The organism is Pseudomonas sp. NFACC46-3, from assembly GCF_900114515.1.
Lineage (GTDB): Bacteria > Pseudomonadota > Gammaproteobacteria > Pseudomonadales > Pseudomonadaceae > Aquipseudomonas > Aquipseudomonas fluorescens_Q.
In genome coordinates, this window is sequence record NZ_FOTH01000005.1 from 115039 (window position 1) to 172107 (window position 57069).

Annotated in this window: 56 protein-coding genes (2 of these 56 cut by a window edge); 31 read left to right on the top strand and 25 right to left on the bottom strand. The window is 63.0% G+C overall.

Features of this window, described 5'->3' with window-relative positions:
- The 3 genes from BM300_RS08350 to BM300_RS08360 all read right to left on the bottom strand — a co-directional run.
- A protein-coding gene (locus tag BM300_RS08350) for a nitrate reductase subunit alpha (RefSeq protein WP_092462505.1) crosses the window boundary here: on the bottom strand, positions 1-3139 show its 5' portion. Its footprint begins 635 nt before the window's first position; 3139 of the gene's 3774 nt are visible here — the first part of the coding sequence; the start codon lies at positions 3137-3139; its stop codon lies beyond the left edge, outside the window.
- 65 nt (positions 3140-3204) lie between these two features.
- Positions 3205-4602 carry a NarK family nitrate/nitrite MFS transporter gene (locus tag BM300_RS08355; RefSeq protein ID WP_092145748.1) on the bottom strand — a complete coding sequence of 466 codons (1398 nt, stop codon included), beginning with the start codon at positions 4600-4602 and terminating at the stop codon, positions 3205-3207.
- A complete protein-coding gene (locus BM300_RS08360; RefSeq protein ID WP_371856951.1) occupies positions 4580-5881 on the bottom strand; it encodes an MFS transporter in 1302 nt (433 codons plus the stop codon). The genes BM300_RS08355 and BM300_RS08360 overlap by 23 nt, the downstream gene beginning before the upstream one ends.
- 308 nt (positions 5882-6189) lie before the next feature.
- Here BM300_RS08360 and BM300_RS08365 point away from each other — a divergent pair, with 308 nt between their 5' ends.
- From BM300_RS08365 to BM300_RS08375, 3 genes are all read left to right on the top strand, one after another.
- On the top strand, positions 6190-7989 hold the full coding sequence (locus tag BM300_RS08365) for a HAMP domain-containing protein (RefSeq protein ID WP_092347927.1): 1800 nt from the start codon (positions 6190-6192) through the stop codon (positions 7987-7989).
- Positions 7986-8633 carry a two-component system response regulator NarL gene (narL, locus tag BM300_RS08370; protein ID WP_003202460.1) on the top strand — a complete coding sequence of 216 codons (648 nt, stop codon included), beginning with the start codon at positions 7986-7988 and terminating at the stop codon, positions 8631-8633. The genes BM300_RS08365 and narL overlap by 4 nt, the downstream gene beginning before the upstream one ends.
- Positions 8634-8858: 225 nt before the next feature.
- The gene (locus BM300_RS08375) at positions 8859-9536 is read left to right on the top strand and encodes a Crp/Fnr family transcriptional regulator (protein WP_063320852.1); all 678 of its coding nucleotides are present in this window, start codon (positions 8859-8861) and stop codon (positions 9534-9536) included.
- Positions 9537-9705: 169 nt separating this feature from the next.
- On the opposite strand, the gene BM300_RS08380 is transcribed toward BM300_RS08375, so the two are convergent.
- From BM300_RS08380 to norR, 8 genes are all read right to left on the bottom strand, one after another.
- Complete coding sequence (locus BM300_RS08380; RefSeq protein ID WP_092347924.1) at positions 9706-10095, bottom strand: putative zinc-binding protein; 390 nt, start codon at positions 10093-10095, stop codon at positions 9706-9708.
- Positions 10095-10565 carry a ubiquinone anaerobic biosynthesis accessory factor UbiT gene (locus BM300_RS08385; protein WP_092347921.1) on the bottom strand — a complete coding sequence of 157 codons (471 nt, stop codon included), beginning with the start codon at positions 10563-10565 and terminating at the stop codon, positions 10095-10097. The genes BM300_RS08380 and BM300_RS08385 overlap by 1 nt, the downstream gene beginning before the upstream one ends.
- The gene (locus BM300_RS08390) at positions 10559-11449 is read right to left on the bottom strand and encodes a U32 family peptidase (RefSeq protein WP_092462507.1); all 891 of its coding nucleotides are present in this window, start codon (positions 11447-11449) and stop codon (positions 10559-10561) included. The genes BM300_RS08385 and BM300_RS08390 overlap by 7 nt, the downstream gene beginning before the upstream one ends.
- An 11-nt stretch (positions 11450-11460) precedes the next feature.
- Entirely contained in the window at positions 11461-12456 is a 996-nt protein-coding gene (locus tag BM300_RS08395) for a ubiquinone anaerobic biosynthesis protein UbiU (RefSeq protein ID WP_092145759.1), read from the bottom strand.
- Positions 12457-12537: 81 nt separating this feature from the next.
- Positions 12538-13773 carry a molybdopterin molybdotransferase MoeA gene (glp, locus tag BM300_RS08400; protein WP_092462509.1) on the bottom strand — a complete coding sequence of 412 codons (1236 nt, stop codon included), beginning with the start codon at positions 13771-13773 and terminating at the stop codon, positions 12538-12540.
- On the bottom strand, positions 13770-14324 hold the full coding sequence (gene moaB / locus BM300_RS08405) for a molybdenum cofactor biosynthesis protein B (RefSeq protein ID WP_092145763.1): 555 nt from the start codon (positions 14322-14324) through the stop codon (positions 13770-13772). The genes glp and moaB overlap by 4 nt, the downstream gene beginning before the upstream one ends.
- Before the next feature lie 88 nt (positions 14325-14412).
- Entirely contained in the window at positions 14413-15060 is a 648-nt protein-coding gene (gene pdxH / locus BM300_RS08410) for a pyridoxamine 5'-phosphate oxidase (protein WP_092462510.1), read from the bottom strand.
- 155 nt (positions 15061-15215) lie between these two features.
- Complete coding sequence (gene norR, locus BM300_RS08415; protein ID WP_092347906.1) at positions 15216-16748, bottom strand: nitric oxide reductase transcriptional regulator NorR; 1533 nt, start codon at positions 16746-16748, stop codon at positions 15216-15218.
- A gap of 160 nt (positions 16749-16908) precedes the next feature.
- Here norR and ytfE point away from each other — a divergent pair, with 160 nt between their 5' ends.
- Positions 16909-17583, top strand: a complete 675-nt coding sequence (gene ytfE / locus BM300_RS08420) for an iron-sulfur cluster repair protein YtfE (RefSeq protein ID WP_063320845.1) — start codon at positions 16909-16911, stop codon at positions 17581-17583.
- Positions 17584-17658: 75 nt separating this feature from the next.
- Here the strand turns inward: ytfE and BM300_RS08425 are convergent, their stop codons facing one another.
- Together BM300_RS08425 and BM300_RS08430 are read right to left on the bottom strand one after the other, a co-directional pair.
- Entirely contained in the window at positions 17659-18096 is a 438-nt protein-coding gene (locus tag BM300_RS08425) for a hypothetical protein (protein ID WP_063320844.1), read from the bottom strand.
- A gap of 25 nt (positions 18097-18121) precedes the next feature.
- Positions 18122-19312 carry an NnrS family protein gene (locus BM300_RS08430; protein WP_092145770.1) on the bottom strand — a complete coding sequence of 397 codons (1191 nt, stop codon included), beginning with the start codon at positions 19310-19312 and terminating at the stop codon, positions 18122-18124.
- Between the two features lie 565 nt (positions 19313-19877).
- Between BM300_RS08430 and BM300_RS08440 the strand changes: the two genes are divergently transcribed.
- Together BM300_RS08440 and BM300_RS08445 are read left to right on the top strand one after the other, a co-directional pair.
- Positions 19878-20561 carry a Crp/Fnr family transcriptional regulator gene (locus BM300_RS08440; protein WP_003202487.1) on the top strand — a complete coding sequence of 228 codons (684 nt, stop codon included), beginning with the start codon at positions 19878-19880 and terminating at the stop codon, positions 20559-20561.
- Positions 20558-20758, top strand: coding sequence for a protein DnrP (locus tag BM300_RS08445; RefSeq protein WP_072347903.1), 201 nt, complete (start codon positions 20558-20560; stop codon positions 20756-20758). Before BM300_RS08440 ends, BM300_RS08445 begins: the two co-directional genes overlap by 4 nt.
- Before the next feature lie 4 nt (positions 20759-20762).
- Here BM300_RS08445 and BM300_RS08450 read toward each other — a convergent pair whose 3' ends face one another.
- The 6 genes from BM300_RS08450 to BM300_RS08475 all read right to left on the bottom strand — a co-directional run bounded on the left by BM300_RS08450 (position 20763) and on the right by BM300_RS08475 (position 26477).
- On the bottom strand, positions 20763-22601 hold the full coding sequence (locus BM300_RS08450) for a nitric oxide reductase activation protein NorD (RefSeq protein ID WP_092145774.1): 1839 nt from the start codon (positions 22599-22601) through the stop codon (positions 20763-20765).
- A gap of 181 nt (positions 22602-22782) precedes the next feature.
- On the bottom strand, positions 22783-24210 hold the full coding sequence (locus tag BM300_RS08455) for a cbb3-type cytochrome c oxidase subunit I (RefSeq protein ID WP_092145776.1): 1428 nt from the start codon (positions 24208-24210) through the stop codon (positions 22783-22785).
- A 3-nt stretch (positions 24211-24213) separates the two neighbouring features.
- The gene (locus BM300_RS08460) at positions 24214-24654 is read right to left on the bottom strand and encodes a c-type cytochrome (protein WP_003202495.1); all 441 of its coding nucleotides are present in this window, start codon (positions 24652-24654) and stop codon (positions 24214-24216) included.
- Positions 24655-24904: 250 nt separating this feature from the next.
- Positions 24905-25162, bottom strand: coding sequence for a cytochrome C oxidase subunit IV family protein (locus BM300_RS08465; RefSeq protein WP_063320838.1), 258 nt, complete (start codon positions 25160-25162; stop codon positions 24905-24907).
- A gap of 12 nt (positions 25163-25174) precedes the next feature.
- The gene (locus tag BM300_RS08470) at positions 25175-25759 is read right to left on the bottom strand and encodes a cytochrome c oxidase subunit 3 family protein (RefSeq protein ID WP_092462512.1); all 585 of its coding nucleotides are present in this window, start codon (positions 25757-25759) and stop codon (positions 25175-25177) included.
- Positions 25743-26477, bottom strand: a complete 735-nt coding sequence (locus BM300_RS08475; RefSeq protein WP_371856181.1) for a CbbQ/NirQ/NorQ/GpvN family protein — start codon at positions 26475-26477, stop codon at positions 25743-25745. Before BM300_RS08475 ends, BM300_RS08470 begins: the two co-directional genes overlap by 17 nt.
- Before the next feature lie 67 nt (positions 26478-26544).
- Here BM300_RS08475 and BM300_RS30080 point away from each other — a divergent pair, with 67 nt between their 5' ends.
- From BM300_RS30080 to BM300_RS08530, 12 genes are all read left to right on the top strand, one after another.
- The gene (locus BM300_RS30080; RefSeq protein ID WP_139197715.1) at positions 26545-26733 is read left to right on the top strand and encodes a hypothetical protein; all 189 of its coding nucleotides are present in this window, start codon (positions 26545-26547) and stop codon (positions 26731-26733) included.
- Between the two features lie 11 nt (positions 26734-26744).
- On the top strand, positions 26745-28424 hold the full coding sequence (locus tag BM300_RS08480; RefSeq protein WP_092462514.1) for a cytochrome D1 domain-containing protein: 1680 nt from the start codon (positions 26745-26747) through the stop codon (positions 28422-28424).
- Positions 28425-28448: 24 nt separating this feature from the next.
- Positions 28449-28757, top strand: a complete 309-nt coding sequence (locus BM300_RS08485; RefSeq protein WP_063320835.1) for a c-type cytochrome — start codon at positions 28449-28451, stop codon at positions 28755-28757.
- A 95-nt stretch (positions 28758-28852) separates the two neighbouring features.
- Positions 28853-29182, top strand: a complete 330-nt coding sequence (locus BM300_RS08490; RefSeq protein ID WP_092145782.1) for a c-type cytochrome — start codon at positions 28853-28855, stop codon at positions 29180-29182.
- On the top strand, positions 29179-30357 hold the full coding sequence (locus BM300_RS08495; protein ID WP_092462516.1) for a cytochrome D1 domain-containing protein: 1179 nt from the start codon (positions 29179-29181) through the stop codon (positions 30355-30357). Before BM300_RS08490 ends, BM300_RS08495 begins: the two co-directional genes overlap by 4 nt.
- A 2-nt stretch (positions 30358-30359) precedes the next feature.
- Positions 30360-30818 (top strand): Lrp/AsnC family transcriptional regulator, encoded by a 459-nt coding sequence (locus BM300_RS08500; protein WP_063320832.1) that lies wholly within the window; start codon positions 30360-30362, stop codon positions 30816-30818.
- Entirely contained in the window at positions 30815-31327 is a 513-nt protein-coding gene (locus BM300_RS08505) for a siroheme decarboxylase subunit beta (RefSeq protein WP_092462518.1), read from the top strand. The genes BM300_RS08500 and BM300_RS08505 overlap by 4 nt, the downstream gene beginning before the upstream one ends.
- Positions 31320-31763, top strand: coding sequence for an Lrp/AsnC family transcriptional regulator (locus BM300_RS08510; RefSeq protein ID WP_092145786.1), 444 nt, complete (start codon positions 31320-31322; stop codon positions 31761-31763). The genes BM300_RS08505 and BM300_RS08510 overlap by 8 nt, the downstream gene beginning before the upstream one ends.
- Positions 31738-32274 carry a siroheme decarboxylase subunit beta gene (locus BM300_RS08515; protein ID WP_092462519.1) on the top strand — a complete coding sequence of 179 codons (537 nt, stop codon included), beginning with the start codon at positions 31738-31740 and terminating at the stop codon, positions 32272-32274. Before BM300_RS08510 ends, BM300_RS08515 begins: the two co-directional genes overlap by 26 nt.
- Positions 32275-32302: 28 nt before the next feature.
- On the top strand, positions 32303-33481 hold the full coding sequence (gene nirJ / locus BM300_RS08520; RefSeq protein ID WP_092462522.1) for a heme d1 biosynthesis radical SAM protein NirJ: 1179 nt from the start codon (positions 32303-32305) through the stop codon (positions 33479-33481).
- 40 nt (positions 33482-33521) lie between these two features.
- The gene (gene cobA / locus BM300_RS08525) at positions 33522-34364 is read left to right on the top strand and encodes a uroporphyrinogen-III C-methyltransferase (RefSeq protein WP_092462524.1); all 843 of its coding nucleotides are present in this window, start codon (positions 33522-33524) and stop codon (positions 34362-34364) included.
- The gene (locus BM300_RS08530) at positions 34361-35857 is read left to right on the top strand and encodes a nitrite reductase (protein ID WP_092462526.1); all 1497 of its coding nucleotides are present in this window, start codon (positions 34361-34363) and stop codon (positions 35855-35857) included. The genes cobA and BM300_RS08530 overlap by 4 nt, the downstream gene beginning before the upstream one ends.
- 290 nt (positions 35858-36147) lie before the next feature.
- On the opposite strand, the gene BM300_RS08535 is transcribed toward BM300_RS08530, so the two are convergent.
- The 3 genes from BM300_RS08535 to BM300_RS08545 all read right to left on the bottom strand — a co-directional run bounded on the left by BM300_RS08535 (position 36148) and on the right by BM300_RS08545 (position 40370).
- A complete protein-coding gene (locus BM300_RS08535; protein ID WP_092462528.1) occupies positions 36148-37332 on the bottom strand; it encodes a porin in 1185 nt (394 codons plus the stop codon).
- A gap of 369 nt (positions 37333-37701) precedes the next feature.
- On the bottom strand, positions 37702-38976 hold the full coding sequence (locus tag BM300_RS08540; RefSeq protein ID WP_092145800.1) for a glucarate dehydratase family protein: 1275 nt from the start codon (positions 38974-38976) through the stop codon (positions 37702-37704).
- Positions 38973-40370, bottom strand: coding sequence for an MFS transporter (locus BM300_RS08545; protein ID WP_256575808.1), 1398 nt, complete (start codon positions 40368-40370; stop codon positions 38973-38975). Before BM300_RS08545 ends, BM300_RS08540 begins: the two co-directional genes overlap by 4 nt.
- A 108-nt stretch (positions 40371-40478) precedes the next feature.
- On the opposite strand from BM300_RS08545, the gene BM300_RS08550 reads away from it, so the two are divergent.
- Positions 40479-41375 carry a LysR family transcriptional regulator gene (locus BM300_RS08550; RefSeq protein ID WP_092462530.1) on the top strand — a complete coding sequence of 299 codons (897 nt, stop codon included), beginning with the start codon at positions 40479-40481 and terminating at the stop codon, positions 41373-41375.
- Positions 41376-41696: 321 nt separating this feature from the next.
- The gene (locus tag BM300_RS08555) at positions 41697-42131 is read left to right on the top strand and encodes a nuclear transport factor 2 family protein (protein ID WP_063325053.1); all 435 of its coding nucleotides are present in this window, start codon (positions 41697-41699) and stop codon (positions 42129-42131) included.
- 115 nt (positions 42132-42246) lie between these two features.
- On the opposite strand, the gene BM300_RS08560 is transcribed toward BM300_RS08555, so the two are convergent.
- The gene (locus tag BM300_RS08560) at positions 42247-43170 is read right to left on the bottom strand and encodes a LysR family transcriptional regulator (protein WP_092225226.1); all 924 of its coding nucleotides are present in this window, start codon (positions 43168-43170) and stop codon (positions 42247-42249) included.
- A 126-nt stretch (positions 43171-43296) separates the two neighbouring features.
- On the opposite strand from BM300_RS08560, the gene BM300_RS08565 reads away from it, so the two are divergent.
- Together BM300_RS08565 and BM300_RS08570 are read left to right on the top strand one after the other, a co-directional pair.
- Entirely contained in the window at positions 43297-43503 is a 207-nt protein-coding gene (locus BM300_RS08565) for a tautomerase family protein (RefSeq protein ID WP_025213530.1), read from the top strand.
- 253 nt (positions 43504-43756) lie between these two features.
- Positions 43757-44491, top strand: a complete 735-nt coding sequence (locus BM300_RS08570) for an SDR family NAD(P)-dependent oxidoreductase (protein ID WP_092145806.1) — start codon at positions 43757-43759, stop codon at positions 44489-44491.
- Positions 44492-44556: 65 nt separating this feature from the next.
- Here the strand turns inward: BM300_RS08570 and BM300_RS08575 are convergent, their stop codons facing one another.
- Positions 44557-46686: a TonB-dependent siderophore receptor gene (locus BM300_RS08575; protein WP_092462532.1), complete on the bottom strand. Its 2130-nt coding sequence runs from the start codon at positions 46684-46686 to the stop codon at positions 44557-44559.
- Positions 46687-46886: 200 nt separating this feature from the next.
- Complete coding sequence (locus tag BM300_RS08580; protein ID WP_072347299.1) at positions 46887-48278, bottom strand: aminotransferase-like domain-containing protein; 1392 nt, start codon at positions 48276-48278, stop codon at positions 46887-46889.
- Between the two features lie 136 nt (positions 48279-48414).
- On the opposite strand from BM300_RS08580, the gene BM300_RS08585 reads away from it, so the two are divergent.
- From BM300_RS08585 to BM300_RS08625, 9 genes are all read left to right on the top strand, one after another.
- Positions 48415-49581 (top strand): MFS transporter, encoded by a 1167-nt coding sequence (locus BM300_RS08585; protein ID WP_092225220.1) that lies wholly within the window; start codon positions 48415-48417, stop codon positions 49579-49581.
- A gap of 203 nt (positions 49582-49784) precedes the next feature.
- The gene (locus tag BM300_RS08590; protein WP_063320817.1) at positions 49785-50456 is read left to right on the top strand and encodes a GntR family transcriptional regulator; all 672 of its coding nucleotides are present in this window, start codon (positions 49785-49787) and stop codon (positions 50454-50456) included.
- Between the two features lie 112 nt (positions 50457-50568).
- Positions 50569-51501, top strand: coding sequence for a 4-hydroxyproline epimerase (locus BM300_RS08595; RefSeq protein WP_092225218.1), 933 nt, complete (start codon positions 50569-50571; stop codon positions 51499-51501).
- Positions 51498-52613, top strand: a complete 1116-nt coding sequence (locus BM300_RS08600) for an NAD(P)/FAD-dependent oxidoreductase (RefSeq protein ID WP_092462534.1) — start codon at positions 51498-51500, stop codon at positions 52611-52613. The genes BM300_RS08595 and BM300_RS08600 overlap by 4 nt, the downstream gene beginning before the upstream one ends.
- Before the next feature lie 191 nt (positions 52614-52804).
- The gene (locus BM300_RS08605) at positions 52805-53041 is read left to right on the top strand and encodes a 2Fe-2S iron-sulfur cluster-binding protein (RefSeq protein ID WP_092225215.1); all 237 of its coding nucleotides are present in this window, start codon (positions 52805-52807) and stop codon (positions 53039-53041) included.
- A complete protein-coding gene (locus tag BM300_RS08610; RefSeq protein WP_092462536.1) occupies positions 53038-54294 on the top strand; it encodes an NAD(P)/FAD-dependent oxidoreductase in 1257 nt (418 codons plus the stop codon). The genes BM300_RS08605 and BM300_RS08610 overlap by 4 nt, the downstream gene beginning before the upstream one ends.
- 120 nt (positions 54295-54414) lie before the next feature.
- Positions 54415-55164, top strand: coding sequence for an AraC family transcriptional regulator (locus tag BM300_RS08615; protein WP_092462537.1), 750 nt, complete (start codon positions 54415-54417; stop codon positions 55162-55164).
- Between the two features lie 233 nt (positions 55165-55397).
- A complete protein-coding gene (locus BM300_RS08620) occupies positions 55398-56216 on the top strand; it encodes an ABC transporter substrate-binding protein (protein ID WP_092145822.1) in 819 nt (272 codons plus the stop codon).
- 10 nt (positions 56217-56226) lie between these two features.
- Positions 56227-57069, top strand: partial view of a cis-3-hydroxy-L-proline dehydratase gene (locus BM300_RS08625; protein WP_092462539.1) — the 5' portion only. The gene runs 933 nt beyond the window's last position; only the first 843 of its 1776 coding nucleotides appear in the window; it begins with the start codon at positions 56227-56229; its stop codon lies beyond the right edge, outside the window.

Here is a 57069-nt window from a genome sequence, read left to right on the forward strand (position 1 = left end):
GGCGACCGGTGATGGTGCGCCATGGGATCGACTCATGGACGTTGGTGTAGCCGGCGTTGTAGCTCACGTGATCGTCTTCCAGGCCAGACCAGGTCGGGCTGGAAATGATCTTGCGTGGCTGGGCCTGGATGTCGCGGAAACGAATCGCCTCGTGCTCCTTGGAGACGGCCAGGTGGCTGTGGTCGATGCCGGTGAACTCCGACAGCGCCGCCCAGGCTTTCACCGCGACATGGCCGTTGGTTTCCGGGGCCAGGGACAGGATGACTTCGGCGGCGTCGATGGCGCTGTCGATCTTCGGCCGCCCTTGGCTGATGCCGGCCTCGACTTCTTTGTGGTTCAGTTCGCCGAGGAATTTCACTTCAGTCTCGGTGTTCCAGTTGATGCCCTTACCGCCGTTGCCGAGTTTTTCCAGCATCGGGCCCAGGGAGGTGAACTGCTTGTAGATGTTCGGATAGTCGCGCTCCACCACCTGCAGGTTCGGTGCGTTCTTGCCCGGGACCGGCGCCACACCGGCACTTTTCCAGTCGGTGCCGCCAAAGGGTTGGGCCAGTTCGCCGACGCTGTCGTGCATCAGCGGTACGGTGACCAGGTCTTTCTCGACACCCAGGTGGCCGACCGACATGGCGGAAAACGCCTTGGCGATGCCCTTGTAGATTTCCCAGTCCGAACGCGATTCCCAGGCCGGATCGATGGCGGCCGACAGCGGGTGGATGAACGGGTGCATGTCCGAGGTGTTCATGTCGTCTTTTTCGTACCAGGTGGCGGTCGGCAAGACGATGTCGGAGTACACGCAGGTCGAGGACATGCGGAAGTCCAGGGTGGTCACCAGGTCGAGCTTGCCAATGGCGCCCTCGTCGACCCATTCGGCTTCGGTGGGTTTGCACTCGGTGCCATGGCCGATGTCTTCGTTCATCACGCCGTTCTTGGTGCCCAGCAGGTACTTGAGCATGTACTCGTGGCCCTTGCCCGAGGAGCCCAGCAGGTTGGAACGCCAGATGAACATATTGCGCGGGAAGTTCACCGGGCTGTCCGGCTGTTCGCAGGCAAAGCGCAGGGAACCGTCCTGCAGCGACTTGACCACGTAGTCCTTGGGTTCCAGGCCCGCGGCGGCGGCATCGCGGCAGATGTGCAGCGGGTTGGTGTTGAGTTGCGGCGCGCTCGGCAACCAGCCGGCCCGTTCGGCACGGATGTTGTAGTCCAGGGCGTGCTCGGGGAACTGCGATTTGTCGGCCAGGGGCGAGAGCACGTCGTGCATGCTCATCTTCTCGTGGCGCCATTGCGAACTGTGGCCATAGAAGAAGCTGGTGCCGTTCATCTGCCGTGGCGGACGGTTCCAGTCCAGGCCGAAGGCCAGGGGCAGCCAGCCGCATTGCGGACGGAGTTTTTCCTGGCCCACATAGTGAGCCCAACCGCCGCCGGTCTGGCCGACGCAACCGCAGAGCATGAGCATGTTGATCAGCCCGCGGTAGTTCATGTCCATGTGGTACCAGTGGTTCATCGCTGCACCGACGATGATCATCGAGCGTCCACGGGTCTTGTCGGCGTTGTCGGCAAACTCGCGGGCGATCTGGATCGCCTTCTCGCGACTTACGCCAGTGATCTGCTCCTGCCAGGCCGGGGTGCCGGGCACCGAAGCGTCGTCATAGTCCTTGGCAACGTTGGCGCCGCCCAGGCCACGGTCGATCGCCAGGTTGGCCGCCGACAGGTCGAATACAGTGGCGACTTTCGCCACGCTGCCATCGGCCAGCACCACGCTGTGCACCGGCACCCGACGGAACTGCACCGCATCACCGGCCACGTGCTGGAAGTACTCCTGGGCTTCGCCGGCAAAATACGGGAAGGCCACCTCGGCGACGTCGCCACCGATCAGGCTCAGCTTGAGGTCGATCTCACGTCCCTCGCCGCCCTCACGGGGCAGGATGTTCCACTTGCCCTTCTCGCCCCAGCGATAGCCGATGGAGCCTTGGGGCGAAACCAGTTCGCCAGCGGCATCCATGGCGATGGTTTTCCATTCCGGGTTGTTCTCTTGGCCGAGGTTGTCGGTCAGGTCACTGGCCCGCAGGAAACGGTCCGGCTGGTAACCGGCACCCGGCGCAGCGCCAAGCATCGGCTTGAGCATCACCAATACCGGCAGGTCGGTGTAGCGCTTGGCGTATTCAGTGAAATAGGCGCTGGGCTTGTCCAGGTGGAATTCTTTGAAGATCACATGGTTGAAGGCTTGGGCCAGTGCGGCGTCGGTGCCCTGCTTGGGGTTGAGCCACAGGTCGGTGAGCTTGGCGACTTCCGAATAGTCCGGGGTGATCGCCACGGTCTTGGTGCCCTTGTAGCGCACCTCGGTGAAGAAGTGGGCGTCAGGGGTACGGGTCTGCGGGACGTTGGAGCCCCAGGCAATGATGTAGTTGGAGTTGTACCAGTCGGCCGATTCCGGCACGTCGGTCTGCTCGCCCCAGACCATCGGCGAAGCGGGCGGCAAGTCGCAATACCAGTCATAGAAGCTCAGGCACACGCCACCGATCAGCGACAGGTAGCGCGAGCCGGCGGCATAACTGACCATCGACATGGCCGGGATCGGCGAGAAGCCCACCACCCGGTCCGGGCCGTGCGTCTTGACGGTGTAGACGTTGGCGGCGGCAATGATCTCGTTGACTTCTTCCCAGTTGGAACGGATGAAGCCACCCATGCCGCGCTTGCTTTTATAGGAGTCGGCCTTGGCCTTGTCCTCGACGATGCTGGCCCAGGCTTCCACCGGTGGCAGGGTCTGCCGGGCTTCGCGCCACAGCTTGAGCAATGGCTTGCGAATCTTCGGGTACTTGAGCCGGTTGGCGCTGTAGATGTACCAGCTGTAGCTCGCGCCGCGAGGGCAGCCGCGTGGTTCGTGGTTGGGTAGATCGTTGCGGGTACGCGGATAGTCGGTCTGCTGGGTTTCCCAGGTGATCAAGCCGTTCTTGACGTAGATTTTCCACGAGCACGAACCGGTGCAGTTCACCCCATGGGTGGACCGCACGATCTTGTCGTACTGCCAGCGCGAACGATAGACGTTCTCCCAGTCGCGGGACTCCTTGCGGGTCTCGCCGTGCCCATCGGAAAACTCGCCTTGCTTACGGTTGAAAAACCGCAGTTGATCCAATAAATGACTCACAGTGTGTTCCTCTCAGGCTTGCTCCGCGGGGTCTGCGCCCCGCCCACGCAATAGTTGAATTCGTCTTAGCAGGGTGTCGCCGCGCCCTTGCGGGCGTACCACCACCAGGTCACCACGATGCAGCTCAGGTAAAAGCCGACGAACATGTAGAAGGCCATCTCCGGGCCGCCGGTCAGGGCCATCGAAGTGCCGAAGGATTTGGGGATGAAGAACGCCCCGAAGGCGCCCATGGCCGAGCTGAAGCCCAGCACCGCGGCCGACTCCTTGCCGGCATTCTTGAGCGCTTGCTCGCGCACCTCGGGCTTTTTGCCCAGGGCGGCTTTTTCATGCAGGGTGCGGAAGATCACCGGGATCATCCGAAAGGTCGAACCGTTGCCCACACCCGTGGTGATGAACAGCAACATGAACATGCCCAGGAAGCCGTAGAAGTTGCCGCCCTGGCCGCCTTGGGGCAAAAAGTGCATGACCCCGAACACCATCAGAATCATCAGCACGAAGTTCCACAAGGTGACCTTGGCCCCACCGAGCTTGTCCGCCAGCCAGCCGCCCAACGGCCGCACCAGCGCGCCCACCAGCGGGCCGAGGAAAGCGAATTTCAGGGCGATGACTTCCGGGAACGAAGTCTTGATCAGCAGGGGAAACGCGGCGGAAAAGCCAATGAACGAGCCGAAGGTCGCCAGGTACAACCAGCACATCAGCCAGTTGTGCTTGCGCTTGAAGATCACCGCCTGCTCGCTGAACGAAGCACGGGCGCTGGACAGGTCGTTCATGCCGAACCAGGCAATCAGGGTCACGGCGAGGATGAACGGCACCCAGATGAAACCGGCGTTCTGCAACCACAGCGAGCTGCCGTCAGCCAACACCTGGGGCTGGCCGCCCATGAAGCCGAACACGCCGAAAGAGATCACCAACGGCACGCTGAACTGCATCACCGACACCCCCAGGTTACCCAGCCCGGCGTTCAGGCCCAGGGCCGTGCCTTGCTGGGACTTGGGGTAGAAGAAGCTGATGTTGGACATGCTCGAGGCGAAGTTGCCGCCGCCAAAACCGCAGAGCAACGCGATCAACACGAACACGCTGTAGGGCGTGGCCGGGTTCTGCACAGCGAAGCCCATCCACAACGCCGGGATCAGCAGCGATGCGGTGCTCAGGGCGGTCCAGCGCCGGCCACCGAAGATCGGCACCATGAACGAGTAGAAGATGCGCAAGGTCGCACCGGACAGCCCCGGCAATGCCGCCAGCCAGAACAGTTGGTCGGTGCTGAAACTGAAGCCGATGGCATTCAGGCGCACGATCACCGTGCTCCAGACCATCCACACAGCGAAGGCCAACAGCAGCGCCGGGATGGAAATCCACAGGTTGCGCCGGGCGGTCAGTTTGCCGCTACTGCCCCAGAAAGCAGGATCTTCCGGACGCCAGTCATGAATGACCGGGCCCTTTTCAGGCGTTTGCAGAACGGACATGTTCTTCTCCTTGGGCAATGCTGGAAAACGGGGATTGAATGGCCGGCGGCTGTTTACCCAGCAGCGGGCGCTTGCGTATTTCGCTGAAGTACATCCAGGCCAGGGAGACCCAGACCACGCCGTACATCAACATGAAGCAGGACGAGCGCACGCCGGTGAGGTCCACCAGGGCGCCGAACATGATCGGCAGCACGAACCCGCCCAGGCCGCCGGCCAGGCCGACGATGCCGGACACTGCCCCCATGTTTTTCGGGTAGTCGTTGGCGATGTACTTGAAGACCGAGGCCTTGCCGAACGCGAAGGCGATGCCCATCACGAACAGCAGCACGGTGAACAGCGTGGCGTTGAGGCCGATATGGAAATCGACGATGCCGTTGACGGTTTGCACTTGCAGTTGGGTCTGGGGGTAGGAGAGCAGGAACAGGCAGATCCAGCTGACCCACAACACCCACCAGGTCACGCTCTGGGCGCCCCAGCGGTCGGACATCCAGCCACCGACGGCCCGCAGCACGCCACCAGGCAGGGAGAAACACGCCGCCAGCAGCGCCGCGCTTTGCAGGCTGAAGCCGTATTCCTGCACGTAGTACTTGGTCATCCACAAGGCCAGGGCCACGTAGCCGCCGAAGACGATCGAGTAGTACTGGCAGTAGCGCCACACGGCCGGCTCTTTCAGGGTTTTCAACTGCTCGCGCAATGTGGCGCCGCCGGTGCCGCTGTGCTCCTTTTTCTCGCTGGTGAGAAACCAGAACAGCAGCGCGGTGATGAACAGGATGGCGCTGAACACCTTGGGCACCAGGTGCCAGGAGCCGAACGCGATCAGGGCCGGGGCGAGAAACTTCGTCACCGCCGCACCCGCGTTGCCGGCACCGAACACGCCCATGGCGAAACCCTGGTTCTGCTTGTCGAACCACTTGGCGACATAGGCGATGCCCACCGAGAACGAACCGCCGGCCAGGCCGACGAACAGGCCCAGCACCAGGAACTGCCAGAAGGCCGTGGCGAGGGTGATCAAATACAGCGGCAGGACGCAGGACAGCATCAGCAGGAAGAACACGATCCGCCCGCCAAAGCGGTCGGTCAAAAGCCCCAGGGGCAAACGCACCAACGAGCCGGTCAGCACCGGCGTGGCCGCCAGCAGGCCGAATTGGGTCTCGTTGAGGGCCAGCAGCTCCTTGATCGGAACGCCGAGCACGGCAAACATCATCCAGACCATGAAGCACACGGTGAAGGCCAGGGTACTCATCCCTAGTACCAGCCCTTGTTGCACTTGCGCTCGCATCACGATGCACTCCGTCAGTTCGATGAGCGCAGCCTAGTGATACGAACCCCGCAAAAACTTGACTTGGGTCAACGTGTGCCGGGGCGGTCCAGGCCTATGCTTGCCCCGTCTACCTCCAAGGAGGTAGACCCGGATATTGATACAACCCTTTATTTATCAATATCTTGAACAAGTCTGCCGAAGCTTTTATGGAAATGGAGCGGCCGACAACTCTTTAGAGGTAGTGCGCCCAGGATTGGCTGCTACACCCCCCAGGTCCAGGGCGCCCCTATGCTCGCATCACAGTTTTGCCCCGCAGGCCCGCGTCGATGATGCGCTGGCTGCGCAGCTCCCTGCCCGCTCGCGCCGGGCTGGCGGTGATCCTCATCGCCATCCTGGCCCTGGCCAGTTCCTTGAGCGCCGGATTGATCGCCTGGTTCAGCCAGGGCGACGCTGCCGCTATCAATACCGCTGGCTCCGTGCGCATGGAAACCTACCACCTGAGCTGGAAACTGGCGGCGGGGGCCAACGACGACGTCCCCGCGATCATCGCCAGCCTGCAACAACGCCTCGACAGCCCTGCCCTGCGCGCCGTGCTGGAAGATGGGCCGGAAACCTCCCTGCACAAGAGCTATCGCGACCTTGTGCAGCGCTGGAACCAGACTTTGCGCCCGGCCATCGAGCGTGGTGACTCGGCATTTTTCCAGGCCAGCGCCAACACCTTCGTCGATCAACTGGACCAGTTCGTCACCCTGCTGCAACGTCAGAGCGAGCACAAGCAAGGCTGGCAGCAGGTGATCCAGGGCGCGGCGCTGTTCAGCACCATGATCATCCTGCTGATCGGCCTGTATGAATTGCAGTACGGCGTGGTCACGCCCTTGCAGGAACTGGTGGACGCCACCCAGCGCTTTCGTCGTGGCGAATTCCAGGTGCGGGTCAATCACCAGTCCGAAGATGAACTGGGCCAGTTGGCGACCAGTTTCAACACCATGGCCGAGACCATCGAGCAATCGCACCGCACCCTGGAAAACCAGGTCCAGCAAAAGACCCTGAACCTGCAACAGGCCAACGCCGCCCTGGAACTGCTGTACCAAAGCAGTCGCAGCCTGGCGACGCGACAGGCCAATGCCGAAGGGCTGGATGAACTGATCCGACGCTTCCAACAACGCCTGCCGGGCCTGCGCCTGACGCTGTGCCTGCAAGGGCAATTGCAGGCACCGGCCAGGCACCTGCTGGCGTTGCATGGCGCCGACAGCCGCCAGGTCTGCGCCAGCAGCGATTGCGCCAGTTGTCATAAACACAACGCTGCACGCCCGCAAGCCTTCAGCATCAGCAACCAGGGCAACGAACTGGGTGAGCTCAAGGCCCATTTTGTCGACGGCCACGCCGCGCAGCCCTGGGAAACCGCATTGATCCAGGCCCTGGCCAACCTGATTGGTACGTCGCTATCGCTCAAGCGCCAGCGCGAACAGGACCATCGTCTGCTGCTGCTCGATGAACGCACGATCATTGCCCGCGAACTCCACGACTCCCTGGCCCAGGCCTTGTCGTACATGAAGCTGCAAGTCAGCCGCATGCAGACCCTGATGCGTCGAGGCGAACCGGTGCAGACCCTGGAGACCGTCACCGGTGAACTGCGCGAAGGGCTCAACAATGCTTATCGCCAGTTGCGCGAGTTGCTGACCACCTTCCGCTTGCAGATCCACGATGACGGCCTGGTCGAAGAACTCAAGGACACTGCCGAGGAGTTCTCCAACCGCGGGGACTTCAAAGTGCATCTGTTCGTCGACACCCTGGCCTTCGAGCTGTCGGCCAGCGAGCAGATCCATATCCTGCAGATCACCCGTGAGGCCCTGTCCAACTGCCTGCGCCATGCCCATGCCGAAAACGCCTGGCTCGAACTGCGCCAGGAAGGCGAGACCGTGCGGCTGTCGATCGAAGACGATGGCCGGGGCTTCAGCGGCGAGGTGGACCAGCGCGAACACCATGGCCTGAACATCATGAACGAACGGGCCCGCAGCCTGCGCGGCCAGCTCCAGATTCACTCCCGTACCCCCCAGGGCACCCGCATCCAGGTGCATTTCCAACCGGAATTCCTGGGCCAACACACCGAAGGCCTCGCAACATGAACGCCCCCCTGCGCCACACCCTGCTACTGGTCGACGATCATCCGATGATGCGTCGCGGCATCCGTCAGATGCTTGAGCTCGAAGACGATTTGCAGATCGTTGGCGAAGCCAGCCACGGCGAAGAAGCCCTGACCCTGATCGAACCGCTCAAGCCCGACCTGGTGTTGTTGGACAACAACATGCCGCAGATGAACGGCATCGAGACCCTGCGCCGGCTGCGCGCCATGCACTACACCGGCAAGGTGCTGCTGTTCACCGTGTCCGATGCCGAGGACGACATTCGCGACGCCCTGCGCCTGGACGCCAACGGCTACCTGCTCAAGGACATGGAGCCGGAGTTGCTGATCCAGTACATCCGCGATGCCCTCAACGGCGCCCTGGTGATCAGCCCCGGCCTGACCCGCGTCATGGCCCAGGCGCTGCGCTCGCCACCGCGCCAGGCCGATGTAGAACTGACCGAGCGCGAACGCCAGGTGCTCAAGACCATCGCTGGCGGCTACAGCAACAAGGTCATCGGGCACAAGCTGGGCATCACCGAAGGCACGGTCAAGGTGCATGTGAAGAACCTGCTGCACAAGCTCGGCTTGCGTTCACGGGTCGAAGCGGCGGTGTGGGCGATGGAACATCTGCGCGGGGCGGGTTAGGCCAGGCGAATAGATTCCATGAGCAACACATAACCTGTGGCGAGGGAGCTTGCTCCCGCTGGGGCGCGCAGCGGCCCTGTTTTTTGGGGCTGCTACGCAGCCCAGCGGGAGCAAGCTCCCTCGCCACAAGGATAGTCATCAGGCCTCCCTCTTCCGAGGTAGGCCTGCCGAGGCATAGGCCGGCGACGATTTGGGCCCTACCATGACGGCACGCGGAGGTACGCCATGCTGACCCACCCTTCCATCGTTTTACTGTTGCGTCGTCATCACCTGTTCAGCCAATTGCCGGAGCGGGTCTTTGAAGATGTCTGCAGCCTGGCCGTCCTCAGGCGCCTGGACAGCAACAGCACGCTCATGCACCAGGGCGACCCGGCCAAGCGGTTTTTCCTGCTGGTCAGTGGCCAGATCAAGCTGTTCCGGGTCACCGGCGAAGGCCAGGAGAACCTGGTGGAGATCATCCAGCCCGGACAGACCTTCGCCGAGGCCCTGCTATTCAGCGAGGCCCGGTGCTACCCGGTCAGTGCGTCGGCAATCAAGGACAGCGTACTGGTGAGCATCGAGGGCACCCACTACCGCAAGGCCCTGGAGGACCAGCCCAAAGTCTGCCTGGCGATCCTGGCGAGCATGAGCATCCACCTGCACCAACGCCTCAAGGACATCGACAACCTGACCCTGGCCAGCGCCAGTCGGCGGGTGATCAATTTCCTGCTGCAGGAGCGCGATCCACGCAACGGTCAGTTGGTGCTGCAGGTGTCCAAACGCCTGGTGGCCTCCAAGCTGGGGATTCAGCCAGAGACCTTCTCGCGCATTCTGCATCGTTTGGTGGACGGTGGCCTGATCGCCATGGAACGGCGCAACATTCGTATCCTGGCCGAGGAAGCGTTGGAGGCTTACCAGCAATAGCTGCGAATCCTATACAGCGGGCACCCCGTCCCCCTGTGGCGAGGGGATTTATCCCCGCTGGGGCGCGTAGCGCCCCCTCAACTGCCTGATACACTGCAGACTCAGCTTTGGGGCTGCTTCGCAGCCCAGCGGGGATAAATCCCCTCGCCACAGGGAGTGTATGGGCTCTTTACTCGCCGCTCGGCCCATCGATCTCATCAACCCCTATCATCGGTATCAACCGCTCGAACAACGCATCGCCCTCTTCTTGCGAGCACTCGACCCCGAAACGCTTGCGCCAGCCCAACTGACTCAGGATCACATGCACATCCGCTTCCAGGTCGTGTTGCTGCAAGCACGCCTGGACGCATTGCAACGGGCAACCGTCCAAGGCAATGATCCGCCGCCCCGAGCGTGCCTTGTTGACTAGCGACGCCACATGCCCGCCGACCCCGACGATGCAGGACATCTCGGCCAGGCCAGCGCGGTCCAGGCGCAAGGCCACGTTGTTGGCCAGTTGCGCCACGTTGGAGCAACCGGAACAGGAATACACCAGGGGCAATAGGGTTGGGGCTTTCATCACACTGCGGCCAACCCCTTGCCCGCCCGCTCCAGATTGCGCCACAACCAAGGCGGCAATACCTCCGGATCAAGACTGTCGATCAGGTTCTTCAGCGCCAGCCCCAGCTCCGTGTCCCCCTCGATCACCAGCCGTCGCCGGAAGAACAACGTATCGGGGTCTTCCTGACGGCTGGCCAGCAACAGGAACTCGCGCCAGTTACCGCTGATGGTGACCTGGGCCTCGGCCCGCTCGGCGATGCGCAATCCATCGCGCGCCAGGGTCAGGTACCAGCACAACTTCAGGTCCGGCACCCGCAGGCACAACCAGCGTCCACGCAGCACATCGAACCCGCCATCGCGCAGCGGCTCGGCCAGGCAACGATTGAGCGCCTGTTGCAACGCCAGGCGCTGCACCACGAACGGCACCTTGCCCACCAGGGGCAGCAAGCGATCAGCGCCCTTGAGCACCCACTTCTTCGGACTCAACACAGGCCCGCCTCCTCTACCTTCAACATGCCGGCATGGCCGTGCCAGTAGCCGTTGCAGCCCTCGACAAACAGCGGCGGCGCCTCCCCCTGGCGCACGCGATCAAACGCGCTGACCACCTCGGCCATGCCCTGGGCCCGCGGACTCAAGCGCAGGATGTCGGCCCCGCAAGCCACCAGGGCGTTGTAATCAGCGAGCAGGTTGCTCACCTCACCGGACATCGTCTGGATGCCATTGAGCGTAAACAACGGCTGCCCCTCCTGACTGCTCAGCGCCAGGCCATCGGGGTAATTGATGCAGCAGAACTGACAGTCGTCCTTGGGCCGGTTTTCGGCCCGAGCGGTGAAGCAGCGCGCCGAGTAAGCCAGGGGCAGATGGCCGTAGGCAAAGATCTCGACTTCAGGCACCTCACGCTCCATGTCTCGCACTTGCTCCAGCACATCGCCAATCAGCGCCGCCGAACACTCCACCGGTGGCACCCAGCGGACCATGCCGCTGTCGAGCAATTGGCCCAAGGCGTGACCGTTGTACAAATTCAACGCCGGACCGCCCACGAAAGGCAGCTTGCGTTCGGCCAGCAACTGCACCGCGCCCATGTCATTGGCTTCCACCAATAATTGGCCGTTGTCACACAGACGGCGCAGCGAAGACAGCTCCGAAGCCGCTTCGATCAGTGTCAGGCTCGACAACACGATCTGTGCCTGACTGCACGTCTGTAGCTCGCGCGCCAGCCCAAGCCATTGATCCAGAGAAAAGGCCCGGCGCTTGGAGCACACAGTTTCCCCCAGATAAATCACGTCCAGCGGCAATGCCGACATCTCGGCATAGAAATTCCCCAGTTGCGCTTTGTCCCAGTAAAACAGGACCGGTCCCAGGCTGAGTTTCATCTGGCCTCCCCTCATTGCCATGATCGATGGTAGGCACCCAGGGTGGTCTGGCTGCCTTCGGACAAGCCAGCCAGCACCTGGCGCCATTCTTCCCGCACCCGGAACCGTTGCGGCGCGACCTGGTGGGCATCCAGTGCGGCGCGCCAGACCCGGGTCACTTGTTCAACATAGGCCGGGCTGCGTTGGCGACCTTCGATCTTCACCGCTTCGACGCCGATGGCCGCCAGCTCCGGCAACAGGTCAAGGGTGTCGAGACTGGTGGGTTCTTCCAGCGCATGGAAACGCTTGCCGCCTACCAGGAAGCGGCCTTTGCACAGGGTCGGATAACCGGCCGGTTCTTCGGGGGTGTAGCGGTCGATCAGCACCTCGCTCAGGCGTGCGCTGAGGCCTTGGGCATCCTCGCTCCAGCGCACCGCCTTGGCGGGCGAGCAGACGCCGCACAGGTTCGGCGATTCGCCGGTGATGTAGGAAGACAAGTGGCAACGGCCTTCAGCCATGATGCACAGGCTGCCGAAACCGAACACTTCGATCGGCACCGGGCTGGCAGCCGCCACCTGTCGCACCTGGGCCAGGGACAGTACCCGCGGCAGCACGGCGCGGCGGATGTCATAGCGCTGGGCGTAAAAAGCCAGGGCCGCAGCGTGGGTCGCCGAGCCTTGTACCGACAGGTGCAGCGCCAGTTTCGGGTGGCGCTGGCTGGCGTAGCCGAGCACGCCGGGGTCGGCGGCAATCAGGGCATCCACGCCGAAATCGGCGGCACGGTCCACCGCCCGTTGCCAACGTTCCCAGCCCTTGGGCTGCGGGTAGGTATTGACCGCCACGTACAGCTTGCGTTGGTGTTGACGGATGTGTGCGACAGCCGCGTCGAACTGCTTGTCGTCCATGTTCAGCCCGGCGAAATGCCGGGCATTGGTGTCATCGCGAAAGCCGACATAGACGGCATCGGCGCCTTGGCGCACCGCCGCTTTGAGGGCAGGCAGATTCCCTGCCGGGCAAACCAGTTGCATGGGGCATCCTCATGAGAAAAACTCAAGCGCCGCCAGTCTAGCCAGCCCTCGGCCGGCGACCTTGACGGCAATCAATTGCCGTCAATGCATCAGCTCGGCGAATGGCAGGTACAGCACTTTGTCGTGCTTGTGCAGTTGCGCCTCACACTCCACCACCGCCAGCCCATCGGCCCAGCAAGCGGCCGTCAGCATCGCCGAACTTTGCTGAGGGTGCAGTTCCACACACAGGTGGCCGTTGGCATCCGGGACCAACCTGGCCCGCAGATACTGCCGGCGTCGGTTGCGCTTGAGCCAATCGAACCCGGCCGGCAGTTGCAACGGTACAGGCAGCACGTCGCCCATGCCTTGGGTGCGGAACAGGAAGGGACGCACGACGATCAACGCGGTAATCAACGCCGCTGAAGGATTGCCCGGTAGCCCAATCCATGGCTTGCCTTCCACATCCCCAAAGGCCAGGGGCTTGCCCGGCTGGATGGCGAGGCGCCAGAGGTCGATGCTGCCCAAGGCTTCGATGGCTTGCTTGAGGTGGTCTTCTTCACCCACCGAGACACCGCCCGATGTGATCAGCACATCGCATTCGGCGGCGGCCAGGCGCAACGCTTGTCGACTAGCCAATAGCTGGTCGGGCATGACCCCGAAGTCATGCACCTCGACACCCCAACCGCGCAGCAGTGCGGCGAGGCTATGACGATTGCTGTTGTAGATCTGTCCTGGCGCCAGTGGCTCGCCCGGCTCGCGCAGCTCATCGCCGCTGCTGAGCAAGCCCACTTGCAAGGGGCGATAGACGTCCACCTGGCCGACGCCGGCACCGGCGAGCAAACCCAACTCCTGGGCACGCAAGCGCGTGCCGGCTTCGAGCAGCCGGTCTCCTCGACGCAGTTCCTCGCCTTCCTTGCGAACATGGTCACCGCCGTTGACCGACGGCAACCAGACCCGCTCGCCATCGACGCGACAGCTTTCCTGCGGCACCACCGTGTCGGCCCCCGGTGGCAGCGGCGCGCCAGTAAAAATCCGCACGACGTGCCCGGCCTGCAACGGCTCGCCCGGCTCGTCACCCGCGGCGATCCGCCCGCCCAACAGCAGGTAGCCGCCGTCACCCGGCAGGTCAGCGGCCCGCAGGGCATAGCCGTCCATCGCACTGTTATCCCAGGCCGGCAGGTTCATCGGGCACAGAATGTCGGCGACCAGCACACGCGCCAGGGCCTGGTCCAGGCCAACCCGTTGCACGGGCGGTGGCGGCGGGGCCTGGTCGAGCAGATGACGAATCGCCTCATCCACCGGCATCAGCACGCCGCTGTCGCACACCTTGCCGCTCACGAGCGTGTCTCGCAGGCGGTCGGAGCAATGCCGGCCTGCGGCTTGAGATGCGGGGTGAAATTGCACGGGCCAGTGCGGCTGTCCAGTTGCCCGACCAGGATCTTTTCCCAGCCGGTCCGGCAAGCCCCCGGCGAGCCTGGCAAGCAGCACACCAGCACGCCATTGCTCATGCCCGCCAAGGCGCGCGATTGCAGCGTGGACATACCGATTTCCGCCAGGGACACCTGGCGGAACAACTCACCAAAACCGTCGACGTGCTTGTCCAGCAACGGCGCCACGGCCTGGGGTGTGTTATCGCGCGGAGTGAACCCGGTGCCGCCGGTCATCAGCACCACTTGCACCTTAGGGTCGGCGATCCACTGGGAAACCTGGGCGCGGATCTGGTAGATATCGTCCTTCACCAGCCCACGGTCGATGAGCACGTGTCCGGCTGTTTGCAGCAGGTCCGCCAGGGTTTGGCCCGAGGTGTCGGTTTCGAAGGTTCGCGTATCGCTGATGGTAAGGACCGCGATGTTCAGTGGTTGAAAGAGGCGTTGCGTCAGATGGGCCATGATCAGCCGTCCTGTCAGAAAAGATGGCCCAGCCTGAACCGCAATCGTTGCCGGGCCTATTCCTCCTTGGAGGTACCTCCCTCGGCGCTCAAGGCGCCAGGCGGCTGCGCTGCCAGGCGCCATCCTGCAGGCGGTAGTCGAGGCGATCGTGCAAACGGTCAGCGCGGCCCTGCCAGAATTCCAGCCGTTCGGGTCGCAGGCAATAGCCGCCCCAATGCGCGGGACGTGGCACCGGTTGATCGGCGAAACGTTGTTCGGTTTGCGCCAGCAAGGTCTCGAGCGCGGCCCTGTCCTCCAGTGGTCGGCTTTGTGGCGACGCCCAGGCACCGAGGCGACTGGCGACGGAACGGGACTCGAAATAGGCATCCGACAACGCGGGATCAAGCTTGCAGACCAGTCCTTCAATCCGCACTTGCCGCTCCAGCCCCGGCCAGAAAAACGTCATGGCCGCCCACGGGTTGGCCGCCAGGTTCTGTCCCTTGGCGCTGTCGTAGTTGCCGAAAAACGAAAAGCCCTGGGCGTCGAAGCCCTTGAGCAACAACACCCGACAGTGAGGCCGGCCCTGCTCATCTACCGTTGCCAAAGCCATGGCGTTGGCTTCCACCGGCGGGCTTTCGGTGTCTCGGGCCTGTTGCATCCAGAGCCTGAACAAAGCCATGGGGTCGTCGGGTGCCTGGACTTCATCCAGGCCATCGAGGGTGTACTGACGGCGCATTTTGGCCAGGGAAAGGGGCATGACGGTGATCTCCACGATGGGTTTGGGCCAGTGTGGATTCTGCGGCGATGGTGGGCCTTGATCGTTGTCAATGGTGGTTCTTGTGGTGAGTTGAAGGGCGCTATCGCGAGCAAGCTCGCTCGCGATGAAGGCAACGCGGCCTGACAGATCAACGGCTACTTGAGCCCCAACCGCCGCGCCAGCTTATGCAAGTTACTCGGATCAACCTCCAACAACCGCGCCGCCCCCGCCCAATTCTGCCCGCAACGCTCCAGAGCCGTGAGGATCGCCTGTCGCTGACAAGCATCAACCGCCTCACCCAAGGGCTGGAACGGCGCATCGAGCGTTTCCAGGGGCCTCTCCGGCAACGCCTGGGCCGTGACGGCGCCGGCATTGACATCCAGATCCAGCACCTGCGGCTCCAAGGTCATGATCAGGCTGCGACTGGCGCCCCGGCTCAGTTGCTTCAACGCCGCGCGACTGATCACATGTTCCAGCTCCCGCACGTTGCCCGGCCAGGAGTACGCCAGCAGCGCCTGTTCAGCCGCCGGTGACAGGCGCAAGCCACGCAAGCCCAGGCGCGTGCGGTTCAGTTCGAGAAAGTGCCCGGCCAGCATCAACACATCGTGGCCACGCTCGCGCAGCGGTGGGATCGGCACCGGGTAGACCGAAAGCCGGTGGTACAGGTCGGCGCGAAACAGCCCGTCGCGAATGCTGTCAGGCAGGTGCCGGTTGGTGGCGGCGATGATCCGCACATCGACGTGCAGCGGCTTGTCCGCCCCCAGGCGCTGGATCTCGCCGTTCTGCAAGGTGCGCAGCAGCTTGGCCTGCACACTCAGCGGCAACTCGCCGACTTCGTCGAGAAAAAGAGTGCCGCCATTGGCCGCGTCGAAACGCCCGGCGCGGTCGGTGGTCGCGCCAGAGAACGCGCCTTTGACGTGGCCGAACAATTCGCTTTCGGCCAGGGACTCCGGCAACGCCGCGCAATTGACCTGGACCAATGGTTTGTGGGCGCGCCGGGACAAGCGATGCAGACGCCGGGCGAACAATTCCTTGCCCACGCCGGTTTCGCCCAGCAACAGCACCGGCAGTTCGGAGTCGGCCAGTACATCCAACTCGTTGAGCAACTGTTGCAGCCCCTCGCTACGGCCGAGGATTTCGCCCTCCTCGGCCGGCAGACGCAGGTCCGCCGGGTCGCTGCGCGAGGCCCTAAGGCTGCGGTTTTCCTGCTCGAGCCGAGTGACTCGCACCGCCGCTTCGATCTGCAAGGTGCAGCGCTTGAGTTCCTCTCGGGCGCGGCTGTCGAAGGTACCGGCGTGCAACGCATCCAGGGTGATCGCGCCCCAGAGCCGGCCTTCCACATACAGGCTTACGCCCATGCAGTCGTGCACCGGCAGCGGCTCGCCGACATGGTTGTCGAGCAAGCCGTCATAAGGGTCCGGCAAGCGACTGTCAGGCTCGAACCAGGTGGGTTCGCGCGAGGCCATGATTGCCGCCAGGCGTGGGTGTTGGGCAATCACGAACCGTCGGCCCAGCGCCTCGTGGACCAGGCCCACGGTCGCCACGGGCCTGAGGCTGTCGTCGTCCAGGCGCAACAATCCCACGGCGCCACTGTTGAAGTATTCGCGCAGGGTCTGCACCAGGCGCTGCAATCGCACCGCATTGGGCAGCTCGACGATCAGGTCGGCGGCCAGGCTTTCACGCAGCATGGTAGTGATGACCCTCCAGGGTTCGTTTGACCCTCAACAGTCAGGGTGACAATCACCCTGCCAAAAATTTAATGCTTTATTTTCAATCAGTTGAAACTGGCACGTCGACTGCAAAGTCCGTTCATCCGTCCCTGCCGGGATTCAACCCCAAGGAAACATGATGAGCCTCGATTTGCTGGAACAAAGCCTCGGCCAACTGGCCTGCGATATTCCCGGTGCAACCCGTACCTTCCATCATTACAACCTCGACTTCTGCTGCGGCGGGCAAAAGTCCTTGCGTGAAGCGGCGCTGGGCAAAGGCCTGAACCCGCTGCTGATCGCCGACGCCCTGCGCACCTTGCAAGCCGCTGGGGAGCTGGGCCATGACTGGCGCGACGAACCCCAGGCGACCTTGATTGGCCACATCCTGGAGCGCTACCACGCACGCCATCGCGAACAGCTGCCGGAACTGATCCGCCTGGCCCGGCGCGTCGAGCAGGTCCACGGTGCGCGACCCAGTTGCCCGAACGGCCTGGCCGATCACCTGCAGGACATGTACCAGGAACTCGAAGGCCACATGCTCAAGGAAGAACAGGTGCTGTTCCCGATGCTGCAACAAGGCCTGGGCGAACGGGCCTCGGCGCCGATCCAGGTGCTGCGCTACGAACACGACCAGCACGGTGAAGCCCTGGAAACCATGCTCGCCCTGACCGACCAGATCACCCCGCCCGCCGACGCCTGCAACACCTGGCGCGCCCTGTATCGCGGGTTGGTGGAGTTTCGTGATGACCTGATGCAGCACATCCACCTGGAAAACAATGTGCTGTTCGTCAATGCGATGAAGCCTGCCCGTTAACTCTCACAAACATTGCCCATTACGCCTGTGGGAGCAAAGCTTGCTCCCACAGGCATTCGTTGCTCCCATCCCTGCTCAAAACTGCCAATAGAACATCGCCTTGGCCAACACCACGATCAACACCATGTGCCCCAGGATACTGCGACGCAACCAGCAGGCTCGGTTCGGCGTCAGGCGACCGCGCTTGAGCCAGTACGCCAGCCACAAATAGTGACCGATAATGCTCAGGGCCAGCAGGATCTTCAGGCTCAGCAGCAGGCCGAAGCTGTTGCTCAACGGCTGGCTCAATGCGCCGCGATGCTGCCAGGCCAGGGCCATGCCGGCGCCGTACAGCACCAGCACGACGCCGTGCAGCACGTGCCGCGAGCGCTGGGCGATGGCCTGGTCGGCAGCGTCCTTGACGCCTTGGGCCAACGGCCGACGGGCGCCATGCCAGATGAAGACCTCGAAAAACAGCGTGCCAATGAAGGCGATGGCCGCCAACAGGTGGGTAACCAGCAAGACCCCGTACATTATCGATTCCCTCTGCCCAGTCGGCTCATCCCGGATGCCCATCCACCCGAGCCTTGAGCAGCATCGGCCCATAGCGCCAGGCGTATAGACCGAACGCCAGTGTCCAGCACAGCGCCGCCAGCCACAGCCCGGCCAACGGCAACAGCAGCACCAACAGCACGCGGCTCAGGCACGCCAGGTTCAGCAGGATGAACGCCAGGGTCATGCCCGCCGGCGGCTCGAGGGCGCGCCCGGTATGGCCCAGGCTGACACGGGCAACCATCGCCAGGATCAACCCGGCCATGGCGCCGATGGTCAGGCCATGCACCGCCAGGCTCGGGTTCACTGGCACGCCGAAGTGCCACAGCGCCATGCCCAGGCAAGCCACCGCCAGCCAGGCGTAGGCCAGGTGCAACGACCACAGCAGCGGCACCCGCCACAAATCCCGATCATGCCAACGCACCAGCCGAATCCCGTGGCCCACCGCCAACGCGGCGAACAACAGGCCGACCCAGACGCTGGTCACCAGCGCCGGACCGAAGGCATACAACAACGCCACCAGCGCCGCCCCTGCCAGCAACAGGCGATCGAGCCACGGCCAAGGGGTAACGCCCTCGACCCGACCGAGGCCGCGCTGGGTAAAGAATGGAATCACGCGCCCGCCGATCAACCCCATCATCGCCGCCACCAGCCACAGGCCGGTGAGCACGCTCTGGCGTTGCAAGCCCTCGTCGTGCTGCACCAGGCCGTATACGGATAACGCATCGGCGGCGGCCAACAGCAGCAATACCAGCACAATTGGGTAATTGCGCTTCTGCCGCACACGCCACAACATCACGCCCATCAGCGCGGCGACCGCCAGGGCAAAACCCAGCTCCAGCAGCGTCAGTAACGGCCAGGGCGCATCCACCAACCAGGCCAGCCGCGCGCCCAGCCACAACAACGCCAGCGTTGCCAGGCGCTTGCCGCTGAGGCCGGGGATTCCGGTCCAGGTTTGCACCGCCGTCAGCAGGAACCCGGCAATGATCGCCAGGCCGAAACCGAACAACAGTTCATGCCGATGCCAGGCCAACCAGCCGCCGGCTGGCTGCCAGGTCGACAAGCGCCCGGTGAACGCCAGCAGCCACAGGGGAATGGCCAACAGCGCCAACACGCAGCCCGCCAGGAAGAACGGCCGAAACGCCAGGCGCCACAGCGGCAGAATGGCCATGGCCTTGCGACGGTCAAGCACTTGCATACATCACTCCTTTTGCCTCGCTGAACCGCCAGCGAAGTACGACAAACCAGGGTTCGAATGATCGGCTATCGGCGCTGGCAGGCCTTGTCTCAGATCAAGCCAGCCAGGTGCCTCGACCAGTCACTTGCAAGGGGCTTGCCGAACCGGGTCGAGCCATTCGCTAAATACCCCTCCCCCCCTGCGGGAGCGAGCTTGCTCGCGATGGCGGTGGGCCCGACAACTCAATACTGACTGATCCGACGCCATCGCGAGCAAGCTCGCTCCCACAGGGACTGTAGCCTAACGGGGTACTTATGACCCTTTCGTGGTTGTTTTAACCCGATTGCGCCAGGGTCATTTTTACCCTCACTGACTCTAACGTCCCATGAATCAACGCCGGCAGGCATGGCCCGTCTCTTGCTCAGGCACGGCATCACCTTTCTTGTCGGGGTCATCCATGAAATCCGTCGTTCTGCCGTTTACCTGGTTCGTCTTGCTCTCCTGCGTCGTGGCGCTAGCCAGCGGCTTGTCCCTGAGCCTGGTCTGACCCCGACCACCTCTTTCGCCCTTACAAGGATTCCATGCCATGGTGCTCCACCGCGTCCATCACCAGATTCTGCGCAGCCATCACCTGTTCGAGCCTTTGAACGAAGAAGAGCTCAACGAATTGATGAGCAACAGCCAACTGCTGAACATCGACCGGGGCGATCCGCTGTTCCGCCAGGGAGAGCCGGCGCAGGCGTTTTACTTCGTGATTTCCGGTGCCGTGAAAATCTACCGGCTGACCCCGGATGGCCAGGAAAAGGTCTTCGAGGTGATCGGCGAGCGCCAGACCTTCGCCGAAGCCATGATGCTGATGGACACCCCCAACTACGTCGCGTCCGCTGAAGCCGTCGGCCCGACCCAGGTATACCGGCTGTCCAACGCTACCTACATGCGTCTGCTGCAAAGCAACAGCCGGCTGACCTTCGCCCTGCTCGGCAAGCTCTGTGTACGCCTGCACCAACGGGTCAACGAGATTGAAACCCTGTCACTGAAGAACGCCACTCACCGCGTGGTGCGCTACCTGCTGACGCAACTGGTGCGCCTGCAAACCGTGGACAGCCAGTTCGAATTGCCGATGGCCAAGCAGTTGATCGCCGGGCACTTGTCGATCCAGCCGGAAACCTTCTCGCGGATCATCCGGCGCCTGATCGATGAAAAAATCATCACCCAGGACGGTCGCCAGATCGCCATTCTCGATCGCCTGCGCCTGGAGCAATTCGAATGAGCGCGCAGCCCACTTGCCTGTATTGCCAACAAGCCAACCCGATACACGAGACCGAATGTCGCCAGTGCGGCATGCCCCTGCCAGTCGAGGCCGCAAAGGCCAGCGAGCGTCGGTTGCGACGCTTCACCTGGTTCTGTGTCGGCTTGACGATCTTCTGCTTCGGCATGTTCTTCTGGCTGCCCCGCAGCATCGCCTGAGTCCTCAATCCTGAGTCAATTGCCGGTACAACTGCGGTAAACGCAGCGGCAGTTGCTCGGGCTGGCGAATCAAGGTGTAGCCGTTGGCCCCGAACATGTACGGCAGGTAATCCCCCGCTTCGCGATCGATGGTGATGCAGAACGGCGTCAGCCCTTGGCGCCGGGCTTCCAGCACTGCCTGGCGAGTGTCTTCCACACCGTAGCGTCCTTCGTAGAGGTCCAGGTCATTGGGCTTGCCGTCACTGAGCAGCAACAACAATTTGCGCCGCCGCTTGCAGCCCGCCAACCGTTGCGTGGCCTGGCGAATCGCCGCGCCCATGCGCGTGTAGTAACCGGGCTTGAGCCCTTGGATCCGCCCCCGGGTGTGGTCGTCATAACGCTGGTCAAAGGCCTTGAGTTCATGCATGCGCACCTGTTGGCGGCGCAAGGAAGAGAACCCGTACAAGGCAAAATCGTCCCCCAGCACCGACAGGGTTTCGCCGAACAGCAACAGGCTGTCGCGAATCACGTCGATCACCCGGTGTTCGTCGTTGAGGTGGGCATCGGTAGACATCGACAGGTCGGCCAACAGCAGGCAGGCCAGGTCGCGACGCGTCTGACGCTGGTCCATGAACAGCCCGCGTTCACTGCACTGCCCGTGCTGGCGTTCGACGTGGAAATCCAGCCAGGCTTGCAGGTCCAGTTCCGAGCCTTGGGTTTGCTGGCGCAACCATTGGCGATCGTTGCGCAAGTGTTCGAACTGGCGACGCAAGCGCTGGGCCGAGCTTCGCAGGCGTGCGGGCAACGGCTGGGGCTGGCAATCGCGAGGGGTAAAGGTTTGCAGGCTGACGAAGTCGTCCTGCAGTCGTTGCTTGCGGTAATCCCATTCCGGCAACAGGATACCGGCGCCCAACGGGAGGTCATCCACATCGGCCGGCGGCAGGTCCAGGTGCAGTTTCAAACCACCGCCCTTGCGTATGCGGGTACGTGACAAGGTCAACTGGTCCAGGTCCTCGGCGACGCGAGCGGCGTCCGGGTCTTCGCTGTCATCCGCCCAGCGATCCAGGTCCACGTGTTCGGTCCAACTGAACAGGTTTTCCAGACGCACGATCAGCAGCCCACCGTCACGGGTGGTGTCGTCGATTCGCTCGGCGCGCTTGCGCCCGCCCTGCTGTTCACCGGGCGGCGTCGCCAGGTATTGCTCGGACTCCTCAAGGTTGGCGGCCTGGGGATTGGCCAGGTGTTGGGGTGGGTAGAGCCACAGCGGCAACGGCCAGGCCGCCCGCTCGCTGCGTGGAAAATGTTCGACACTGCCCGGTTCGCGCAAGGCCTGGCACAACGCCCGTTCCAAGGCGGCTTCGGCCGGGTTGAGCGTGGCCGGATCGGGGCGCAGGGACAGGTGCGCCTCCACCAGTCGCCGGTAGCGAGGGCGCAGCGCCGGGTAGCGCTTCAACACCGCCAGGGTCCAGCGCTGATTGTCCCGTCCCCAGTGCTTCATCGGCCCCGACTGCGCGGCCAGCAACGCGAGCCAGCGATACAGCTCTTCGTTGAGCCCGACATCGGGGAACGTCGCCAGGCTCGCCGGCAGCCGCAGGTTATCGCCATCGCAACAGGCCAGGGGCACTTGCTTGCAGGTGCCGGCAATCTGCTGCAACAGGTTGCGACGCAACAACAGGTCGCGGTCGCTGACCGCTTCCACCCCCAGGTGAGGCGCACCACCAGTGGCGCGAAACAGCACCTGCAACGAGCGTTGCCGGGGCACCAGCTCGACCCGGGCCTCAGGAAAATCAGCACTGGCCCGACGGGTGATGAAACGGTGCCAGACACTGCCGACCCATTCTTCCAACTCCAGGGTGAATGCCATGGTTATTCTCCTCTTAAGCCGAACCCATTGTGGCGAGGGGATTTATCCCCGCTGGGCTGCGAAGCAGCCCCAAAATGTCTGCTACTGCGGTGTATCAGACAGGATGTAGGGGGCCGCTTCGCGCCCCAACGGGGATAAATCCCCTCACCACAAATGAGTCCGGCTCAGTCGCTGTGGTGACTCACGAAGGCACCACCGCCGCTGGTGCCCGCAGGGCCGCACGGCCACGTTGACGGAAGCTGAACAGGTAGCAGAGCAACCCGGCCAGGAACCCGATACCGCTGACCAGTCGTGCCCAGAACAGCGGCTTCAAATGATCCATCGTGGCCATGAACGGCAAGGCACTGCCATCCGCCATCCAGCGTTGCAACCACACCTGGACCACACCGGCAGCGGTGAGGAACAAGGTGATCATCACCATCGACAAGGTCATCAACCAGAAGCCCCAGATCTCCAACCGCTGGGAACGTTCGTCCGCTGCTTCACCCAACCCACGCAAGCGTGGCATGGCGTAGCTAATCAGCGTCATCACGATCATTGCGTAGGCGCCGTAGAAGGCCAGGTGACCGTGGGCCGCAGTCAGTTGTGAACCGTGGGTGTAGTAGTTGACCGGTGCCAGGGTGTGCAGGAAACCCCAGACGCCCGCACCGAAGAACGCGGTGACCGTGGTGCCCTTGGCCCACAACGTGGCGGCGCGGTTCGGGTGTTGCCGACGACGGTTTTTCACCATGCTGAAGGCGAAGACCACCATGGCCAGGAACGGTAGCGGTTCCATCGCCGAGAAGATCGAGCCCACCCACAGCCAGACCTCGGGTGCGCCGATCCAGAAGAAGTGGTGACCGGTGCCGATGATCCCGGTGATCAGTGCCATGGCGATAATCACGTAGAGCCATTTCTCGACCACTTCGCGGTCCACGCCGGTGATCTTGATCAGGACGAAAGCGAGCATCGAACCCATGATCAGTTCCCAGACACCTTCGACCCAAAGATGCACCACCCACCACCAGTAGAACTTGTCGCGAGCGAGGTTTTCCGGGTTGTAAAAGGAGAACAGGAAGAACACCGCCAGGCCGATCAGCCCGGTCATCATCACCATGCTGACCGTGGTCTTGCGACCTTTGAGCAGGGTCATGCCGATGTTGTAGAGGAACCCCAGGCACACCACCACGATGCCCATCTTGGTGATGGTCGGCTGCTCCAGGAACTCGCGCCCCATGGTCGGCAGCAAGTCGTTGCCGGTGAACTTCGCCAGCGTTGCATAAGGCACCGAGAGGTAGCCCAGGATCGTCGCCACGCCAGCGGCGGCGAACACCCAGAACAGCAACAGCGCCAGTTTCGGGCTATGCAGTTCGCGGTCGGCCTCCTCCGGTATCAGGTAATAGGCGGCGCCCATGAAGCCGAACAGCAGCCAGACGATCAGCAGGTTGGTGTGGACCATGCGGGCCACGTTGAAAGGGATCAGCGGGAACAGGAAGTCGCCGACCACGTATTGCAGCCCCATGATCAAACCGAACAACACCTGCCCCAGGAACAGCATCAGGGCAAACACGAAGTAGGGTTTGGCGACGGCCTGCGAGGCGAATTTCAGATGCGGATTAGCCATGCTCATCTCTCAGCCCTCCTTGTTTGGCGGCCAGCCATTGGTATTGATTTTCGAGCTCCATTTGAGGAACTCGGCGATGTCGTCGACCTCCTGCTCGCTCAGGTTGAACTGCGGCATGGCCCGACGCCCCGGAACGTTCAGCGGCTGCATTTTCATCCAGGCCTGCAGGAACGGCTTGAAGGCTTCATCGCCACCGCGACGGTTGACCACGTTGCCCAGCTCCGGCGCAAAGTACGCGCCCTCGCCCAGCAGGGTATGGCAGCCGATGCAGTTATTGCGCTCCCAGACGCCCTTGCCGCGTATCACCGATTCCGTCAATTGCGCCTGGTTGCTGCGTTCTGGAAAGGTCTGTTCCGTGTGGTAGGTCAGGGCCAGGAATATCAGGAAAAAGAAGATGCTTCCCCCGAAATAAATATTCCTGGCCATGCCTTTGGTGAAAGTATCTGACATGGTCACTTCCTCATTGCTTGGCGTGTTCATTCTAGGAAGCGAGGGGTCGGAAACCGCTTGATGGCGATCAAGAATCTCCGATGGTTTTGGTGGGTTGTTCCTGCAGCACCGATCCCGTGGCGAGGGAGCTTGCTCCCGCTGGGTCGCGAAGCGGCCCCAAAACCTGCCGGCACGGTGTGTCAGGTAAAGTGAGGTTGTTAGGAATAGGGCTGCTGCGCAGCCCAGCGGGAGCAAGCTCCCTCGCCACGGGTTATGTGCCTGACAGAAGTGTCGAGGCGATCAGCACCGCCAACAGCACCGCCCAGCTCAATATCAACCCGCGCCACAGGCGCGGTGCATGGCGCAGTTCCATGAAGCCGTCGGCGATCAGCCAGGCCTTGGTCACCGCGACCACCAAGATGGCGATGGACACCAGCCCGGCAGCCGCGATCTGGCCCAGGGCAACGGTACCGGTGCTCAGCACGGCCAGCGTCATCCAGCAAGCAATCAAGACACGGGAAGCCGACATGAGCACCTCCGCTCAATCAAGGATGTAGACCACCGGGAACAACAGCACCCAGACCAGATCGACCATGTGCCAATACAGCACGCCGGATTCCAGCCCACTGTTGCGCTGCGCCCCATAGCGACGGCGCCGGCAGCCCTCGGCCAGCCAGCCAAGGATCACCATGCCCAGCAGCACATGGAGGAAATGAAACCCCGTGAGGATCCAGTACAAAGTGAAGAAGGTGTCGTGCTCCATCCCCAGGCCGTTCACCAACAGATGGGCGTACTCCGTGAGCTTGATCCCCACATAGCCCGAAGCAAGCAGCAACGCCACCCACAGCAACAACGCCCCCCGACGTGGCCGGTCCTGCCTGACCTGCTCCTGGGCCAGGGCGGCGAACAACCCGGCCGTCAGCAGGCTGAGGGTCATCGCCAGGCCCGTGGAGCGGTCCAGCAATTGCCGGCCTTCGCTGAAAGTCTGTGGGTACAACGCCTGGGCGCCGGTGAACGTCAGGATCAACAACGCGAACACCGACAACTCGGCGAGGATGAAAAACCACATCGCCAGGTCCCCGGGCAAACGTCGGGGCACGGCAACGGTTTCAGCCAAAGTGGACATCGACCACATCCATCAACGCTGCAACGGTCTGCGGGTCGTCACTCAATGGCTCGGCCAGGCACGCCAGGCAGGCCTGGCGTGGGTCCATGCCGGAGCCGATCATGCGCGCGGCGAAAATCAGCAGGCGCGTCGAGGCAACTTCCTCCAGGTCATGCTGATCGAGCCGGCGCAGCGCCTGCCCCAATCGCACCACCTGAGCCGCCAGGGCCAGATCGACGCCCGCCTCGCGGGCAACGATACGCTCTTCATCGGCCACCGCCGGATAGCCAAAGCGCATCGCCACGAAACGCTGGCGAGTGCTGGGCTTCATGCCCTTGAGCAGGTTCTGGTAACCGGGGTTGTACGACACCACCAGCATGAAGGACGGCGGCGCCTGCAGCACTTCGCCGGTGCGTTCCAGGTACAGCTGCCGACGATCATCGGCCAGCGGGTGCAACACCACGGCCGTGTCCTGGCGCGCTTCGACCACCTCATCCAGATAACAGATACCGCCCTCGCGCACCGCCCGGGTCAAGGGCCCGTCCTGCCACCAGGTGCCCTGGGCGCCGATCAGATGACGGCCCACCAGGTCGGCCGCGCTCAAGTCATCGTGGCAGGCCACGGTGTACAGCGGCAGTTTCAGGCGGTGGGCCATGTGCTGGACGAAACGGGTCTTGCCGCAGCCGGTCGGGCCTTTGATCAGCACCGGCATGCCGTGATGCCAGGCCTGCTCGAACATCGCCTGCTCGTTGTCCTGGGGTTGATAAAAGGGTTCGTCGGGGTGCTGCAAAGTGTGGATAGCGTTCATGGCAAGACCTGATCAGACAACACGATTGCAGGCCACGCTACGGTGCCCTGCGACAACCTGGCAAGGGCTGCGGCCGGCAAACTTGATCGCCGTCAAGCGGCTAACCACCGGCCTGGGCATAGCCTTGCACCGCACCAAGAACCTGCGCGCCGAACGTCAATTACAGCGCAGCGCGGGTCACGCCTGAGGAGAAATGGAATGCTGATCAGCCACAAAAAATCGTGGGCCCTGCGGGTCACGGCGCTGTGTACAGCGCTGGCCGCCCCCCACGCCTTCGCCGACCAACCCGCCGCGCCGGAGCAACCCCGCGTGGTCAAGACCGAAGGCGCGCCCGACCTGAGCCAGGCCGACTTCGACACGGCCAAGGAAATCTACTTCCAGCGCTGCGCCGGTTGCCACGGTGTGCTTCGCAAAGGCGCCACCGGCAAGCCGCTGACACCCGACATCACCCAATCGCGCGGCCAAGCCTACCTGGAGGCGCTGATCACCTACGGTTCGGCCGCCGGCATGCCGAACTGGGGCACCTCCAATGCCCTGACCAAAGACCAGATCACGGTGATGGCCAAGTTCATCCAGCACACCCCGCCGACGCCACCGGAATGGGGCATGGCGGAAACCCGCAAGACCTGGAAAGTGTTGGTCAAGCCCGAAGACCGGCCGACCAAACAGATCAGTACGCTCAACCTGCAGAACCTGTTCTCGGTGACCCTGCGCGACGACGGCAAGATTGCCCTGATCGACGGCGACAGCAAGAAGATCGTCAAGCTGATCGACACCGGTTATGCGGTGCACATCTCGCGCATCTCGGCGTCGGGTCGCTACCTGTTGGTGATCGGCCGGGATGCCAAGATCGACATGATCGACCTGTGGCCGAAAGAGCCGACCAAGGTCGCGGAAATCAAGGTGGGCATCGAGGCCCGCTCGGTGGAAACTTCCAAGTTCAAGGGCTACGAAGACAAGTACACCATCGCCGGCTCGTACTGGCCGCCGCAGTTCACCATCATGGACGGCGAGACCCTGGAGCCCAAGCAGATCGTCTCGACCCGCGGCATGACCGTCGACACCCAGCAGTACCATCCCGAGCCTCGGGTCGCGGCCATCATCGCCTCCCACGAGTGGCCGGAGTTCATCGTCAACGTCAAGGAAACCGGCAAGGTGATGCTGGTCAATTACCAGGACATCAAGAACCTCACCATCACCAGCATCGACGCCGCACCGTTCCTGCATGACGGCGGTTGGGACAGCAGCCATCGCTACTTCATGACGGCCGCCAACAACTCCAACAAGGTCGCGGTGATCGACTCCAAGGAACGCAAGCTCACCGCCCTGGTGGACGTTGGCAAGACCCCGCACCCGGGCCGCGGCGCCAACTTCAACCACCCCCTCTACGGACCGGTCTGGGCCACCAGCCACTTGGGCGATGCCGGCGTTTCGCTGATCGGCACCGACCCGGTCAATCACCCGCAATACGCCTGGAAACAGGTCGGTTCGCTCCAGGGCCAGGGTGGCGGTTCGCTGTTCATCAAGACTCACCCCGCGTCTCGTCATCTGTATGTCGACACCACCCTCAGCCCCGACGCCAAGCTCAGCCAGTCGGTAGCGGTGTTCAACATCGACAAGCTCGACGCCGGCTACACCGTGCTGCCGATTGCCGAGTACGCCGGTATCAAGAAAGGCGCGCTGCGTGTGGTGCAACCGGAATACAACAAGGCCGGCGACGAGGTCTGGTTCTCGGTCTGGAGTGGTCAGGAAGACGAGTCGGCCCTGGTGGTGATCGACGACAAGACCCTCAAGGTCAAGAACGTGATCAAGGACAAACGCCTGATCACCCCGACGGGGAAATTCAACGTCTACAACACCCAACACGACATCTATTGAGCCCCATCAATAAGAGGAAAAACCATGAAGCCTATTCTGATTGCCCTGGCCTTGACTGCCGCCTACAGCCTGCCGGCATTGGCGCAAGACGGCCCGACGCTGTTCAAGAGCAAGCCCTGCGCGGCCTGCCACTCCATTGACACCAAGGTGGTGGGCCCGGCGCTCAAGGACGTCGCGGCGAAAAACGCCGGCGTCGCCGGAGCACAGGATCTGCTCGCCAAGCACATCAAGGAAGGTACGCAAGGCAACTGGGGACCGATGCCAATGCCGGCCAACCCCGTGACGGAAGAGGAAGCCAAGATCCTGGCGGCGTGGGTCCTGACCCTTAAATAAACCCGGCAGGGAGACCTGTCTGACACAAACCCTGTGGCGAGGGAGCAAGCTCCCTCGCCACAGGACCGCGCACGATTTTGATTCAGGAGGACGTCATGGAACGACACAGTGCTACAACCCTGGCGACTGCCCTGCTCTTGGTTCTTTCGTCCTGCGTGCTGGCCGCTCCCGACAGCCAGCGCCAGGCCCAACTGCAACACCTGCTGGACCAGGATTGTGGCGCCTGCCACGGCCTGTACATGACCGGCGGCCTCGGCCCACCCCTCACCCACGAAGCCCTGGCCGGAAAATCCCGCGACAGCCTCATCGCCACCGTCACCCTCGGACGGCCCGGCAGCGCCATGCCCGGTTGGGCACCGTTGCTTGCACCCGACGACATCCGCTGGCTGGTGGACCGGCTCCTTCAAGGAAAACCCGCCTCATGATCCGTTCTATCCTCTCCTCCTCCGCCATCGCCCTGCTGCTCTGCGGTTGCGCCCAGACACCGCTTCGCGGCACCGGCGATTTGGGCGTGGTGGTGGAGCGCGCCACCGGCAGCCTGCAAATCATTGAAAGCGGCACCCGCACCGCCCTGGGCCGCGTCGGGGGCTTGGGCGACTTGTCCCACGCCTCGGTGGTGTTCTCCCGCGACCAACGCTACGCCTACGTGTTCGGTCGCGATGGAGGTCTGAGCAAAGTCGACCTGCTGAGTGCGCGCATCGAGCGGCGCATCATCCAGGGCGGCAACAGCATCGGCGGTGCAATCAGCCAGGACGGCAGGCTGATCGCCGTCTCCAACTACGAGCCCGGCGGCGTCAAGGTATTCGATGCCCAGACCCTGGAACAGGTCGCCGACATCCCGGCCACGCCATTGCCCGGCGGACAAAAGCGCTCACGGGTGGTCGGCTTGGTGGACGCGCCGGGGCAACGCTTCGTGTTCAGCCTGTTCGACACGGGTGAGATCTGGACCGCCGACTTCAGCCAAGGCCTCACCCCGCGCATCGAACGTTTCACCGCTATCGGCCAGCAACCCTACGATGCCCTGATCACCCCGGACGGGCGTTATTACATGGCCGGGCTGTTCGGTGAAGACGGCATGGCCCAACTCGATCTCTGGCACCCGGAGCTTGGGGTGAAACGGGTACTGGGGCATTACGGTCGCGGCCAGGAGCGGCTCCCGGTGTACAAGATGCCGCATCTGGAAGGCTGGGCCATGGCCGACCAGCAAGCTTTCGTGCCTGCGGTCGGGCATCACCAGGTGTTGGTGATGAACGCCCAGGATTGGCAACAGACCGACGCCATCGCCGTGGCCGGTCAACCAGTGTTCGTCACGGCGCGTCCGGACGGTCGGCAGCTGTGGGTCAACTTCGCCTACCCGGACAACGACCGCGTCCAGGTCATCGACACCCAGACCCACGCCATCGTCGCGGATCTGCGGCCAGGCCCGGCGGTGCTGCACATGGAGTTCACCGCGCGGGGTGACCAGTTGTGGTTGTCTGCCCGGGACGGTGGCGAGGTCCAGGTCTGGAACCCGTATCGGCTCGAGCGTCTGAGCAGCCTGCCGGCCCTCAGCCCCAGCGGCATTTTCTTCAGCAGCCGCGCGCACAAGCCGGGGTACTGACCATGACCTCCAGCTCACTGGCCCGACGCCTGATCGATCAATTCCAGCATGGCCTGCCGTTGTGCGCCGAGCCCTATCGGGCCATGGCCCAGACCTTGGGCTGCAGCGAAGCCCAGGTCATCGACTGCCTGCAACACCTGCAAGTGGCCGGGACCTTGTCGCGGGTCGGCCCGGTGTTCGAACACACCCGGGCCGGGGCCAGCACCCTGGCCGCTCTGGCCGTACCCGAAGAGCGCTTGCACCAGGTGGCGGCACGCATCAGCCAATACCCGGAAGTCAATCACAACTATGCCCGCGAACATCGCTACAACCTCTGGTTCGTGCTGACCGGCCCCAACCGCGCCCACCTGGAAAACATCCTCCAGGAACTGGAGAACGACACCGGTCTCACGCCACTGGACCTGCCCATGCTGACCGCCTATCGCATCGACCTGGGCTTTGCCCTGGAGGCCACCCCATGAAAAACGCCCTGAACGAACAACAGTCACTGGCACTGCGCCGTTTGCTGGAAACCGGCCTGCCCCTGACATCGCGCCCCTTCCAGGCCCTGGCCGAGCAGATCGAGGCCAGCGAGCAACAGGTGCTCGAACAGGTGCAGCACTGGCATGAACAGGGGCTGTTCCGCCGTGTCGGCCTGGTGGTCAACCATCGCGCCTTGGGGTTTGCCGCCAACGCCATGCTAGTGCTGGACGTGCCGGACGCCTTGGTCGATGAAGTCGGGCGTCGCCTCGGGCAAGCGCCCGGCATCAGCCTTTGCTACCAACGCCCCAGGCGCCTGCCCCAGTGGCAGTACAACCTGTTCTGCATGATCCATGGTCGCCAGCGCGACCGTGTCGAGGCCCAGATCCAGGCGCTGCTTGAAGAACATCGGCTGGACGACTTGCCCCACCAGTTGCTGTTCAGCACGCACCTGTTCAAGCAATGCGGCGCACGTTACGCCGCCCCGGTCGGAGCCCATATCGATGGATGACCTGGACCGCCGCCTGATCAATCGCCTGCAACTGGGCCTGCCTTTGGTGCGCCACCCTTGGCAGGCCCTGGCCCAAGAGCTGGACAGCAGCAGTAGCGAATTGCTCGATCGCCTGCATGAGTTGCTCAACGACGGTGTACTCACCCGCTTCGGCCCGATGTTCGATATCGATCGCCTGGGCGGTGCGTTCACCCTGGCGGCGCTGGCGGTGCCCGAGCCGCGTTTCGAGGCCATCGCCGAGCTGCTCGCGGACATGCCCGAGGTCGCCCACAACTACCGCCGCGAGCACACCTGGAACATGTGGTTCGTGCTCGCCTGCCCCAGCGAACAGGCGATCAACGACACCCTGCTGCACATCGAACACCTGACCGGCCTGGTGCCGCTGAACCTGCCCAAAGAGGAGACCTACCATGTCGGCCTGTATTTCCCCGTCTGAGTCTTTGTGGCAAGCGCCGCCACGGCTGGATGAAACACCCTTGGCGCTGCGCCTGGTGGAACTGACCCAGGCCGGCCTGCCCTTGCTCGAAGACCCTTGGGCCTGGCTGGCCGAGCAACTGGAACTGAGCGTGGAATCCACCCTCGACCTGCTCAAGCGCCTGCAGGCCGACGGTGCGATCCGCCGCATTGCCGCCGTGCCCAATCACTATCGCCTGGGCTATCGCCACAACGGCATGACGGTCTGGGACGTGGCCGATGCCGACATCTCGCGTCTCGGCGCCCTGCTGGGGGCGCAGCCCTTCGTCAGCCACTGCTACCGGCGCCCGCGCCAGCCCGGCTGGCGCTACAACCTGTTCGCCATGGTCCATGGCCGCAGCCGCGAAGAAATCGACAGCTACCGCGAACACCTGCGCTACCTGCTGGGGGACGCCTGCGCCGCCGACGACATGCTGGTGAGCAGCCGCATCCTGAAAAAAACCGGCCTGCGCCTGTCACCCGCCTCGCGCTGAACCCGCACGCCGACTGAAGGAGCGCCTTATGTTGAGGATCAGCCATTACCTGCGAGCCCTGGCCGGGCATTGCCCCGCTCCACGCGTCGCGCCACCGGGCAGCAGTCGCCCGCCGGTGGTGATCTGGAACCTGCTCAGGCGCTGCAACCTGACCTGCAAGCACTGTTATGCAACGTCGGCCGATAGCGTGTTTCGCGATGAACTGGACACCCCGGCGGCGCTCCAGGTCATTGACGACCTGCACGAGGCCGGCGTGCGGGTGTTGATCCTCTCCGGCGGCGAGCCGCTGTTGCGCGAGGACCTGTTCCAGCTCAGCACTTATGCCCGCGACAAAGGTTTTTTCCTCGCCTTGTCCACCAACGGCACGCTGATCGACGCTTCCAATATCGAACAGATTGCCGCGGCGAACTTTGATTACGTGGGCATCAGCATCGACGGACTGGAAGCGACCCACGATGAATTCCGTCAGCTCAAGGGCAGTTTCGCCAGCTCCATGGCGGCCATCCGGCTTTGCCGCGAGCAAGGCATCCGGGTCGGGTTGCGCACCACCCTCACCCAGCAAAACCATGCCCAGTTGCCGCGCTTGCTGGATTTGATGAATGAGTACGACGTACAGAAATTCTACCTGTCGCACCTCAACTACAGCGGCCGGGGCAAGCGCAGTCGCAAGCTCGATGCCCAGCAACAGATGAGCCGCGAGGCCATGACCTTGATCTTCGAACGGGCCTGGCGCGACATCGAACAAGGCCGCGACAGTGACTTCGTCAGCGGCAACAACGACGCCGACGCAATCCTGCTGCTGCAATGGGTCGCCCGGCGTCTGCCCCAACACTACGCCGCACTCGAGCAGATGCTGCGAGCCTGGGGCGGCAACGCGTCGGGTAGCGGCATCGCCAACATCGACAATACCGGCGAGGTTCATCCCGACACGTACTGGTGGCAGCACTCGGTGGGCAATGTCCGCCAGACACCATTCAAGACGCTCTGGCTCAATCGCCCCGATGCCCTGCTGCTGAAGCTACGCGAACACCCACGGGCCGTTGGCGGTCGCTGCGGACAATGCCGCTGGCTGGCGATCTGCAACGGCAATACCCGCACCCGGGCCTGGGCCGACGGTGACCTATGGGGCCAAGACCCTGGCTGCCACCTCAGCGACGAAGAAATCGGCTTGCATGCGATCCCCAGCGTTGCGATGCCCTGCGCCTGATCAACCGACGGCGAACCCGATACCGAACCAAGGAAGTCCCATGCCTGCCTCCATCGTTTTGCCCGCTGCCCTGCAATCGTCCTTCAGACCGGGTGAAGTCGCCCTGGTCGGCGCCGGCCCCGGTGACCCGGGCCTGCTGACATTGCGCGCCTGGAGCCTGTTGATGCAGGCCGACGCGGTGGTCTACGACCGCTTGATCAGCTCGCAATTGCTCGGCCTGATCCCCCTGACCTGCGCCCGCCACTACGTCGGCAAGGCCGCCGGTTGCCACAGCCTGCCCCAGCCACAGATCAACGAACTGCTGGCCGACCTGGCCGACCAGGGACAGCGGGTGGTGCGCCTCAAGGGCGGTGATCCGTTCATCTTCGGTCGCGGCGCCGAGGAACTGGAGTATCTGCTGGCCCGCGGTATCGATTGCCAAGTCGTGCCTGGCATCACCGCCGCGGCCGGTTGCAGCACCTATGCCGGCATTCCCCTGACCCATCGCGACCTGGTCAATTCCTGTCGCTTCATCACCGGTCATTTGCAACGCGAAGGTGACTTGAACCTGCCCTGGCAAAGCCTGGCGGATGACAGCCAGACCCTGGTGTTCTACATGGGTCTGTCAAACCTCGGCACCATCGCCGCACAACTGATCGCGGCGGGCCTGGCGGCTGATACGCCGGCGGCCTTGATCAGCAACGGCACACGCCCCGACCAGCAGGTCTTGCGCGGCACCCTCCAGCAATTGCCGGAGATGGCGCTGGCATGCGCCGAAGGCCTGCCGACCTTGACGGTGATCGGCAAGGTGGTCGGTTTGTTTGCCCATCAGGTATTGGAGCATCCGGCCCGCCTGCACCCGGCCCTACCGCTCCAGCCAACTATCGCGAGGGTGGCCTCATGAGGATCGGCTGGCTTGCCCCATTACTGTGGATCGGTGCCGTCCACGGCGCCACGGCGCCTGACCCGGACCTGGCGTTGGCCGAACAGAACTACCAGCAACACTGCCAGCAGTGCCACGGGGTCAATCGCATCGGCGGCGCCGGGCCGGCGCTGTTGCCTCAGAGCCTGAGTCGGATCAAGCCCGACGAAATCCGCCAGGTGATCGAGCATGGACGCCCGGCCAGCCAGATGGCGGCATTCGGCGCGGTGCTGGAGCCCGCGCAGATCGATGGCCTGACCCACTATCTCCAACGTCCACCGGCCGTCGAACCGACCTGGAGCGAGGACGATACTCGCCGCAGCCATCGCCTGCTGGCGGATGTCGCGACCTTGCCCGACAAACCCCAGCACCACGCCGATCCGCTGAACCTGTTCGTGGTGGTGGAAGCTGGCGATCATCACGTCGATATCGTCGACGGGGATCGTTTCGAGGTCCTGGCGCGCTTCGCCTCACATTTCGCGGTGCATGGCGGACCGAAGTTTTCGCCGGACGGACGCTTCGTCTATTTCGCCTCCCGGGACGGCTGGATCAGCCTGTATGACCTGCACAACCTCACGCTCATCGCCGAGGTGCGAGCCGGGCTCAATACCCGCAACCTGGCGGTGAGCAAGGACGGGCGCTGGGTGCTGGTGGGCAACACCCTGCCCGGCAACCTGGTGGTGCTGGATGCCCGCGACCTGTCACTGGTCAAGACCGTTGCAACGGTGGGGCTGGACGGCCAGGCGTCGCGGGTCAGCGCGGTCTATACCGCGCCGCCGCGCAACAGCTTCATCGTCGCCTTGAAAGATGTGAAAGAGGTCTGGGAACTGTCCACCGGCCCGAATCCGGACTTTGTGCCCAGGCGTATCGAAGCCGAGGATTACCTCGATGATTTTTCCTTCTCGCCCGATTACCGGCAATTGCTCGCCACCTCGCGCAAGGCCCAGGGCGGCCAGGTGATCGACCTCGACACGGGGCGGATTGTCACCGATATCGCGCTGCCGGGCATGCCGCACCTGGGCTCGGGGACCTATTGGAAACGCGATGGACACTGGGTGTTCGCCACGCCCAACATCAGCAAGGGGCTGATCTCGGTGATCGACTTCGACACCTGGAAAGTCATCAAGCAGATCCCCACCCTGGGGCCGGGTTTCTTCCTGCGCAGCCATGCCAATTCCCGCTACGCCTGGACCGACGTGTTCTTCGGCCCGGACAACGATGCCATCCACCTGATCGACAAACAGACCCTGGAAATCGCCCACACCCTACGGCCCATGCCCGGCAAAACCGCCGCCCACGTCGAGTTCACTCGCGACGGCCGCTACCTGCTGCTGAGCATTTGGGATACCGATGGCGCGCTGATTGTCTACGACAGCAACACCCTCGAGGAAATCAAGCGCCTGCCCATGAACAAGCCGTCGGGCAAGTACAACGTCGGCAACAAGATCGAGTTCGCCGAGGGGACGTCACACTGAAAAAAGGGGGCTGATGCGCAGCCCCCAGGAGCAAACTTCCCCGCCACAAAAGACTGCGACGGTGTCCAGTTGGAATGCCTATTGTGGCGAGGGGATTTATCCCCGTTGGGCTGCGCAGCAGCCCTCAGACAGGGCAACCCGGTGTATCAGCCTGATCAAATGAGAAGCTTATAGGGGCTGCTGCGCAGCCCAACGGGGATAAATCCCCTCGCCACAGGAGCTTGCTCCCGCTGGGCTGCGCAGCAGCCCCAAAAGCCGACCTGGCACGCCTCAGTTGAAGGGAGTCACCCTTACCAGGTGAGCACCGCCCCCACCGCGAAGGTATCGGTGTCTTCGTTCTGGGCGCTGGTGTCGTGGCCGTTGATTTCGAACTGGTTGTACTCGGCCACGAGCTTGAGGTTGTCGTTGATGTCGTGGAACAGCGCGATGCCATGGGTTTCGTAATCGGCGCCACTGCCCACCACACCGTTGCCGTCGTCATCGGTCTTGCCGTAGGACAACGCCAGGCGGTTCTTGCCCAGCTTGTAGGAGCCCTGCAACAGGTAGCCCTTGCTGTCGACATTGCGCAGGGTGGCTTCACCGGCGTTGTTGGTGAAGAACGGGTTGATGCCCTTGGCCTGGAACCCCGAGCCGGTCAGCGACAACCCGCCCATCTTGGCCTGCACGCCATACCCCAGGCCCTTGGAAGTGACCGATTCGACGGTGGAGTCGGTGTTGTCCGAGGTCTGGTAGCTGCCGTTGAGCCAGCTGTAGATCTTCGCCCCGCCCAGATCGAACTGATAGGTGATCTCGCTCTCGGTGCGCGGGTTTTCCTGATAGGCCTTGCCCGTGGCGCTGTTGTCGTTGGTGTCCACCGGGTCCATGATCCCCACCGCCACGCGCAGGCCCTCCATCACCGGCGTGCGGTAGGTGATCTGCGAGGTCGGGAACGGATACGGGTAACCGCTGCCGATGTTGCCGAACGACACGCCACCGCCGTCCACCAGGCCCAGGGTGTCACTGACCTGGCCGTAACCGGCGAGCAACTCGTCCAGCAGGATGTTGGAGCGGGCAAACAGGCCGAAGTCCTTGCCGATCAGCACCTCACCCCACTCCGGGTTCGCCACGGTGCCGTAGAACTGGCGCACGTCGATGGCGGTGTCGGTGCCATTGGTTTCACTGTCGTTGATGGTCACCCAGAACGAGGCCCTGGCACCGAGCTTGAGGTCATCGACCTGCTTGCCCATGTTGAAGCCCAGGTAGTTGGGCAAGAACCCCATCTTGACCCGCGCCTGCCGACGGTCGTACTGCTCACCCGCGCGGTCGACGTCACTGTTGACGTAAAAGGCGTTGATGTAGCCGTCGGTGGAAAAGGTGGTCTGGTCCTTGTCGTACAGCATGATTTCGGCGTTGGCCCAAGGCATCAGGCCCAGGCTCGAAACACCTACGATGACCGCAGGCAAAAAACGTTGGCGGGTATTTTTATTGTTGTGCATGGCGCGCTCCGCAACAGGGGACGGGATGTCGGAGGCGATTATCGAAAGGCGCCAGGGCGCGTCATACGCTGCCTTGGAGGCAATTGGCGGATGCTTTGGAAGCGCCGGCCCGGCGCGGCAGTTTGGGTGTAAGACTGCCTTGCCGACGGGCGCGGTACTTTCGGTGTGGGCCGCTGGGTGGGCTGGGAGGATCAACTCATTGGTCAGTCATAGCGAGTTGTTTGGTTTGGGGCTGCTGCGCAGCCCAGCGGGAGCAAGCTCCCTCGCCACTGGGGTCGCACCCACACTCAAAATTGAAGTCAAATCCAGCTTTTGTGGCGAGGGAGCTTGCTCCCGCTGGCCTGCGCAGCAGGCCCCCTCGCTGTCTCCTCAGAACCGCGGCTTGACGGTCTTCCACTCCGGCCGGTAACGCTGCATCTGCCGCACATCGTCGCGCTGGCGGATGCCGCAACTGAGGAACTGGTCATGCAGCTTGCCCAGTTGATCCCGATCCAGTTCCAAGCCCAGGCCCGGCGCCCGGGTGATCTTCACGCAGCCGTCGACAATCGGCAGCTTGCCACCCTTGATCACTTCTTCATCCGGTTCCTGCCACGGGTAATGGGTGTCGCAGGCGTAGTCCAGGTTCGGCACCGCTGCCGCCACGTGGGCCATGGCCATGAGGCTGATGCCCAGGTGCGAGTTGGAATGCATCGACACGCCCAGGCCGAAGGTGCTGCACATTTTCGCCAGGGCCTGGGTGTCGCGCAGGCCGCCCCAGTAATGGTGGTCGGCCAACACGATCTGCACGCTGTCCAGCGCCACGCTACGGCGGAACTCATCGAAATCGGTGACCACCATGTTGGTCGCCAGGGGCAGCCCCGTGCGCTTGTGCAGCTCGGCCATCCCCTCCAGCCCCGGTGTCGGGTCTTCGTAGTACTGCAGGTCATCCCCCAGCAGCTCGGCCATGCGAATCGAGGTTTCCAGGGACCAGTTACCGTTGGGATCGATGCGCAACGGATAGCCGGGAAATGCCCGTTTCAGCGCCTTGATGCAGGCGACTTCATGCTCCGGATCGAGAGCGCCGGCCTTGAGCTTGATGCTCTTGAAACCATAGTCCTGGATCATCCGCCGGGCCTGGGCAACGATCTGTTGTTCGTTGAGCGCCTCGCCCCAACTGTCGGGCGGGTACGGCGAATCGATGTGCTCGGCGTACTTGAAAAACAGATAGGCGCTGAACGGAATCTCGTCGCGGATCGCGCCGCCCAGCAGGTCCACCAACGGCACGTCCAGGTAATGGGCCTGCAAATCCAGGCAAGCCACTTCGAACGCCGAATAGGCATTGCTCACCGCCTTGCTCGCGTGGGAACCCGGCGCCAGTTCGGCACCGGCAACGCTGGCCGGTTTGTGCGCGGCGACGGTCGCCTGGACGATAGACCGCAACTGGTTGAGGTTGAACGGATCCAGGCCGATCAACTGGCTCTGCAACTGCTGCTGGATCGCCAAGGCCGGCGCATCGCCGTAGCTCTCCCCCAGACCGATGTAACCGTTGTCGCTTTCGATCTCGATGATCGAGCGCAACGCGAACGGCTCATGGATGCCGCTGGCGTTGAGCAAAGGTGGATCGCGAAAAGCGATGGGTGTGACGGTGACGCGTTTGATCTTCATACAGCGGCTCCCGATGGGCCAGGTTTCAAAGCTTGAGAGGTTTGCGACTGATCGACTTCGACAACGGCTTCGGGCCGGCCGGACAGTGAGTTCGGGGTATCGCGCTTCGGTGCGGTGCGAGCGAAAAAGATCACCACGGCGGCGACAAGCGAAGTGGCGGCCAACCCATACAGGCCCCCCTCGATGGAGCCAGTGGTCTGCTCCAGGAAACCGAAGGCCGTCGGCGCCACAAAACCGCCGAGGTTACCGATGGAGTTGATCAAGGCGATCACCGCCGCCGCGATGCGTGCATCCAGGTAGCCTTGGGGAATCGGCCAGAACAACGCCGACGCCGCCTTGAAACCGATCGCCGCAAAACAGATCGCCACGAAGGCAAAGATCGGCCCTCCCGTGGTGGACATGAACATGCCAAACGCAGCGACCACCAGCGTCACCGCGACCCAGGCCTGCTGGAATTTCCATTTGCCGGCCAGGGCGGCAAAGCCGTACATCGCGATGATGGAAATGATCCACGGAATGGAGTTGAGCAAGCCGACCTGGAAGTCTCCCAGGTTGCCCATTTTCTTGATCATGCTCGGTAGCCAGAACGTGGCACCGTAGATGGTCAGGGCGATGGAAAAGTAGATGAAACAGAACAGCGCGATCTGCCGGTCAGCCAACAATTTGAACATCGACGGCTTGATCACCTGGGCCGCCTCCCGGGCCCGTTGCTCTTCGGCGATAGCGGCGATCAATACGGTTTTCTCTTCACTGCTCAGCCATTTCGCCTGGCTCGGATGCGATTGCAGCCAGAACCAGACAAACCCGCACAGCACGATGGAGGCGAAACCTTCGATCAGGAACATCCATTGCCAACCATGCAGCCCCATCCCGCTGATGTGCAGCAAGGCGCCGGACACCGGGCCGGAAATCACCGAGGCGATGGCCGACCCACTCAGGAAGATCGCCATCGCCTTGCCGCGCTCGTTGGCAGGTAGCCATTGGGTGAAGTAGTAGATGATGCCGGGAAAGAACCCCGCCTCCGCCGCGCCGAGGATGAAGCGCAGCACATAGAAACTGGTTTCGCCGCGCACAAAAGCCATGGCCATGGCCGCCGCGCCCCAGGTGAACATGATGCGCGTCAGCCAGGCCCGCGCGCCGTAGCGTTGCAACAGCATGTTGGACGGCACTTCAAACAGGGCGTAGCCGACGAAGAACAACCCGGCGCCAAGCCCATAGGCGGCAGCGCCGATGCCCAGGTCGGTTTCCAGGTGACTGCGCACGAAACCGATGTTGACCCGGTCGATGTAGTTGACGATGAACATCACCACCACCAACGGCAATACATGACGTTTGACCTTGGCCGCCGCGAGCGCCAGGGTGCTGTCATGGGTGGAGTCCGTTACGTTATTCAAGGGGTGCCTCCCGATCATTGTTTTTGTGGGGAACGGGCCGATGATGGACGCGGGGGATTGTTCCCGTCTAATCTAACTTGGCACTTGATTGATACCTGGATTGAATCAATGTTTGAACTGGCCCAGTTGCGCTGCTTCACCACCGTGGCGACCGAACTCAACTTTCGTCGTGCCGCCGAACGCCTGAACATGACCCAGCCTCCGCTGAGCCGGCAGATCCAATTGCTGGAGCACCACTTGGGCGTCGAACTGTTCACCCGCAGCACCCGCAGCGTGGTGCTCACTGCCGCCGGCCGGGCGTTTTTCATCGAAGCGCAGAACCTGCTGGAACAGGCCCAACAAGCCGCCATCGCCGCCCGGCGCTTTGCCCAGGGTGACATCGGTTCGGTGACCATCAGCTTCGTCGGCAGCGCGGTGTACGAGTTTCTGCCCAAGGTGATTGCCGAGGCCCGGCTGAAACAGCCCCAGGTCAAAATCGTCCTGGCGGAGATGAACACCTACCAGCAGCATGAAGCCCTGCGCGCTCGGCGCATCGACCTGGGCATCGTCCGCTCGCCACTGCTGGAGACCGGCTACGCCACCGAATGCCTGGTGCGCGAACCCTTCGTACTGGCGGTGCCTGCCGGACATCCGCTGGCCAGCGCCGAGACCGTAAGCGTCCAGGATCTGGACGCCCAACCGTTCCTCATGTACTCCCACGCCGCCTACCCGCCCTTCAATGAACTGCTCACCGGCATGCTGCGCTCGGCCCGGGTCGCGCCGCAATTCGTGCAATGGCTGGGGTCGTCGCTGACGATCCTGGCACTGGTCAATGCCGGCATGGGCCTGGCGCTGGTGCCGCGTTGCGCCAGCAGCGTGGTGTTCAAGCAGGTGGTGTTTCGCGAGATCGACCTGGGCGAAGGGGTTCAAAGCGAGTTGCACCTGGTATGGCGCCAGGACAACGACAACCCGGCGTTCACCATGTTGCTGGAAGGGATTCGGGGAGCGGTTCGCGAGGGCCTGTGAATACACCACCACAGCTAAAAGCCCCCCCCTGTGGCGAGGGAGCTTGCTCCCGCTGGGCTGCGAAGCAGCCCCAAAAAAGACAACGCAATAAACCTGACACACCTCGGTGCCGATTCGTGGGGCTGCTGCGCAACCCAGCGGGAGCAAGCTCCCTCGCCACATTGTTGGCCATCCCCCCCGATGTTCTTTTGACCAGACCTGGCTGATTTCACAAATGGCCTAGCTGTCTGACTATTCCCGTTGCCTTCGACAAGTTGTACGATGACCGATGAGCGCAAGCGCTCGTATGTTCCGGATACCTACAACAACAAGGAAATCTCCATGAAAAAAGCGACATTGATCGTCAGCTTCTTGTGCCTGTTCAGCGGCTACGCAGCGGCAGCCCCTTCTTCGGCCGAGCAGGAAGTGGCCGAGGCCGTCGACCACCTGACCCAAGCCATGCTGCACAAAGACATCCCACAACTCCAGGCACTGGCCGCCGAGAACCTGACCTACGGGCACTCCAGCGGCAATATCCAGGACAAGAAAGCCTTCATCGCCGACATCGAAACGGGCAAGAGCGCGTTCAAGACCCTGGAAATGCAGAACCAGAAAATCACCTTGTCCGGTGACGTAGCGCTGGTGCGCAACCACTTCTCGGCCCAGGCGCTCAAGGGCACCGAAGTGGTTCCGACGGAAATCGAGAACTTCCAGATCTGGCAGAAGCAGAAGAATGGCAAGTGGCTGCTGATTGGCCGTCAGGCGTTTCGGTTCTGATCGCGATCTGACGGTTGGAATCTCTGTGGCGAGTGAGATCGAGTGAGCACTTCGCGCTCAAGCGGGAGCAAGCTCCCTCGCCACAGGGATGCTTTTTCAGCCCTGGCACCTTGTGTCAGGCCAAGGCCCATTGCTGCCGGTGCTGCAGCAGGAAATCCACGAAGGCGCGCACCCGTTGCGGCACGTACCGGCCATGGGGATACAGCAGTGTGAAAGGTCGTGACCGTCCCCCGAAAGGCTGCAACACCTCCACCAGCCGGCCATCCGCGAGTTCCTGTTCGACGATGAATCGATAGGTCTGGAACAACCCGGCGCCATGCTTGGCCAGCGTCACGCCGCCAAGCACATCGTCCGAACAACAATATCCCCCTTCGCCGAACACCTCCTTTTCTTTGCCCTCGACATTGAACAACCAGGAAATCCGTCGTCCGCTGCTGGGCAATTCGAACTGGATGCACTCGTGATCGTCCAGGTCTTCAAGGGTCTGCGGCGTGCCGGCCTTGCGCAGGTAGTCCGGTGAGGCGACCACCGCCAGATTCGCGTCTTCCAACAACCTGGCGATCATGGAGGAGTCCGGCTGGGCCCGCACCCGGATGGCGAGGTCATAACCTTCGGCAACGAAATCGATGTTTCGATTGCTCAGGTGCAGGTCCACAGTCACTTGCGGGTACAGCGCTCGAAAGGCCGGCAGCAACGGCAGGATGCGGTGATGGCCGTAGGTAGTGGGCAGGCTGATGCGCAGTTGCCCGGACGGCACCGATTGCGCACCCATCATTTCCTGTTGCGCCTCGACCAGTTGCGTCAACGCCTGCCGACATTGCTCGAAATAGGTCTTGCCGGCTTCGGTCAGGCGGATGCTGCGGGTGGTGCGCACGAAAAGCCTTGAACCCAGGCGCTCTTCCAGGCGAAAGATCGAGCGGCTCACTGCCGCCGGGGTAACCCCTGCCAACTGCGCCGCCGCCGTGAAGCTGCCCGCCTCCGCCGCCAGGCAGAACAGTTCTATGCTGCCCAACTGCAGGTCTTCGAAATGACGCTTCATGATTCATTACACCGCGTATCAACTGAAGTTTCCAAAGGCCTGTTTATCAGTCTGCGGCGTATAAATACAGTGGCCTTCCACCGCGCAGGGTTGTCCTGCGCTCATTTCCATCAGTTGGAGTGCAACATGCCTTTCGTCAATGTGCGAATTACCCGAGACGGCGTCACCCGTGAACAGAAAGCCCAGGTGATTTCCGAAATCACCGAAACCCTCCAGCGCGTACTGGGCAAGGACCCGCATTTGACCCACATCGTGATCGAGGAAGTCGACACGGATAACTGGGGATACGCGGGCATGACCACGACGGAGTATCGAAGTCTTCCCAAGGAATAACGCCCTGCCCCTCCCGAGCCCGGTCCAACTGACCGGGCTTTTTTCTGCCTGCGACAATCCTGTGAGCGTTACCGGCGAACCTGGGTTTGCAATCAGCCGGGAACATTGTGTGTGGCCCCGACCATTGATTACATAACGTATCAACTCAAGTACCAGAAGCCTTATTTATCAAACCCTGGCGCATCAATACCCTGGACTCAACCACCGCCAACACAGGCGCACCGGTTCAACTCAATGTGATCAGGAGTCAATCATGAGCCTCAAACAAACCGTCATCATCACCGGCGCTTCCAGCGGGATCGGCCTGGGTTTGGTCAAAGCGTTCCTGGGTCGGGGCTATAACGTGGTGGGCAATGCCCGCTCCCCGTCCGGCCTGGAGGCTGCCGCCGCCGACCTCGGCCACCCGGCCGGCTTCATCGGCGTGGCCGGCGACATCGCTGACCCGGCCACCTCAACCGCCCTCATCACCCAAGCCGTCGCGGCGTTTGGCGCCGTTGACGGGCTGGTGAACAACGCCGGCTTCTTCCTGCCAAAACCCTTCGTCGAATACAGCCCCCAGGATTTGGACGCGCTACTGGACACTAACCTCAAGGGTCTGGTCTACGCCAGCCAGGCCGCTGCCGCGCACATGATCGGGCGCCAACAAGGCTTTATCATCAACATTTCAGCCGCCGTGGCCCTGCAACCGAACATCCAGGTGCCGGCAGCACTGCCGGTGTTGATCAAGGGCGGCGTCAACCAGATGACCCGCGCCCTGGCCCTGGAGCTGTCGCCCCACAACATCAAAGTCAACGCGGTCGCCCCCGGCATCATCGACACGCCCATGCACGACCCGGCGCACCGCGCATTCCTCGACAACCTGGCCCCGGCCGGTCGGGTGGGCACCATCGAGGAAATTGCCGAGGCCGTGTTGTACCTGGCGGGCGCTGATTTCACGACTGGCGCGATACTGCCGGTGGACGGCGGGATGAGCACAGGCAAGTGGTAAAGAGGCAAGTGGTAAAAGAAAAACCCCGAAGGCAGAACCTTCGGGGTTTTCATGATGCATCGAATTCAGAGCGTGTAGGAGATGCCGGCCTGCACGGTTCGCGGTGCACCCGGGTAGGCATAGACGCCCCCGAATGCACCCTCTTCGTAGTCGGCGTCAAACAGGTTCTTCAGGTCCAGGTTGAGGCGGATCCGCTCGTTGACCTTGTAGTAACCGAGCAGGTCCACGACGGTGTAGCTGTCCATGGAAAACGGGTTGACGCCCATCTTCCCGGCCCGCTCATCGACGTACCTGGCCCCCAGTCCCAAGCCCAGCCCCTTAAGGCCTCCGTCCTGGAACTCATAGACGTTCAACAGGCTGAAGCTGTTCCTTGGTACGTTGAGCAGTCGGCTACCCTTCTCGAAGGTGTTGTCCTTGACCACTTCGGCGTCCACATAAGCGTAGCCGCCGATCACGCGCCATTCCGGCGTCAGGTTTCCCGCCACGTTCAGGTCAAAACCACGACTCCGTACTTCACCGGCGGCCACATTAAGTGTCGAGTCCTGTGGATCTGAGGTGAGCACATTGCGTTTTTCGATTTGGTACACCGCGGCATCTACGCTTACCTGACGATCCAGCGCTTCCCACTTGATGCCCATTTCATAAGATTTGCCCTCTTCAGGCTTGAATCCACCACCCTGCGCATTGCGTCCGGTGTTGGGTTTGAAAGAACGAGCCGTATTCGCGTAGACAGCCACCGTGTCGGTCAAGTCGTAGATCACTCCCAGACGCGGAGTGACGGCGTTATGGCTGGCATCCCAGTCACCATTGGCGGTAGCAAAATTCTCGTACTTATGCTCGAACCGCTCGAAACGCGCCCCAGCCAACAACTTCAAGCGCTCAGTCAGCGCCACCTGATCCTGGACAAACACGCCAAACGTCTTGAGGTTTTCCTGGTCATCGGTGGGCTTGCGCGTCAATGCCGGGCGTGGCTGGCCATACACCGGGTCGAAGATATCGATCGGGTAAGCCCCGACGACGCCGGAGGAACGCTGGATGATGGACTGGTAGTCGTAGTCTTCATACTCGATACCCGTCAGCAACGTGTGCTCGAACCCGCCAGTGGAAAAATGCCCGGTGAGGTTGAGTTGGGTGTCGCGGTCGGTCCACTCCAGCTTGCGGTAGTTGAAGTTGCGACCCAGGGTGCGCCCATCGGCGGCGATGCCGTTGCCTTCGATGGCATTGCCCTGCAAGGTGCCGTCGAGCCATTGGGTACCGCCGGCCAGGGTCCAGTCGTCGTTGAGCATGTGCTCGAAACGCACCTGCAGCATGTTGTTGTCGTTATGCAGCTTGCCGACGTCTTTTTCACTGAAGAACGTATCCCGCGACGCGGTGCCGCGCTGGCCGGCGTAATGAGTCAAGCCACGGTCCAGCGGCGCATTGTTGCGCATGAAGTCGCCTTCGAAGGTCAGGCGTGTGGTGTCGTTGACCTGCCAGGTCACCACGGGTGCAACGCCGTAACGCTCGGTCTCGACGTGGTCGCGGAACGTGTCGCCGCCCTCGCCGATCACGTTCAGGCGATAAGCCAGGCGCCCTTCTTCATCCAACGGACCGGACGCGTCCAGCGTACCGCGACGCATCCCCTGGTCGCTGACCTGGCTACCCAGGGTCACCGTGCGCTCGGCCAACGGCTGCTTGGACACCACGTTGAAGGTACCGCCGGGATCGCCCCGGCCATAGAGCATGGTGGCCGGGCCGCGCAAGACCTCCAGCCGCTCGATGGTGTTGGCGTCAGGCATGTTCGGGTAGCCACGGTTGATCGGGAAACCGTTGCGGTAGAACTCTCCGGTAGTGAAACCGCGTACGGTGAAAGTAGTCAGGCCCTGGCCGCCGAAGTTGTTACCCCGGCCGACCCCTCCAGCGTAATCGAGGGCGTCCTGCAGACGCGTGGCGCCAAGGTCTTCGACGACGTCGCGAGACACCACGGAAATGGATTGCGGGGTTTCATGGATCGCCGTGTCGGTACGGGTGGCACTGGCCGAACGGGTGGCGTGATAGCCCTTCACCGGTCCCTGTGCTGATTCATAGTCGGCGCTACCGACGATATCCGTGGCTTGCAACTCAAGGGAAGCCGGCTTGGCAGGGACTGGCTGTTCAGCCCAAGTGGAAACGGAGTAAGCCTGGAGCACACACAGTGAAACGAGTATCCGACGCATCGATGCACAATCCTAATGGAAAAAAGCCTCCACATCGGGAGGCTGACAAGAATGTGTCGCGAAAGATACAGCAACTCATTTCTGTTTGATATCTATTCCCATTAACGCCGATATTTTTTGTGACCGGTCAGTCCGTCATCGCGAGCAAGCTTTGCTCCACAGGGGATTGCTCGCGATGACGCAGAACAATCTCCCAAACCCTACTGAGCCACCGCAGTCGACTCCTGCTCCACCCGCTGGAAGAACACCTGCGCCCGATGATCCTGGGTATAGGCCACATTCAACCGCAACCAATCGCACGCCTCGCCCTGGGGCAGGAACGTCGAGCCTTGGGACAGTTGGATTTGCAGCTCCCGGGCGATCTGCTGCACCCGTTGTGCCGCCAGGTACCGAGGCCTGGCCCAGACGAACATCCCCCCCAGCGGCTCGGCAAACACCTCCCAGTGGGCTGGGTCCAGTTGGCGCAGCGTACTTGCCATCTGCTTGTTCAGGCGCTGGCGCAAGCGCTGGATCAACTTGCGATAAGCACCGTTGGCCAGCAACGTCGCCACCACGTTTTCTGCCAGCAGCGAACAACCGATGCCGGTAATCATCTTGACTTCGGCCAGGCGCTGGATGATCTCGGGATGGGCGACCACGTAACCGATGCGCAGCGAACTGGACAGCGTCTTGGAAAAACTCGCCAGGTAGATCACCCGGTCCAGGGCATCCAGGGAGGCCAGGCGTGAGGTCGGACCATTCTGGAAATCGGCGTAGATGTCGTCCTCGATGAGGCGAAAGTCATGGGCCGTTGCCAGTTGCAGCAGACGATAAGCCACGCTTGGCGCCAGGCTGGTGCCAGTGGGGTTCTGGTACATGCTGTTGATGAAGAAATACGAGGGCTTATGCTCGCCGAGAAGCTGTTCCAGGCGGACGATGTCCGGGCCTTGGGCGGTTCTCGGCACCGCCACGGTCTTGACCCCATTCAGTTTCAGCAGATTGAACAGGTTGTAGTAGCCAGGACTTTCCACCAGCACCAGGTCACCGGGCTTGAGCAGGGTTCGCACCAGCAGGTCGAGGCCCTGGCTGGCACCTTGGGTGGTAATGATTTGCGTCGGGTCGACATGAATATCGATCAGGCCCAGGCGCTTTTGAAGGTGCAGGCGCAGATGAGGCGAGCCCAGCGGGGTGCTGTAGTTGAACAACGCATGGTTGTCGCTGCGCACCACTTGGCGGATCGCCTGGCCCAGGTCGGTGTCGTCGCGCCAGGCATCGGGCAGCCAGCCACACCCCAGCTTGAGCTGCGTCGACTCATTGTCGAACAACCGCCACCGCGCGTTATCCGTTTCCGGCTCCGGCTCCACGGGCCGGACCAACTGCTGCGCGACAAAAAAACCCGCGCCATGTCGAGACTCCAGTACCCCGCTGGCAACGAGTTGGTCATAGGCCTTGATCACGCTCGACAGGCTCAAGCTGTTTTCCCGGGCCAGTTGACGAATGGACGGCATGCGCGCACCGGGGCGGATGCCATGGGCGTTGATCCAGCCCATGAGGTGCGTCACGAGCTGCCGGATCACAGGCTCGGCAACGTTGCGATCAATCTTCAGGTCCACGGCTGGCACTCTTGGCTAAGTGTTCTCGAATTTCGAGCGAACAGTTAAGCACAAATGGCCTGGGTCTGTTCCTTGTTTGCGCTGTGCCCGGCAGTGATAGTCCCCGAGACTTCATGCACACCTCTAAGGAACACCCTTGAACCCATCGCATCGACATTCCTGGGGACTGGCTTTCGGCCTTTGCCTGATCACCCTTGCGGTCAACCTGCAGGCGCCGCTGTACACCACCTACGCGCAGTTGTCCGGCTACGGGGCCGGAGCCACGGCGGTGGCGTTTTCCGGTTATGTGCTGGGCGTACTGCCGGTCCTGCTGGCGTTCGGCGGGCTGGCCGACCGGGTGGGACGCAAGCCGTTGATCCTGGTCGCCCTCGGGCTGTCGATGCTGGCGACGCTGGTGACACTGCTCTGGCCGAGCCTGGAAGCCCTGGGCGTGGCGCGCCTGATGATGGGGGTCGGCACAGGGCTGGCCTCGGCCACATCAACCGCCTATATGGCCGAGCTCATGGCAACCCGCGATCCCCGCTCGCCGGCCAACCGGGTCACCGCCAGCACCTCCCTGGGCTTTGGCCTGGGCGCGGCGTTGACCAGTCTGTTCCTGTTCGTCCATCACAGCGCCACGCCCGGCAGCTTCTGGTTGCAGTTGATGCTGGCTGCAATGGCGATCGTCGTGGTCTGGCGCTTACCGGACCCGGCGCAGAAAATCAAAGATGCACCGTTGCTGCGCCTGCCGTTGTTTCCCGCCGGCAGCCTGCCCTACAGTTTTTCCATGCTGTTGGCCTGGGCGACCTCGGGCCTGGTCATCGCCATATTGCCATCGGTGCTGGCGACCCACGACTTGCAGCGTTGGTCGGGCCTGTCGACCTTTACGGTGATCAGTTGCGGCTTGCTCTTCCAGCCCTGGGTTCGACGCATGCAGCCGGCCAGGGCCACGGGCTTGGGCCTGTTGATCCTGCCTGCGAGCTACGCGTTGCTGGCCTGGGGCGCGAGCGCCGGCTCCCTGCTCGCCGTGTTGCTGGGAGCGCTGGGCGCCAGCAGCGCTTGCTACGGTTTCCTGTACTTGGGTGGGTTGTCGGCCGTCACGGCCATGGCTGGCGCGGAAAAGGCCCGGGTCAGTGCCGGGTTTTTCCTGTTCGCCTATGTCGGGTTCAGCATCCCGGTGGTGGTGACCGGGTTGCTGGCCGATCATTTCGGCGCGGACGTGGCGTTGATCGTGTTCGGCCTGGCGTTATTGGCTGGGGTGTCTGTTACCGGATGGCGCATCGTCCGGACCGAGGCTTATGTGAGCCACCTGTCCCACGGCTGAAACAACCAACCTGTGGCGAGGGAGCTTGCTCCCGCTGGGTTGCGCAGCGACCCCAACATTCTGCGATTGCTGCGCAATCGAGCGGGAGCAAGCTCCCTCGCCACCGAGGCTGACTGAAGGATTGGGGAAGCCTTGGACAGCTCGACACCGCGCTCGGCAAAGTCGTATACCATATCCCCACCTAAGCCGAACGACCCGCCGCCGTGACTTTATCCAAGTTCAACCTGCCTGATCTGGGCAACACCCCTTCCACCTCGGAAATCATCACCCGCCATCTGCGCGATGCCATCGTGGCCGGGCACTTTGCCGAGGACGAGCCTATTCGCCAGGATGACATCGCCCGGCAGTTCAACGTCAGCAAGATCCCCGTGCGCGAAGCCCTCAAGCGCCTGGAGGCCGAGGGCCTGGTGATGTTCCAGCGCAATCGCGGGGCGATGGTGACGCGCATTTCCGAGGCAGAGCTGGCGCAAATGTTCGAAGTGCGGATGCTGCTGGAAGACAAAGTACTGCGCCTGGCGATTCCCAACATGACCGAAGCCACCTTCGCCCGCGCCGAAAGCATCTGCCGGGAGTTCATCGGTGAAGACGACGTAGGGCGTTGGGCGGAACTGAACTGGCAGCTGCATGCCTGCCTCTACGAACCGGCGCAGCGGCCGTTCATGGTGAGTCTGATCCGCTCGGTCCACGACAAGCTGGAGCGTTATTTGCGCATGCAGATGAGCCTTTCGGCCGGCAAGGAGCGCGCCGATCACGAGCACCGGGAAATCATCAAGGCCTGCCGCGCCGGTGACGTCGAGCGAGCCGTGATGCTGCTGGACGAACACATCGCCGGGGTCTGCGAGACCTTGTTCAAGTTCCTGCCTTCCAGCCATTGATGGGCCGGCACTGTGCCGATTTCGTCATCGGCGACAGGTAAAACCATCAAGCCGTCGCCCCCTGGCGCGGGCCACGCTTGCCGTCACTCATCTGAACGGACGTGGCCCTCCCATGAAACGCATCACCGTGATCGACTCCCATACCGGCGGCGAACCGACCCGACTGGTCACTGGCGGTTTTCCTGACCTGGGCCAGGGCAGCATGGCCGAGCGCAAGCAACGCCTGGCCACGGAACACGACGCCTGGCGCACCGCCTGCGTGCTGGAACCGCGGGGCAGCGATGTGCTGGTGGGGGCGCTGCTCTGCGAGCCGGTGGACCCGAGCGCCTGTGCCGGCGTGATCTTTTTCAACAACAGCGGCTACCTGGGCATGTGCGGCCACGGCACCATCGGCCTGGTGGCGTCACTGGCCCACCTGGGCAGGATCGGCCCCGGCGTGCACAGCATCGAAACCCCGGTGGGCACGGTACAGGCAACCTTGCACGAAGACCGCTCGGTCAGCGTACGCAACGTGCCGGCCTACCGTTACCGCAAGGCCCTGGCCCTGGAGGTGCCCGGCATCGGCCAGGTGGTGGGCGACGTGGCCTGGGGCGGCAATTGGTTTTTCCTGATCGCCGAACATGGCCAACGCGTGGCCGGCGATAACCTCGACGCGTTGACCGCCTACACCTACGCCGTACAGCAAACCTTGGAGCAGCAGGGTTTTCGCGGCGAGGACGGCGGCTTGATCGACCACATCGAACTGTTTGCCGACGACCCGCATGCCGACAGCCGCAACTTCGTACTCTGCCCGGGCAAGGCCTATGACCGCTCCCCTTGCGGTACCGGCACCAGCGCCAAACTGGCGTGCCTGGCGGCCGATGGAAAACTGCAACCCGGCCAGATCTGGCGCCAGGCCAGTGTCATTGGCAGCGAGTTCGAGGGCTCCTACGAGCGCTCGGGCGAGCGCATCGTGCCGACCATTCGCGGTCGCGCCTACATCAGCGCCGAAACCACACTGATCATCGAAGCCGATGACCCGTTCGCCTGGGGCATTCGTCCGTGAGCGAAGGCCATGTCGCCGACGTGATCATCATCGGCGCGGGCATCATCGGTGCGGCCTGTGCCCAGGCATTGGCCCGACGCAACGTCAACGTGTTGGTGCTGGACGCCGGTTGGCACGGCGCCACGGCGGCCGGCATGGGGCACCTGCTGGTGCTCGATGACAACCCGGCGGAGCTGGCCCTCAGTCAATATTCCCTGCAACGCTGGCGCGAGCTGGCCCCAGCCCTGCCCGACGGCTGCGCCTGGCGCAACAACGGCACCTTGTGGCTGGCGGCCAATGCCGAAGAAATGGCGGTGGCCCATAGCAAATACCTGAACCTGCTGGCCCATGACGAAGCCTGTGAGCTGATCGGCCACGCCGCGCTGCATCAGCGTGAACCCGAGCTGCGCCCGGGGCTGGAAGGTGGGTTGCTGATCAAGGGTGACGGCATCCTCTACGCCCCGGCGGCCGCGCGCTGGATGCTGGACGCGCCCACCATTCGCCAGCAACGGGCGCAGGTCAGCGAAGTTGACGGTCATCGCGTGCGCCTTGATGACGGTCGCTGGTTGAGCGCCGAAGCGGTGGTCCTCGCCAATGGCATCCAGGCCACTGAATTGTGCCCGGAGTTGCCGATCGTGCCGAAGAAGGGCCACCTGCTGATTACCGACCGCTACCCCGCTACCGTCACCCACACCCTGGTGGAGCTGGGCTACGTCACCAGCGCCCATAATGCCAGCGGACCGTCAGTGGCGTGCAATATACAGCCGCGCCCGACCGGGCAATTGTTCATCGGCGCCTCGCGGCAGTTCGGCACGCTTGACCCCCGGGTGGAAGGCTGGATGCTGGCGAAGATGCTCAAGCGCGCCGTCGAATACCTGCCAGGATTGGCGCATTTGAACGGCATCAGGGCCTGGACCGGTTTTCGCGCAGCGAGCCCCGACGGCTTACCCCTGGTGGGCCAACATCCACAGCGCCAGGGACTTTGGCTGGCGGTGGGTCACGAAGGCCTGGGGGTCACCACGGCACCGGCGACGGCTGACCTGCTGGTCGCCCAACTGTTCAACGAAACCTCGCCGCTGGCGCCTCAAGCTTACCTGCCGCAGCGTTTCCTTGGAGAGCCGGCCCATGCCTGAAGCCCGACACAAGTCCTTGTGGCGAGGGAGCTTGCTCCCGCTGGATTGCGCAGCAGTCCCCTGGATTGGCCTGACACACCGAGTTGTCAGATCGTTGTCGGGGCCGCTGCGCGCCCCAGCGGGAGCAAGCTCCCTCGCCACGGGATGGGCGTTTGGCGCTGATATCCCTTTACCCCTGGAGGATTGCTCCTATGCCTGATCTATTCCTCGACGGCCAGCCCTTGTCAGTGGCCAACGGCACCAGCGTCGCGGCGGCATTGGCGTTGGGCGCGGATGGTTGCAGTCGCACCTCGGTCAGCGGCCAGCGCCGTGCGCCCTTGTGCGGCATGGGTATCTGCCAGGAGTGCCGGGTGCTGATCGACGGTCGTCGACGCCTGGCCTGCCAGACCTTGTGCCTCGACGGCATGCAGGTCCAGACCCGACCATGAACGAAACCACCGACCTGCTGATCATCGGCGCCGGCCCCGCCGGCATGGCCGCTGCCCTCGCCGCAGCCAGCAGCGGCGCGCGCATCGTGCTGCTCGACGACAACCCGCTGCCCGGTGGGCAGATCTGGCGCGACGGCCCCCAGGCCAACCTGCCCAGCGCCGCCCGACGCCTGCGCGAGCAACTGCAAACCTGCGCCAACGTACGTTGCCATGCCGGCACCCGTGTGATCGCCTGCGCGGCGGATAAAACCTTGCTGGTGGAAGATGCCGAGCGCGGCTGGCAGATCAGCTACGAGCGCTTGATTCTCTGCACCGGTGCCCGCGAACGACTGCTCCCGTTTCCCGGCTGGACACTCCCCGGCGTGACCGGTGCTGGCGGCTTGCAGGCGCTGATCAAGGGTGGCTTGCCGGTGCGCGGCGAACGGCTGGTCATCGCCGGCAGCGGCCCCTTGCTGCTGGCCAGCGCCGCCACGGCAAAGCATCAAGGTGCACAGGTGCTGCGCATCGCCGAGCAGGCCCGTCGCGGCGCCGTCGCCGGTTTCGCCGCACAACTGCCGCGCTGGCCGGGGAAGTTTTTCCAATCGTTCAGTCTGTTCGACCGGCACTACCGCACCGACACCCACGTGGTGGAAGCGCTCGGTCGGGAACGGCTGGAGGGCGTGCGCCTGCATCAGCAAGGCAAGACGATTGAATTGGCCTGCGACCGGCTCGCCTGTGGTTTCGGGCTCATTCCCAATACCCAATTAGGCCAGGCCCTGGGTTGCGCGGTTGAAGACCAGGCGCTGGCGGTTGACGCCTGGCAAGCGACCACTCGCCATGAACATTATGCGGCAGGCGAATGCACCGGTTTCGGCGGCAGCGAACTGGCGCTGGTGGAAGGCGCCATCGCCGGCCATGCCGCCGTCGGCAATAGCGCGGCGGCCCAGCAACTGTGGCCGCGCCGCGCACGTTGGCAGGGTTTCGCCGGGGCATTGAACCAGGCCTTCGTCCTCGATCCACGGTTCAAGACCTTGGCCCGCAGCGACACCCTGGTCTGCCGCTGCGAAGACGTACCGTACGGCGAACTGGTCGGCCACGAAAACTGGCGCGAAGCAAAACTGGCAAGCCGCTGCGGCATGGGCGCCTGCCAGGGCCGAGTGTGCGGCGCCGCCCTGGAACACCTGTTCGGCTGGACACCGCCCGCCCCCCGCCCGCCCTTCAGCCCGGCGCGAATCGAAACCTTGCTGGCCCTGGAAGAAACCCCACCCACCTGACTGATCTGCACTCACCCCAATCCCCTGTGGGAGCGAGCCTGCTCGCGATAGCGGCGTGACAGACGGCGCATTTTCGATTGACACTCCGACATCGCTCCCACAAAAAAGACAACGCCGGCCATGTACCCCTCGCTCACCCCCTTCGCCCCCTGCGACCTCGACACCCTGCTGCGCAGCCTGCAGCCCATCTCCGCGCTGCTGGACACCCTCGCTGACGTGGTGTTTTTCATCAAGGACAAGCAGGCCCGCTACGCCTTCGTCAACCAGACCCTGGCCCGCCGCTGCGGTTTCAAACACAGCGGCGACCTGCTCGGCCTCACCGCCGAACAGGTGTTCCCCGAGCGCTTCGGCCCGCTGTACACCGAACAGGACCGCCGGGTGCTGGCCAGCGGGCGGGAGCTGGCCGACCAACTCGAACTGCATTTGTATTACGGCAACCAACCCGTATGGTGCCTGACCCACAAGCTCGCCCTGCACGATCCAAACGGCCAGATCGTCGGCCTGGCCGGTATTTCCCGCGACCTGCAACTGCCGCAATCGGGCCATCCGGCGTTCCACAAACTGGCGGCGGTGGACGCCCATATCAAGCAGCACTTCGCCCGCCCCATCAGCCTTGCCGAGCTGACCGCCATTGCAGAATTGTCGGTTGCGCAATTGGAGCGGCACTGCAAGCGCATCTTCCAACTCACGCCGCGACAGATGATTCACAAGGCACGGCTGGAAGAAGCCTCGCGGCTGTTACTCGACAAAAACCTGCCGATCACCGAGATCGCCCTGCGCTGCGGTTACACCGACCACAGCGCCTTCAGCCGCCAGTTCCGGGCCCTGACCAGCCTGTCCCCCAGCCAATATCGCGAGAATCAGCGCTGACCCTTGTTCCCTCATGGGGCATCGAGCCCCGTGGGTGCTCCCATCTGTAACACCCTGGCGCCAGCACCACCCTTGCCCTACTCGTTACCGCCCGGCATGAAAGCCTCTAGACCAGCCCTCCGGTGGCATTACTGCGGCTCTACCAGAAACAGGCACGCTGATTGCTTATCTAATATCGTATACGAAATCCTCAATACGATATCTCACCGCATTTATTCGACAGCGAGGCATTTATGAAAAACCCTGCATTGGCCGTAGCCCTCAGCGTTGTCCTCACCCCGCTTTTCATCGCCCCCGCCCACGCCGACAAGCTCGACGACATCGTCGGCTCCGGCAAGCTGCGTTGCGCCGTGACCCTGGACTTCCCCCCGATGGGCTTTCGCGACGAAAGCAATAAACCGGCGGGATTCGACGTGGACTATTGCAACGATCTGGCGAAGGTCCTCGGTGTAGATGCCGAAGTGGTGGAAACCCCATTCTCCGACCGAATCCCCGCGCTGCTGTCCGGTCGCGCCGATGTCATCGTCGCCTCCACATCCGACACCTTGGAGCGAGCCAAGACCGTGGGCCTGACCGTGCCCTATTTCGCCTTCCAGATGGTCGTGCTGACCCGCGACAACACCGGCATCAACAGCTACGCCGACCTCAAGGGCAAAGCCCTGGGCAATACCAGCAGCACCTACGAAGCCATCGCCTTGGAGAAGGACCAGAAGAGTTGGGGCAGCGGCAGCTTCCGCGCCTACCAGTCGCAGAACGACACCTTGCTGGCCGTCGCCCAGGGGCACATCGATGCCACCGTGGTAACCAACACCGTGGCCGCCGCGACCATCAAGTCGGGCAAGTACAAGGGCCTGAAGATCGCCGGTGACGCGCCCTACGTCATCGACTACGTTTCCCTCGGTGCCAAGCGCAGCGAATACGGCCTGCTCAACTACCTCAACCTGTTCGTCAACCAGCAGGTGCGCACGGGTCGCTACAAGGAACTGTTCGTCAAATGGGTGGGCAGCGACATCCCGCCGGCCAACCTGACCGTTCCCCAGGTCTATTACTGAGGATCGGCGCATGCCAAGCACGCCTGTCCGTGTGAAAGGCCGCAGCCTGGTGGAGGGTGCCGCCCAGGGCGCCCTGCTGTTCGCCGAGGTGGGGCTGAGTTTCTGGGGCGGGGTCGATCCAGCCAGCGGCGAAGTCATCGACCGCCACCATCCCTTGAGTGGTCAGCGCCTGGCGGGGCGCGTGCTGGCGATCCCCAGCGGACGCGGCTCCTGCACCGGCAGCAGCGTCTTGATGGAACTGATCAGCAACGGCCACGCGCCCGCGGCCCTGGTGCTCGCCGAAGCCGATGAAATCCTGACCCTGGGCGTGCTGGTGGCGCAGGTGATTTTCCAACGCTCGCTGCCGGTGCTGTGCGTGGGGCATGAGGCCTTCAATGGGCTGCGCGGCCAGGGTTTCGTGCGCCTGGAAGGCGACGTCCTGACACTGTCTGGCCGGCCCCCAAACGACGGTTGGCAAGGTTCCGACGCAGCGCCGCAGCCGTCCACTTTCTCAACCCTGGAGCTGAACGTACAGGACCGGGCATTGCTCGACGGCACCCACGGCAAGGCTGCCCAAGTGGCGATGCAGATCGTGCTGCGCATGGCCGAGATCCAGGGCGCCACGCAACTGCTGGACGTGACCCAGGCCCACATCGACGGCTGCATCTACACAGGTCCAGCCAGCCTGCGCTTTGCCGAGCAACTGGTGCAGTGGGGGGCAAAGGTTCGCGTCCCCACCACGCTCAACTCCATCTCCGTGGACCAGCGGCGCTGGCGGGAACTGGGTGTCGATCCGGCCTTGGGCGAGCCGGCCAGTGCCTTGGGCGATGCCTACATGGCGATGGGTGCGCAACTGAGTTTCACCTGCGCCCCC

Coding starts and splice junctions, on each gene's coding strand:
- BM300_RS08610 (WP_092462536.1), top strand. CDS start 53,038: ATGAACGAAACCACCGACCTGCTGATCATCGGCGCCGGCCCCGCCGGC.
- BM300_RS08430 (WP_092145770.1), bottom strand. CDS start 19,312: ATGCAAGTGCTTGACCGTCGCAAGGCCATGGCCATTCTGCCGCTGTGG.
- BM300_RS08485 (WP_063320835.1), top strand. CDS start 28,449: ATGAAGCCTATTCTGATTGCCCTGGCCTTGACTGCCGCCTACAGCCTG.
- BM300_RS08500 (WP_063320832.1), top strand. CDS start 30,360: ATGACCTCCAGCTCACTGGCCCGACGCCTGATCGATCAATTCCAGCAT.
- cobA (WP_092462524.1), top strand. CDS start 33,522: ATGCCTGCCTCCATCGTTTTGCCCGCTGCCCTGCAATCGTCCTTCAGA.
- BM300_RS08425 (WP_063320844.1), bottom strand. CDS start 18,096: ATGTACGGGGTCTTGCTGGTTACCCACCTGTTGGCGGCCATCGCCTTC.
- BM300_RS08575 (WP_092462532.1), bottom strand. CDS start 46,686: ATGCGTCGGATACTCGTTTCACTGTGTGTGCTCCAGGCTTACTCCGTT.
- BM300_RS08510 (WP_092145786.1), top strand. CDS start 31,320: ATGGATGACCTGGACCGCCGCCTGATCAATCGCCTGCAACTGGGCCTG.
- BM300_RS08555 (WP_063325053.1), top strand. CDS start 41,697: ATGAAAAAAGCGACATTGATCGTCAGCTTCTTGTGCCTGTTCAGCGGC.
- BM300_RS08535 (WP_092462528.1), bottom strand. CDS start 37,332: ATGCACAACAATAAAAATACCCGCCAACGTTTTTTGCCTGCGGTCATC.
- BM300_RS08570 (WP_092145806.1), top strand. CDS start 43,757: ATGAGCCTCAAACAAACCGTCATCATCACCGGCGCTTCCAGCGGGATC.
- BM300_RS08530 (WP_092462526.1), top strand. CDS start 34,361: ATGAGGATCGGCTGGCTTGCCCCATTACTGTGGATCGGTGCCGTCCAC.
- BM300_RS08440 (WP_003202487.1), top strand. CDS start 19,878: ATGGTGCTCCACCGCGTCCATCACCAGATTCTGCGCAGCCATCACCTG.
- BM300_RS08470 (WP_092462512.1), bottom strand. CDS start 25,759: ATGTCCACTTTGGCTGAAACCGTTGCCGTGCCCCGACGTTTGCCCGGG.
- BM300_RS08465 (WP_063320838.1), bottom strand. CDS start 25,162: ATGTCGGCTTCCCGTGTCTTGATTGCTTGCTGGATGACGCTGGCCGTG.
- norR (WP_092347906.1), bottom strand. CDS start 16,748: ATGCTGCGTGAAAGCCTGGCCGCCGACCTGATCGTCGAGCTGCCCAAT.
- BM300_RS08455 (WP_092145776.1), bottom strand. CDS start 24,210: ATGAGCATGGCTAATCCGCATCTGAAATTCGCCTCGCAGGCCGTCGCC.
- BM300_RS08395 (WP_092145759.1), bottom strand. CDS start 12,456: ATGCAACTGGTTTGCCCGGCAGGGAATCTGCCTGCCCTCAAAGCGGCG.
- BM300_RS08365 (WP_092347927.1), top strand. CDS start 6,190: ATGATGCGCTGGCTGCGCAGCTCCCTGCCCGCTCGCGCCGGGCTGGCG.
- BM300_RS08380 (WP_092347924.1), bottom strand. CDS start 10,095: ATGAAAGCCCCAACCCTATTGCCCCTGGTGTATTCCTGTTCCGGTTGC.
- BM300_RS08375 (WP_063320852.1), top strand. CDS start 8,859: ATGCTGACCCACCCTTCCATCGTTTTACTGTTGCGTCGTCATCACCTG.
- BM300_RS08450 (WP_092145774.1), bottom strand. CDS start 22,601: ATGGCATTCACCCTGGAGTTGGAAGAATGGGTCGGCAGTGTCTGGCAC.
- BM300_RS08475 (WP_371856181.1), bottom strand. CDS start 26,477: ATGTTCGAGCAGGCCTGGCATCACGGCATGCCGGTGCTGATCAAAGGC.
- BM300_RS08360 (WP_371856951.1), bottom strand. CDS start 5,881: ATGCGAGCGCAAGTGCAACAAGGGCTGGTACTAGGGATGAGTACCCTG.
- ytfE (WP_063320845.1), top strand. CDS start 16,909: ATGAGCCTCGATTTGCTGGAACAAAGCCTCGGCCAACTGGCCTGCGAT.
- narL (WP_003202460.1), top strand. CDS start 7,986: ATGAACGCCCCCCTGCGCCACACCCTGCTACTGGTCGACGATCATCCG.
- BM300_RS08480 (WP_092462514.1), top strand. CDS start 26,745: ATGCTGATCAGCCACAAAAAATCGTGGGCCCTGCGGGTCACGGCGCTG.
- BM300_RS08445 (WP_072347903.1), top strand. CDS start 20,558: ATGAGCGCGCAGCCCACTTGCCTGTATTGCCAACAAGCCAACCCGATA.
- BM300_RS08390 (WP_092462507.1), bottom strand. CDS start 11,449: ATGAAACTCAGCCTGGGACCGGTCCTGTTTTACTGGGACAAAGCGCAA.
- BM300_RS08620 (WP_092145822.1), top strand. CDS start 55,398: ATGAAAAACCCTGCATTGGCCGTAGCCCTCAGCGTTGTCCTCACCCCG.
- moaB (WP_092145763.1), bottom strand. CDS start 14,324: ATGGCCCATCTGACGCAACGCCTCTTTCAACCACTGAACATCGCGGTC.
- BM300_RS08460 (WP_003202495.1), bottom strand. CDS start 24,654: ATGTCAGATACTTTCACCAAAGGCATGGCCAGGAATATTTATTTCGGG.
- BM300_RS08550 (WP_092462530.1), top strand. CDS start 40,479: ATGTTTGAACTGGCCCAGTTGCGCTGCTTCACCACCGTGGCGACCGAA.
- BM300_RS08540 (WP_092145800.1), bottom strand. CDS start 38,976: ATGAAGATCAAACGCGTCACCGTCACACCCATCGCTTTTCGCGATCCA.
- BM300_RS08490 (WP_092145782.1), top strand. CDS start 28,853: ATGGAACGACACAGTGCTACAACCCTGGCGACTGCCCTGCTCTTGGTT.
- nirJ (WP_092462522.1), top strand. CDS start 32,303: ATGTTGAGGATCAGCCATTACCTGCGAGCCCTGGCCGGGCATTGCCCC.
- BM300_RS08505 (WP_092462518.1), top strand. CDS start 30,815: ATGAAAAACGCCCTGAACGAACAACAGTCACTGGCACTGCGCCGTTTG.
- BM300_RS08355 (WP_092145748.1), bottom strand. CDS start 4,602: ATGTCCGTTCTGCAAACGCCTGAAAAGGGCCCGGTCATTCATGACTGG.
- BM300_RS08515 (WP_092462519.1), top strand. CDS start 31,738: ATGTCGGCCTGTATTTCCCCGTCTGAGTCTTTGTGGCAAGCGCCGCCA.
- pdxH (WP_092462510.1), bottom strand. CDS start 15,060: ATGCCCCTTTCCCTGGCCAAAATGCGCCGTCAGTACACCCTCGATGGC.
- BM300_RS08495 (WP_092462516.1), top strand. CDS start 29,179: ATGATCCGTTCTATCCTCTCCTCCTCCGCCATCGCCCTGCTGCTCTGC.
- BM300_RS08615 (WP_092462537.1), top strand. CDS start 54,415: ATGTACCCCTCGCTCACCCCCTTCGCCCCCTGCGACCTCGACACCCTG.
- BM300_RS08605 (WP_092225215.1), top strand. CDS start 52,805: ATGCCTGATCTATTCCTCGACGGCCAGCCCTTGTCAGTGGCCAACGGC.
- BM300_RS08565 (WP_025213530.1), top strand. CDS start 43,297: ATGCCTTTCGTCAATGTGCGAATTACCCGAGACGGCGTCACCCGTGAA.
- BM300_RS08595 (WP_092225218.1), top strand. CDS start 50,569: ATGAAACGCATCACCGTGATCGACTCCCATACCGGCGGCGAACCGACC.
- BM300_RS30080 (WP_139197715.1), top strand. CDS start 26,545: ATGGCAAGACCTGATCAGACAACACGATTGCAGGCCACGCTACGGTGC.
- BM300_RS08560 (WP_092225226.1), bottom strand. CDS start 43,170: ATGAAGCGTCATTTCGAAGACCTGCAGTTGGGCAGCATAGAACTGTTC.